The 57,671-nt window shown below is 57.0% G+C and carries 44 protein-coding genes (1 of these 44 running past the window's edge); 30 read left to right on the forward strand and 14 right to left on the reverse strand.

Features of this window, described 5'->3' with window-relative positions; genetic code table 11:
• Window positions 1–82: 82 nt before the first annotated feature.
• The gene (locus KUV52_RS09430) at window positions 83–625 is read right to left on the reverse strand and encodes a cupin domain-containing protein (RefSeq protein WP_222525688.1); all 543 of its coding nucleotides are present in this window, start codon (window positions 623–625) and stop codon (window positions 83–85) included.
• Window positions 626–830: 205 nt separating this feature from the next.
• On the opposite strand from KUV52_RS09430, the gene KUV52_RS09435 reads away from it, so the two are divergent.
• From KUV52_RS09435 to KUV52_RS09445, 3 genes are read left to right on the forward strand one after another with little or no spacing between them, the layout of a single operon-like run.
• Complete coding sequence (locus tag KUV52_RS09435) at window positions 831–2,168, forward strand: aspartate aminotransferase family protein (protein ID WP_222525689.1); 1,338 nt, start codon at window positions 831–833, stop codon at window positions 2,166–2,168.
• 13 nt (window positions 2,169–2,181) lie between these two features.
• Window positions 2,182–3,684: a CoA-acylating methylmalonate-semialdehyde dehydrogenase gene (locus tag KUV52_RS09440; protein WP_222525690.1), complete on the forward strand. Its 1,503-nt coding sequence runs from the start codon at window positions 2,182–2,184 to the stop codon at window positions 3,682–3,684.
• Window positions 3,685–3,695: 11 nt separating this feature from the next.
• Complete coding sequence (locus KUV52_RS09445) at window positions 3,696–4,400, forward strand: glutamine amidotransferase-related protein (RefSeq protein WP_222525691.1); 705 nt, start codon at window positions 3,696–3,698, stop codon at window positions 4,398–4,400.
• Window positions 4,401–4,442: 42 nt separating this feature from the next.
• Here the strand turns inward: KUV52_RS09445 and KUV52_RS09450 are convergent, their stop codons facing one another.
• The 9 genes from KUV52_RS09450 to KUV52_RS09490 form a co-directional block, all read right to left on the reverse strand.
• Complete coding sequence (locus KUV52_RS09450; protein ID WP_222525692.1) at window positions 4,443–4,913, reverse strand: DUF2919 domain-containing protein; 471 nt, start codon at window positions 4,911–4,913, stop codon at window positions 4,443–4,445.
• Between the two features lie 56 nt (window positions 4,914–4,969).
• Window positions 4,970–5,644, reverse strand: a complete 675-nt coding sequence (locus tag KUV52_RS09455; RefSeq protein WP_222525693.1) for a DUF3108 domain-containing protein — start codon at window positions 5,642–5,644, stop codon at window positions 4,970–4,972.
• 59 nt (window positions 5,645–5,703) lie between these two features.
• Window positions 5,704–5,967, reverse strand: coding sequence for a late competence development ComFB family protein (locus KUV52_RS09460; RefSeq protein WP_222525694.1), 264 nt, complete (start codon window positions 5,965–5,967; stop codon window positions 5,704–5,706).
• A 13-nt stretch (window positions 5,968–5,980) separates the two neighbouring features.
• The gene (locus KUV52_RS09465) at window positions 5,981–6,883 is read right to left on the reverse strand and encodes a histone deacetylase (RefSeq protein WP_222525695.1); all 903 of its coding nucleotides are present in this window, start codon (window positions 6,881–6,883) and stop codon (window positions 5,981–5,983) included.
• Between the two features lie 35 nt (window positions 6,884–6,918).
• Complete coding sequence (locus KUV52_RS09470) at window positions 6,919–7,572, reverse strand: DUF2057 domain-containing protein (RefSeq protein WP_222525696.1); 654 nt, start codon at window positions 7,570–7,572, stop codon at window positions 6,919–6,921.
• Between the two features lie 11 nt (window positions 7,573–7,583).
• A complete protein-coding gene (locus tag KUV52_RS09475; protein WP_222525697.1) occupies window positions 7,584–8,225 on the reverse strand; it encodes a primosomal replication protein in 642 nt (213 codons plus the stop codon).
• Window positions 8,222–8,968 (reverse strand): sulfite exporter TauE/SafE family protein, encoded by a 747-nt coding sequence (locus tag KUV52_RS09480; protein ID WP_222526820.1) that lies wholly within the window; start codon window positions 8,966–8,968, stop codon window positions 8,222–8,224. Before KUV52_RS09480 ends, KUV52_RS09475 begins: the two co-directional genes overlap by 4 nt.
• A gap of 50 nt (window positions 8,969–9,018) precedes the next feature.
• A complete protein-coding gene (dinG, locus tag KUV52_RS09485; RefSeq protein WP_222525698.1) occupies window positions 9,019–11,094 on the reverse strand; it encodes an ATP-dependent DNA helicase DinG in 2,076 nt (691 codons plus the stop codon).
• Between the two features lie 119 nt (window positions 11,095–11,213).
• The gene (locus KUV52_RS09490) at window positions 11,214–12,422 is read right to left on the reverse strand and encodes a NupC/NupG family nucleoside CNT transporter (RefSeq protein ID WP_222525699.1); all 1,209 of its coding nucleotides are present in this window, start codon (window positions 12,420–12,422) and stop codon (window positions 11,214–11,216) included.
• A 351-nt stretch (window positions 12,423–12,773) separates the two neighbouring features.
• Between KUV52_RS09490 and KUV52_RS09495 the strand changes: the two genes are divergently transcribed.
• The 15 genes from KUV52_RS09495 to KUV52_RS09565 all read left to right on the forward strand — a co-directional run bounded on the left by KUV52_RS09495 (window position 12,774) and on the right by KUV52_RS09565 (window position 38,853).
• On the forward strand, window positions 12,774–15,089 hold the full coding sequence (locus KUV52_RS09495; protein WP_222525700.1) for a DNA polymerase II: 2,316 nt from the start codon (window positions 12,774–12,776) through the stop codon (window positions 15,087–15,089).
• A gap of 241 nt (window positions 15,090–15,330) precedes the next feature.
• Window positions 15,331–16,356: a porin gene (locus KUV52_RS09500; RefSeq protein WP_222525701.1), complete on the forward strand. Its 1,026-nt coding sequence runs from the start codon at window positions 15,331–15,333 to the stop codon at window positions 16,354–16,356.
• 129 nt (window positions 16,357–16,485) lie between these two features.
• Window positions 16,486–17,640 (forward strand): porin, encoded by a 1,155-nt coding sequence (locus KUV52_RS09505; RefSeq protein ID WP_222525702.1) that lies wholly within the window; start codon window positions 16,486–16,488, stop codon window positions 17,638–17,640.
• Window positions 17,641–17,907: 267 nt separating this feature from the next.
• Complete coding sequence (locus KUV52_RS09510) at window positions 17,908–20,775, forward strand: TonB-dependent receptor domain-containing protein (RefSeq protein WP_222525703.1); 2,868 nt, start codon at window positions 17,908–17,910, stop codon at window positions 20,773–20,775.
• A 581-nt stretch (window positions 20,776–21,356) separates the two neighbouring features.
• Window positions 21,357–24,224, forward strand: a complete 2,868-nt coding sequence (locus KUV52_RS09515; RefSeq protein ID WP_222525704.1) for a TonB-dependent receptor domain-containing protein — start codon at window positions 21,357–21,359, stop codon at window positions 24,222–24,224.
• Window positions 24,225–24,948: 724 nt separating this feature from the next.
• Window positions 24,949–25,683 (forward strand): DUF3450 domain-containing protein, encoded by a 735-nt coding sequence (locus KUV52_RS09520; RefSeq protein ID WP_409996476.1) that lies wholly within the window; start codon window positions 24,949–24,951, stop codon window positions 25,681–25,683.
• Window positions 25,683–27,041 carry a MotA/TolQ/ExbB proton channel family protein gene (locus tag KUV52_RS09525; RefSeq protein ID WP_222525706.1) on the forward strand — a complete coding sequence of 453 codons (1,359 nt, stop codon included), beginning with the start codon at window positions 25,683–25,685 and terminating at the stop codon, window positions 27,039–27,041. The genes KUV52_RS09520 and KUV52_RS09525 overlap by 1 nt, the downstream gene beginning before the upstream one ends.
• A gap of 2 nt (window positions 27,042–27,043) precedes the next feature.
• Entirely contained in the window at window positions 27,044–27,568 is a 525-nt protein-coding gene (locus KUV52_RS09530) for a MotA/TolQ/ExbB proton channel family protein (protein WP_222525707.1), read from the forward strand.
• Between the two features lie 12 nt (window positions 27,569–27,580).
• A complete protein-coding gene (locus tag KUV52_RS09535) occupies window positions 27,581–27,985 on the forward strand; it encodes an ExbD/TolR family protein (protein ID WP_222205769.1) in 405 nt (134 codons plus the stop codon).
• Between the two features lies 1 nt (window position 27,986).
• Window positions 27,987–28,607: an energy transducer TonB gene (locus KUV52_RS09540; protein WP_222525708.1), complete on the forward strand. Its 621-nt coding sequence runs from the start codon at window positions 27,987–27,989 to the stop codon at window positions 28,605–28,607.
• A gap of 14 nt (window positions 28,608–28,621) precedes the next feature.
• Entirely contained in the window at window positions 28,622–29,878 is a 1,257-nt protein-coding gene (locus KUV52_RS09545) for a tetratricopeptide repeat protein (RefSeq protein ID WP_222525709.1), read from the forward strand.
• A gap of 63 nt (window positions 29,879–29,941) precedes the next feature.
• Window positions 29,942–31,756: a DUF885 domain-containing protein gene (locus tag KUV52_RS09550; protein WP_222525710.1), complete on the forward strand. Its 1,815-nt coding sequence runs from the start codon at window positions 29,942–29,944 to the stop codon at window positions 31,754–31,756.
• A gap of 385 nt (window positions 31,757–32,141) precedes the next feature.
• Window positions 32,142–34,763: a TonB-dependent receptor plug domain-containing protein gene (locus KUV52_RS09555; protein ID WP_222525711.1), complete on the forward strand. Its 2,622-nt coding sequence runs from the start codon at window positions 32,142–32,144 to the stop codon at window positions 34,761–34,763.
• A 453-nt stretch (window positions 34,764–35,216) separates the two neighbouring features.
• The gene (locus KUV52_RS09560; protein WP_222525712.1) at window positions 35,217–37,916 is read left to right on the forward strand and encodes a TonB-dependent receptor; all 2,700 of its coding nucleotides are present in this window, start codon (window positions 35,217–35,219) and stop codon (window positions 37,914–37,916) included.
• A 178-nt stretch (window positions 37,917–38,094) separates the two neighbouring features.
• The gene (locus KUV52_RS09565; protein ID WP_222525713.1) at window positions 38,095–38,853 is read left to right on the forward strand and encodes an META domain-containing protein; all 759 of its coding nucleotides are present in this window, start codon (window positions 38,095–38,097) and stop codon (window positions 38,851–38,853) included.
• Window positions 38,854–38,899: 46 nt separating this feature from the next.
• Here KUV52_RS09565 and dusC read toward each other — a convergent pair whose 3' ends face one another.
• Window positions 38,900–39,832, reverse strand: a complete 933-nt coding sequence (gene dusC, locus KUV52_RS09570) for a tRNA dihydrouridine(16) synthase DusC (protein WP_222525714.1) — start codon at window positions 39,830–39,832, stop codon at window positions 38,900–38,902.
• 221 nt (window positions 39,833–40,053) lie between these two features.
• On the opposite strand from dusC, the gene KUV52_RS09575 reads away from it, so the two are divergent.
• From KUV52_RS09575 to hemH, 12 genes are all read left to right on the forward strand, one after another.
• On the forward strand, window positions 40,054–40,446 hold the full coding sequence (locus tag KUV52_RS09575; protein WP_222525715.1) for a hypothetical protein: 393 nt from the start codon (window positions 40,054–40,056) through the stop codon (window positions 40,444–40,446).
• Between the two features lie 70 nt (window positions 40,447–40,516).
• Window positions 40,517–41,353, forward strand: coding sequence for a DUF692 domain-containing protein (locus tag KUV52_RS09580; protein ID WP_222525716.1), 837 nt, complete (start codon window positions 40,517–40,519; stop codon window positions 41,351–41,353).
• On the forward strand, window positions 41,350–42,084 hold the full coding sequence (locus KUV52_RS09585) for a DUF2063 domain-containing protein (protein WP_222525717.1): 735 nt from the start codon (window positions 41,350–41,352) through the stop codon (window positions 42,082–42,084). The genes KUV52_RS09580 and KUV52_RS09585 overlap by 4 nt, the downstream gene beginning before the upstream one ends.
• A gap of 496 nt (window positions 42,085–42,580) precedes the next feature.
• Entirely contained in the window at window positions 42,581–43,126 is a 546-nt protein-coding gene (gene apt, locus KUV52_RS09590; protein WP_222525718.1) for an adenine phosphoribosyltransferase, read from the forward strand.
• Between the two features lie 111 nt (window positions 43,127–43,237).
• Window positions 43,238–45,769, forward strand: coding sequence for a DNA polymerase III subunit gamma/tau (gene dnaX, locus KUV52_RS09595; RefSeq protein ID WP_222525719.1), 2,532 nt, complete (start codon window positions 43,238–43,240; stop codon window positions 45,767–45,769).
• 76 nt (window positions 45,770–45,845) lie between these two features.
• Complete coding sequence (locus KUV52_RS09600) at window positions 45,846–46,175, forward strand: YbaB/EbfC family nucleoid-associated protein (protein WP_222525720.1); 330 nt, start codon at window positions 45,846–45,848, stop codon at window positions 46,173–46,175.
• Window positions 46,175–46,774 (forward strand): recombination mediator RecR, encoded by a 600-nt coding sequence (gene recR / locus KUV52_RS09605; protein ID WP_222525721.1) that lies wholly within the window; start codon window positions 46,175–46,177, stop codon window positions 46,772–46,774. The genes KUV52_RS09600 and recR overlap by 1 nt, the downstream gene beginning before the upstream one ends.
• 196 nt (window positions 46,775–46,970) lie before the next feature.
• Window positions 46,971–47,867 (forward strand): hypothetical protein, encoded by an 897-nt coding sequence (locus KUV52_RS09610; RefSeq protein ID WP_222525722.1) that lies wholly within the window; start codon window positions 46,971–46,973, stop codon window positions 47,865–47,867.
• Window positions 47,868–47,905: 38 nt separating this feature from the next.
• The gene (gene htpG / locus KUV52_RS09615; protein WP_222525723.1) at window positions 47,906–49,813 is read left to right on the forward strand and encodes a molecular chaperone HtpG; all 1,908 of its coding nucleotides are present in this window, start codon (window positions 47,906–47,908) and stop codon (window positions 49,811–49,813) included.
• A gap of 56 nt (window positions 49,814–49,869) precedes the next feature.
• Window positions 49,870–50,718, forward strand: coding sequence for a tetratricopeptide repeat protein (locus KUV52_RS09620; RefSeq protein WP_222525724.1), 849 nt, complete (start codon window positions 49,870–49,872; stop codon window positions 50,716–50,718).
• Between the two features lie 122 nt (window positions 50,719–50,840).
• Window positions 50,841–51,485, forward strand: a complete 645-nt coding sequence (gene adk, locus KUV52_RS09625) for an adenylate kinase (protein WP_222525725.1) — start codon at window positions 50,841–50,843, stop codon at window positions 51,483–51,485.
• A gap of 150 nt (window positions 51,486–51,635) precedes the next feature.
• On the forward strand, window positions 51,636–52,604 hold the full coding sequence (gene hemH / locus KUV52_RS09630; RefSeq protein ID WP_222525726.1) for a ferrochelatase: 969 nt from the start codon (window positions 51,636–51,638) through the stop codon (window positions 52,602–52,604).
• A gap of 44 nt (window positions 52,605–52,648) precedes the next feature.
• On the opposite strand, the gene KUV52_RS09635 is transcribed toward hemH, so the two are convergent.
• The 3 genes in view from KUV52_RS09635 to KUV52_RS09645 are tightly spaced (each overlapping or abutting the next) and all read right to left on the reverse strand, a layout consistent with a single transcriptional unit that may run on beyond the window.
• Complete coding sequence (locus KUV52_RS09635; protein ID WP_222525727.1) at window positions 52,649–54,121, reverse strand: efflux transporter outer membrane subunit; 1,473 nt, start codon at window positions 54,119–54,121, stop codon at window positions 52,649–52,651.
• Complete coding sequence (locus KUV52_RS09640; RefSeq protein WP_222525728.1) at window positions 54,114–57,164, reverse strand: efflux RND transporter permease subunit; 3,051 nt, start codon at window positions 57,162–57,164, stop codon at window positions 54,114–54,116. The genes KUV52_RS09635 and KUV52_RS09640 overlap by 8 nt, the downstream gene beginning before the upstream one ends.
• Window positions 57,161–57,671, reverse strand: the final stretch of a protein-coding gene (locus KUV52_RS09645; protein WP_222525729.1) for an efflux RND transporter periplasmic adaptor subunit. Its footprint extends 566 nt past the window's final position; only the last 511 of its 1,077 coding nucleotides appear in the window; the start codon falls outside the window, past its right edge — the gene reads right to left on this strand; its stop codon occupies window positions 57,161–57,163. Before KUV52_RS09645 ends, KUV52_RS09640 begins: the two co-directional genes overlap by 4 nt.

Here is a 57,671-nt window from a genome sequence, read left to right on the forward strand (position 1 = left end):
CCATGCCTGCGGGCTGAAAGTTTAAACATATTAAACATTGAGCCCCTAATCAACGGATGTGAATAATAAAATAAACGCGAAGTCAGAATGTCGCTGGCGTATTGGCGGAAACCAGCACCACAGGAACATCGCCAATCACACGAAATCGGTGGGGTCGCTGGCTTGAGAAATAGTAGCCATCGCCCGGGCCCAACTCGCTGATCTCCTCGCCGACGGTGAGTTCCAGCAGGCCCGAGATCACCACACCACACTCTTCGCCATCGTGGGTCAGCATCTCTTCACCGGTGTCGCTGCCAGGGGGCATGGTTTCGTGCAGCATACCGATAGCGCGCTCCCGAATCGAATGGCCTACCAGCTTGTACTGGATTGGGCCGGAGCCGATGTTGGGCATATCTTCAGCGCGAAACACCACCTGAGTGGGTTGCCGCTCTTCGTTATCAAAAAAGTTGGTGAGGGAGATTGGGATGCCTTCCAGGATCTTCTTTAGTGAGGCCACAGAAGGACTGACACTGTTTTTTTCGACCTGGGAGATGAACCCGTTGGTCACGCCGGTTCGTTTAGCCAGCTCTCGCTGGGACAGCCCGGCCTGAGTGCGCAATTGCCGTAACCGATTTCCGATGTCCATCGTCAGTGTGTTGCCTCCTGGTTAAAATTCGCCCTTGGCAGACGAAAGTGTTTAGTATTATCCTGCGATTTGTTAAGTATCATATAACGAGCGGCGGATAATGAAAACCGCTCAGACCAAGACGCCGGACGCGTCTTTTTATTGGTCACAGGTGTTTAGTATTTTGCTAACCAATGTCAGTAAGTTAAACGTCTCAGGAGGAGCCATGGCACAGGACACTCAACGACAGGGAACCGATCCGGGTGCGTTGGCCCCGTTTTGGATGCCCTTTACCGCGAATAAGCAGTTTAAGGCCAGCCCCCGTTTGCTGAAGTCAGCAAAGGGGATGTACTACCAGAGTGTGGATGACCGTCCCATCCTGGATGGCACGGCAGGCCTGTGGTGCTGCAACGCGGGTCATGGTCGCAGCAAGATTACTGAAGCGGTTCGTCATCAGATTGAGGAACTGGACTTCGCCCCGACCTTTCAGATGGGCCACCCTCTGCCGTTCGAGTTTGCCCGTCGCCTGGCGGAGCTGACGCCGGATGGTCTGGACCGGGTGTTCTTCACCAACTCTGGCTCCGAGTCCGCAGACACCGCGCTGAAAATCGCCCTGCAATACCATCGTATGCGTGGAGAGGGGCAGCGCACCCGCTTTATCGGCCGGGAAAAGGGGTATCACGGTGTGGGCTTTGGCGGCATCTCCGTCGGCGGTTTGGGCAACAACCGTAAAGGGTTTGGCCCTCTGTTGACCGGCGTTGACCACCTGCCGCACACCCTGAACATTGAGCGCAACGCCTTTACCCGTGGCCTCCCTGAGCCGGACATGAGTCTGGCAGATCGTCTGGAGGAACTGGTGGCTCTGCACGGCGCGGACACCATCGCCGCGGTGATCGTGGAGCCGATGGCAGGCAGTGCTGGCGTCATTCTTCCGCCTAAGGGCTATCTGAAGCGCCTGCGGGAGATCTGTACCCGCCACGGCATCCTGCTGATCTTTGATGAAGTGATCACCGGCTTTGGTCGTCTGGGCAGCCCGTTTGCCGCCCAGGAGTTTGACGTGGTTCCGGATATCCTGACCAGCGCCAAGGGCCTGACCAACGGTGCCATCCCGATGGGCGCCGTGTTTGTTCAGAACGCCATCTATGACCAGTTTATGGAGTCCGGCGGTCCGGCCATTGAACTGTTCCACGGCTACACCTACTCGGGTCACCCGGTCGCGGCAGCGGCGGGCCTCGCCACCCTGGACGTTTATCAATCTGAAGGATTGCTGACCCGTGCCTCCGAACTGGCGGGTTACTGGGAGGAGTCGCTGCACAGCCTTAAGGTACTCAATAACGTCATCGACATCCGTAACTACGGCCTGGTCGGGGCGATTGAGCTGAGCTCCCGTGACGGTGCCCCCGGCAGTCGCGCGTTTGAGGTGTTTACCAAGGCCTTCGAGATGGGCGCCCTTGTCCGTGTGACCGGCGATGTCATTGCCCTCTCTCCACCGCTCATCATTGAGCGGGAACAGATTGACCAGCTTATTCGCATTGTGGCGGACGCCATCAGTGCCACCCAATAACAGGAGCAGTAACGTGCAAAGGATCGATAATTTTGTTGCAGGCAAATTGGCCGCCAGTGCCAGCGGGCGATTTGCCACCGTTCATAACCCGGCAACCGGCGAAGCGATCGCCGAAGTGGGGCTTTCCACCACTGCTGAGGTGAACGATGTGGTAGCCGTTGCTAAGGCGGCGCAGGCGGATTGGGCGGCGGTTACGCCGTTGAACCGGGCCCGGGTTCTGTTCCGCTTCAAAGCGCTGATGGACCAGCATAAAGATGAACTGGCAGCACTGATCACCACCGAACACGGCAAAATCTACTCCGACGCTCATGGTGAGCTGATCCGGGGCCTGGAGGTGGTGGAATTCGCCTGTGGGATCCCGCATCTGATTAAGGGTGAGCACAGCCAGAACCTGGGCACCGCGGTGGACAGCTTCTCCGTGATGCAGCCGGTTGGCGTGTGCGCGGGCATTACTCCCTTTAACTTCCCCGCCATGGTGGCGTTGTGGATGTTCCCCATCGCACTGGCGTGCGGCAACAGCTTTATCCTGAAGCCCTCTGAGAAAGATCCGAGCCTCTCCCTGCGTATGGCGGAACTGCTCAAGGAAGCGGGACTGCCGGATGGCGTCTTTAACGTGGTTCAGGGCGACAAGGAGTCGGTAGACGCGCTGATCACCCATTCCGATGTGGCGGCAGTCAGCTTTGTGGGCTCCACCCCCATCGCCGAATACATCTACAGTACCGCCAACGCCCACGGCAAGCGGGTGCAGGCACTGGGTGGGGCCAAGAACCACCTGCTGGTGATGCCCGATGCCGACCTGGAAGGCGTATCCGGTGCCCTGATGGGCGCCGCCTACGGTGCGGCGGGTGAGCGCTGCATGGCGATCTCCGTTGCCGTCGTGGTAGGCGATGAAGCGGCAGACCGTCTGGTGGCGTCACTGAAGCCCCGGGTTGAGGCGCTGCGTGTGGGGCCGGGACTGGCGGCACTGGAAGGTCAGGGGCCGGAGAACGAGATGGGCCCGGTGATCAGCAAGGTGCATCGCGACAGCATCATCGGCTACATCGACAGCGGCGTGGAAGCTGGCGCCGAACTGGTGGTGGATGGCCGCACTCTGGCAGGCCAGGGGCCAGGCTACTTCCTGGGGGGCACTCTGTTCGACAAAGTAACCCCTGAGATGCGCATCTACCGCGAGGAGATTTTTGGACCGGTGCTGGCGGTGGTGCGTGTGCCGGATTATGAAACCGGCTTGAAGCTTATCAACGACCATGAGTATGGTAACGGAACGGCGATCTTCACCCAGAGCGGTGAGATTGCCCGGGACTTTGGTCACCGGGTTCAGGTCGGAATGGTGGGCGTGAATGTGCCGATCCCCGTTCCGATGGCGTTCCACAGCTTCGGTGGCTGGAAACGCTCGGTGTTTGGTCCTCTGAACATGCATGGCCCGGATGGGGTGCGCTTCTACACCAAGATGAAGACCATCACCGCCCGCTGGCCGAAGACGGAAGGGGCAGAGTTTGTGATGCCCACCATGAAGTAAGGGTGACAAGGATGGTGATAGGGATCCTGGATTGCGACAAGGTGGATCCAGCGCTGGCAGTGGATTACGGCCAGTATGGCGACATGTTTGAGGCAGGGTTTAACCGGGTCAGTCCCGGTACCCAGTGCCGCATCTATGACGCCCAGGCGGATTCACTGCCGTCGGTCGATGAGTGCGATGGCTGGGTGATCTCAGGCAGTCGCCACAGCGCCTATGAGCCGCTGGATTGGATCGAGCGTCTGGGTGAGTGGACCCGAGTGGCGTTTGCCGCCCAGGTTCCCGTGGCGGGGATCTGCTTTGGTCACCAGTTGCTGGCCCAAGCCTTGGGCGGCGAGGTACGGAAAGCGGAACAGGGTTGGGGTATGGGCCCCTACGATACGGAAGTGGTGCTTCAGGCGCCCTGGATGCAGGGGGCGGAGCCGACACTGCGTCTGCTCTCCTCGCACCAGGACCAGGTGATGGTTTTGCCTCCCGATGCGGAACTGCTGGCCACCAGCGCCTTCTGCCCCAACTACAGTTTTGCGATTGGGGATCGGGTCTTTACCGTTCAGGGGCATCCGGAGTTTCTGATTGGATACAACCGGGCTCTGGCGGAGAAGCGACGGGAGCAGATCGGCGAGGCTGTGTATCAGCAGGCGATCGCCGGATTTGATCACCCGGTGGATTCTGACCGGTTCCTGAGCTGGATCCTGAACTTTATCCGTCAGTCGCGCTAATGCCCTGACGGCAGAAAAAACGCCCCGAAACGGGGCGTTTTTTTATGGGTGTTCCGGACTGTCTGTGACCGGTTCAAACACGGTTCTGCAGTGGTGACTTTTCAGCAGGTAGAGGCCGGTCCAGAAACTCAGCATCAGCATCAGGGCAGGGGCCCAGTGGAAAGCGCCATGGCTGAGGTAGATTGCTTTGATCTGCAATACGAGATGGGCACTCCAGCTAGCCAGCAGCAGGGGGCGTCCCCACTGCCACAGCCGGGCTGCGGCGCCGCCTTTGTGACGCTGACTTTGTGCCCACAAAAGTGCCAGGGCGGGCAGCCCCAGCAGCAGACCAAGATAGAAATCCTGACGGTCGGGGTAGAACAGCCCCATCAGGTCAGCGCCATGTTGACGACTGGCGGCGCTGAGCAGAAACAACAGCCAGGTTTTGGCACAGAACAGGAGCACCAGTATCAGCCAGGGGCCGGGCTTGAGCAGACCATAGCGGTCAAAATCGTCGAAGGTGTACTGGCCCATGGTTTGCTCTCGTTAATAAGGGGATGCTAACCAGATGGGGGGGCGGAAGCCGGTTTTCAACCCAGCGGTTGATAAGCTCGCACTTTCACCGTCAGCCAGTGTACCCCAAGGCGGGTGGCTTCAAGCTGCACCATCAGGCCATCCAGTTCAGGCGCAAACCAGAAGGTGGCCACCCGGGCTTCATTGGGGTGGTCCTGAACGAACTTGTGGGTCAGTAGCGGGCCCAGTTTAGTATCGAGGGTTTCCGTGCCCTGGTATTCGAACAGGTATTCCCGGGTCTCATCGCCCCAGGTGTAGGAGAGTTGAACGTCCTCCCGGGCCTGACTCAGGATCCGGAGCATCTGCGCGGGCTCCCACTGAGCTCGCGGGAACTCCTCGGTATCCGGCAGGGTTTCGCCGTTGAGCGTGACGGTATAGCGTCCGCTTGAGTTCAGGCCGCCATCAAGGAACCGGTGAGAAAACCAGCCATCAAATTCGGTTTGATAGGGGCCGGGAACCAGCGTGTCGTCCTGCATGCCAAAACGGCTTTCGTGGTCAATATGCTGACCGATCACGCAGATTTTGCCACTGGCCTGGTAGCGGTATTCGCCGTCCGGCTCGGCTTCAAGGCGCAACTTCCCCTTTCCACAGGGCAGACCGGTGGTGTAAGCCTGGTAACGGGCTTCAAAAGGCACCGGCGAAGCGATGGCTAAAGCGGGCAGCAGGGACAGTAACAACAGGGCTCGGGTCATCAGGGGCTCCAAATGGCGGGCCATAAGACTACTGTCACTGAGCGCGTTCGCCAAGGAATTTAGTCGGAGCGGGGGTGGAGTTTCAGGTGACTCAGCGCGTTGTTGAGCGCCTCCCTGGCGTCCTGGATCATCGCTTCCAACTCGGCACTGGAGGTGTAGCCCGCCATGTCCACCGGGTATCGGATGTAACGTGCCGGAAGTTGGTTGAGGGCCAAGCAGGTGAGGTCAGTCAGTTGGTCTTCACTGAGCTCGAGGTGCAGGTCCTTCTCGAGAATGGCCTGACGGATAAGGGTTTCGTTGTAGTTTCGAATGTCCAGTTCCATGGCGCCCCCCTGGCTAGATAAACTCCGATGCGGCTAAGAACAGCTGTTGATGGCGCGGGATAAGATCCCCGTGACATTTAGCATACCCTCCGCCAATCACTGCCGCCACCGGGATCCCTCTGTCCATGGCGGCACTCATAACCGCATGATCCCGTTGAAACAGTCCCGCATCGCTCAGCTCGAGATAGCCCAGTGCATCGTCGCGGTGAACATCCACGCCAGCGTCATACAGAATCAGGTCTGGTTGGTAGAGGTTAAGCAGCCAGGGCAACAACTCGTTGAGTGTGGCCAGGTATTGCACGTCATCTACGCCGTTGTCGAGCGGGATGTCGATGTGGGAGTGGGCTTTCCGAGCGGGGAAGTTGCGTTCGCAATGGAGCGAACAGGTGATGATTTCCGGATCATCCTGACACAGTGTTGCCGTACCGTCGCCCTGATGCACATCGCAATCCAGGATCAGTATTCGGCTGAGTTGCTGCTGAGCCATCATCAGACGGGCAGCGAGAACCAGATCGTTAAAGACACAGAAGCCACTGCCAAAGTCGCGGTGGGCGTGATGGTAGCCCCCGGAAAGATGGCAAGCCACGCCGTGCTCCAGCGCCAACTCTGCGGTGCGCACCGTGCCGCCACAGGCGGTCAGTGTGCGCTGCACCAGCGGAGCACTCCAGGGAAAGCCCAGCCGTCGCTGTGCCTTTGGATCCAGCGTGCCTTCTGCAAACCGGCGCACGTAATCCGGGCAGTGCACCTGGGCAACCTGATCCAGAGTCAGAGGCTCGGGCTGATGGATGGCGTCGGGGTGCAAAACGCCTTCACGCAGCAGGTGCTCATAGAGCAGCCGATACTTGTGGATAGGGAAGCGATGGTTATCCGGCAGAGGCAGTGCCGAATAGATGGGGTGATAGACGGCTTGTAGCATAAATTCGGGCCGCCTTTGGGGCGGCCCGGAACGGTTTACAGCTGCTGGACGGCCCAGCTCATAAAGGCCTTGCGGGTGGCGTCGTCCGCCTGTTCCCACCAGTACTTGAGCATCTCTTCTGCGCGATCGTCACCCTGAGCCGGAGCCGGCTTGATCTCCTTGGGTGCGCTGCTGACGGCAGCGGCGGCAGAGGCGCTGGCGGTAGCGGCCAGAGCGGCTTCTTCGGGGCTGGGCGCCTTGGGCTCTTCACCCAGCAGTTTGTCGACGAAACTGGCTTCATCAGACTGGGTTTGCTGCAGTGAGAACTGCGCGGCTGCACCATTGTTGGCGGTGATCACGACCTTAGGGGCCTCGGCGTAGGCTTCAGCGGTGCTGATGTCCACGATGCGGCGATCCGCTTTGAGGACATAGTCCACCCCTTGCTCCACCTGCAGGGTGATCACAAACGGGGAGGAGGAGATTCGGCGGTGTCCGTCACCCACGCTCTCCGGAACCAGATCTTTGTACTGCAGGGCAATCTTGCGCTGTCCCGGGGTGAGGTCCAATTCATCCTTGTGGCTGAACAGAGAAGTGGACACCTTGGTGCCATCCAGGGCCACAAACTGAAACTCCATGGGAATGGTCAGGCTTTCCGCCCAGGTAACAGGGGCTGCCAGCAGGGCAAGGCTCAATGCCATAGCCTTTTTCATTGGGTTCTCCTTTAGAACGATCGGCGTCCGGGCTTTTCCAGTTGCGCGATGCGCTGCTCGATAAAGGTCATTGCCTGATGACAACGGCCCAGTCGTTTCTGGGTAGCCAGGATCTCATTCTGCAGTGTGATTTTCTCCGCGCCCTGATGCAAGTCCAGTTTCTGCCCCAGTTCACGGATTTTTTGCTCCAGTCGCATTGCCCAGTTCTGGTGCTTGCGAAGCTCGTCATACAACTGATGGCTCGAGCGCATAACGGAGCGGGCAATCCAGTGATATTCGTTCTCTGTCTTGCTGCTGCGGCGCCGGGCTCCGGCCAAAGCGCTGGTCTGGTGGCCCCGTCTCATTACGGCGGTGTTGGCCAGGGCCTGAGCCAGAGCCGAAAATCGGTTGGCAAAGCGCTGACAAACCAGCTCAACCGCTTCCGGGCGGGCGCCCAACTGCTCAAGTTGGGCGATCTGATCGAGGTCTTTTCTCAGCACACTTAAGCAGCCACTCAGGCTGGCTCCCTGATGCTCAAACAGCTGGTCATGGAAGGCGCTCTGGTTGGCCAGCCACTTCTTGTCGGCGGCGGTCAGAGAGGCGTCATGCTCACGTACCTGCGCTTCCAGGCGGGCCAACTGCGCTTCAAGTCGCTGAAACAGTGGGCTGCTCATAGCCAGGCCTTCCAGGCAAGGTTCGCGGCAATGACCATCACCATGGTGATGAACACCGGGCGAATAAACCGGCCGCCAAAGCGGATGGCGGAGTGAGCGCCAATCCAGGCTCCCGCCATCAGGGACAGCCCCATGGCGATGCCGATGCCGAACTGCACGTGTCCCAGACCGATAAAAAATCCCAGGGAGGTGGCGTTGCTGACGAAGTTCATGCTTCTGGCCAGGCCGGAGGAGAGCAGGATATTCATCTTGTACAACACCATGGAGGAGGCGGTCCAGAATGCGCCTGTGCCCGGCCCGGCAAAGCCATCGTAGAAGCCGATGGTCAAGCCCTGACTCCACTGTCGGCGGTGAATCGAGGGGGTCGGTTCCGGCAACTGGTGCTGCTCCTCTTTAGGAGGCTTGCTCAGCAGTGAATGAACGGCGATGGCCAGGATCAGCAGGGGCAGTGCCCGTTCCAGCCAGCTTACGCTGATGGCATCGACTGCCAGGGTGCCAACGGCGGCACCAATAAAGGTGCCCCAAAAGGCGCGCTGCCAAAATCGGGGATCGAACAGCTTCTTCCGGTAGAAGGTCCAACTGGCGGTGGCGGAGCCAAAGGTGGCGGCCAGCTTATTGGTGCCCAGTGCCAGATGTGGCGGCAGGCCAGCCGTCAGCAGCGCGGGGATGGTCAGCAGGCCACCGCCTCCGGCGATGGCGTCGACAAAGCCAGCGACAAAAGCAACGGCGGCCAACATGGCCATCAGGTTAAGATCCAGAGCCAGCTCCAAGCAGGGTTCTCCTTAAGTCCGCCTCAGTATTCGATATGGCGGCGATAGGGGGGCAGCGAATTCAGCAGGGACGTGCCGTACTGCTTGCTGACAAGTCGTCGGTCGAGGATGGTGATCCTGCCATAATCCTGCTCATTGCGCAGCAAACGTCCGCAGGCCTGCACCAGCTTTTTGGCCGCGTCCGGGACCGCCAACTGCAGGAAAGGGTTACCGCCTTTGGCCTTGATGTACTCAGCGTGGGCCTGGTCAACCGGCGAAGTGGGGACGGCAAACGGTACCCGGGTGATGATCAGGTTGGTCAGGTAATCTCCCGGCAGATCCAGACCCTCTGAGAAGCTGCCGGTACCGAACAAAATAGAGGGTTTGCCAGCGTCGATGCGGGCTTTGTGCTCCCGGATCAGGTCCTGTCTCGGCGACTCCCCCTGCACCAGGATCGGTAATCGCTTAAACCGGCGCAGCGCATCGGCCACCGACTCCATCTGGCGGTAGGAGGTGAACAGCACGAGGCTGGCGGATTCCTCCTCCAGCAGGGTGGGGATCAGCTTGTTAAGCACTTCCGAGAAGCGGTCATGGTTCGGTTCCACCTCCACCTTGGGCAGGAACAGCGTGGCGTTGTCCTGATAATTGAAGGGGGAGGGCAGGTTGATGTAGCGAGTGCCATCGTCCGCCCGCAGCCCCACCTGGTGCCGATAGTGGTCGAAGTTGCCAAGCGCCATCAGGGTGGCAGACAGCAGGGCGACACCGGCAGCCTTGCTCCACAGCATCTCCTCGAGCATAAAGCCGATCTCGATAGGGGAGGCGCTGAACAGGTGGTCGTCCCGATTGCCGTCTAACTTGTCGATCCAGCGGGCCTGGGGAGCCCCTTTCTCCGGCACTGGCTTGGCCAGCATCTGCCAGAGGTTGTCCTGGTTCTCGAGTCGCTGCATGGCGAAGCCGAGATCCGCCACTAAGGGCTCGGCCTTATGGCCTTTGATCTCCCCATCTTTGATCGCTTCCATCAGCATCTGCTGCAGCTTGTTCAGCCGCTTGATGGCGCCGCGGCTGGCCCCACCGAGGCTCTCTGCCAGAGTGACCAGCACCGGCGGCAGAACGCCACCGGCAAAGCGATGGCGGCGCTCTTCATTGTCAAACAGGAAGGGGTTGTTGTCGCAGAACGCCTGCAACTGTCCCAACTGCTCACTGAGTACACCGACATCTTCGGACAGCTCGGAAGCGGTAATGGCGGCTTTGTCGCTGGCCAGCTCACGGGCGAGTTTGTGCGCCAGCTTTTCCAGCTTGCCCAACGCATCGATGGAGCCCTTTACCGTGGCGCTGGCGGCGGAAAAGTCTCGGGCCACCTGAGGCAGGTGATGGGCTTCGTCGAGCACGTAATACATGCTGTCCGGGTCCGGCAGAATTTTGCCACCGCCCAGTTCCAGATCGGCCAGCAGTAGACTGTGGTTGATGATCAGCACATCCCAACTGTCCATCTTTTCCCGGCTTTTGTGGAAGGGGCAGTCTCTGTGTGCGGTCAGTTGCCGGTTGCAACTGTGCTTATCGGAAGCAATTTGCGACCACAGAAAGTCCGATACCGGCTCCGGTACGGAATCCAGCTCACCGTCCCATTTGCCCTCGTGATAGGCCTGATGCAGACGCTTCAGCAGTGCCACATCGCCATCGGCGGGTTTGGTCTCCCACAGTGCCTCCTGGGCATCAGGCACTTCACCTGCGAGCAGTTCCAGTTTGGACAAGCAGACGTAACGCTGGCGCCCTTTGGCCAGGCCAAAGCGGAAGTTGAGGCCGCTGTGGCGCTGCAGCAGGGGTAAGTCCTTATTCACCAGCTGCTCCTGAAGAGCAACGGTGGCGGTGGAGATACAGAGTTTTTTGCCCTGGGCCAGTGCCAATGGCAGGGCGCCTAGGGCGTACGCCAGCGACTTACCGGTGCCGGTGCCCGCCTGGACGACAATGATGCGTCGGTCTTTCTGGTAGCTGCCTGACAGGGTTTTGGCGATCTCCGCCACCAGATAGTTCTGCTCTTTCCGTCGGACAAAATTGGGGATCGCCTCGGCCAGATTGTTGTAAGCCGTACGGGTGGCTTTTTTGACTTTGTCGCTGAGCATTGGAGGGCGGGATCCCTAACCGAGAAAATGGCTGTATAGAATACCAGTGTTTTTTGAGGAGTGCGCTCAGAAAGTCGCAAAGGAAGAGAGCGGGCCGACCCGGGTCGGCCCGCAAGGTCTTACAGGGAGATGAAGATCCCCGCCAGACAGGCGCTCATCAGGTTGGCCAGAGTGGCGGCCAGTACCGCTTTAACGCCCAGATCCGCCACGTCTTTGCGACGCTCTGGGGCCATCACGCCGATGGAACCCAACTGAATGGCGATGGAGCCGATGTTGGCGAACCCACACAGGGCAAAGGTCACGATCACCTGAGTGTGCTCAGAGAGTGCTGCTTTGGCTTTGGCAAACTCCATAAAGGCGACAAACTCGTTCAGCACCAGCTTCTGGCCGATGTAACTGCCCGCTTCCACCATCTCGTTGGCCGGGACGCCAATCGCCAGAGCGAAGGGGGCAAACAGGTAGCCAAGTACCACCTGGAAAGTCAGCTCTTCAATACCCACCAGATCGCCCAGCAGGGTCAGGCCCGCATTGGCCATGGCGATCACACTGACAAAGGCGATCAGCATGGTACCGATGGCGACCGCCACTTTGGTGCCGTTCATGGCGCCGGTTGCCAGGGCATCGATGGCGTTGGACTGCTCACTTTCCCCCAGTTCGATCGATTCCTGGTCCGCCTGCTGCTCCTGCTCGGGCACCAGAAGTTTGGCCATCATCAGGCCGCCGGGGGCGGCCATAAAGCTGGCGGCGATCAGGTACTTCAGTTCTACCCCCAGGCCGACGTAACCACCCAGAACACTGCCCGCCACAGAGGCCATGCCGCCGGTCATCACCGCAAACAGCTCTGAGCGGGTCATGTGGGGCAAAAAGGGCTTTACCAGCAGCGGGGATTCCCCCTGGGAGAGGAAGATGTTTGAGGTGGCCACCAGGGATTCTGCCTTGCTGGTGCCAAGCAGTCGTTGAATCGCGCCGCCAATCACCTTGATTACCCACTGCATCACGCCGAGGTAGTAGAGCAGGGAGATCAGGGCGCTGACGAAGATCACCAGTGGCAGGACACGAACGGCGAAGATAAAGCCGTTGCTGGCGAGGTCACCAAACAGGAAGCCGATGCCGACATCGGCGAAACTCAGCAGTCCGGCTACGCCATTACTGACGCTGCCCAGCAGATTTTGGCCGACGGAAGAGTAGAGCACCAGGGCGGCAAAACCCGATTGCAGTGCGAGGGCACCCAAAACGGTTCGCCAGTTGATGGCACGGCGGTTTTCAGACAGCGCCCAGGCGCAGGCGAGCAGGGCGGCCATACCGGCCAATCCAGTCAAAAGAGTCATTAATTTGTCCAGCAGAGAGTTTAGAGAGAAAGGGAGTTCGCGCTAAAGCGGAAGAGAGTAGGGGGGCGATGATCGCCGGGTCTCAGGGTGTCCTCTGCCAGGACGGGTTTGGAAGGGGTTCCAACTTGCATGTAAGCATCACCTTTTTAACAAGCACTAACGGTGAGCTGGTCCGGTCCTTAGGGTCGTTCACAATCCTTGGTGACGGCTTGTTCAAAAGTGACTGAGCAGGGCTCAAGTCGGACGCGCATTCTACTGAGTGGTGATTGCCAGGGCAAGGCCAAATCCCGGGCAATCGAGAGTTTTTCTGTGGGGCTGTACTCGAGTCGAGGGGTGCATGACAATGTCGCTATGACAACACCTCAAATCGTTCGCGGCTGGTTGTTAAGCCGGGAATATCGCCCAGGCTCCGGCGGCGCTGAACTGGTCTACTGGCTCTCTACGGATTCCGGCCCCCGCTGTCTGGTGGTGCCGGACCAGCCCTACCTGGGAATCATTCGTCAATCGGAACAAGCCCAGTGGGAAAGTTGGTTGGGACGGCGTTCGGGCTGGCGGATCGCGCCCACGGATGCACGGGATTTTTCCCTGAATCCGGTCAGCGCCCTCTATCTCTCCGACCAGCGCCTGTGGCAATCGGTGAAGTCCGAGGCGAAAAACCGGGGCTGGACCCTGCTGGAGTCGGACATCCGTCCCTGTGATCGTTACCTGATGGAGCGCTATCTCTGTGGTGCGCTGGAAGCCAAGGTAAGCGATAACCAGATGGTTGCTGCACGCCCCGCGCATCCTGAGCACGCGCCCAGTTTGGTTTCTCTGGACATTGAGTGCAGTCGCCACGGCGAGCTTTACTCCGTTGGCCTGTATGGTCAGGACACCCGGCGGGTGTTGATGGTGGGGCCGGATCAGGGCGGACCGGAGTATCTGCAGTACGTGGCGGATGAAGCGGAACTGCTTCGGGCGCTGCTGCACTGGTTCGAACAGGATGACCCAGACGTGATCATCGGCTGGTCGGTGATCGGTTTCGATCTCGCGTTGTTGCACAAGCGTGCCCAGCATCACGGCATTAAGTTCAGTCTGGGTCGGGATGGCAGTGAGCCGCGCTGGCACGAGCAGGCGGGGCCTGGGCGAGATTGCGCTATTGCCGGACGTGCAGTGCTGGATGGCATTGAGTGGCTCAAAGCGGCCTTTTACCACTTTGACAGTTATGCCCTGGATGCGGTTGCCCAGTCGCTGCTGGGAGAGGGCAAGGCCTGCGACGATGTCAAAGGGCGGCTGGCGGAGATTGAGCATAACTTCCGGCATGACAAGCCCGCTCTGGCTCACTACAACCTGAAGGATTGTGAGCTGGTCTGGCGCATCTTCGAGAAGACCCAACTGTTGCCCTTTGCCCTTGCCCGCAGCCAGATGACCGGTTTGGAGCTGGACCGGACCGGTGGCTCCGTCGCGGCATTCACGCACCGTTACCTGCCTCTTCTGCATCGGGCTGGGTTCGTGGCCCCCAATCTGGACACCCACTCCATCCCACCCAGTCCGGGGGGCTACGTGATGGACTCGATACCGGGCAAGTACCGCAATGTGCTGGTGCTGGATTTTAAGAGTCTTTACCCCTCCATCATTCGCTCATTCCTAATCGACCCGATGGGAATGGTTACCGGAATGGCAGAGACAGATCCGACTCAGGTGGTTGAGGGGTTCCGTGGTGCGATGTTTCATCGAACCCATCACCGTTTGCCAGCCATCATTGCGGAGTTGGCGCAGCAGCGGGAAACCGCCAAACGTGAAGGCAATGCGCCGCTGTCTCAGGCGATCAAGATCCTGATGAACTCGTTTTACGGTGTCCTGGGGGCCGCCGGCTGTCGTTTCCATGACCCGCGCCTGGCCTCCTCAATCACCTTACGGGGCCATGAGATCATGAAAACCACCCGAAGCTGGATTGAATCGGAGGGGTACCGGGTGATCTACGGCGACACGGATTCTACCTTTGTGCATATCGGTGACCATCGGGATTCGGAGGAGGCCGAGCGCATCGGTAAGGCGCTGGTGGCGATGGTCAACCGCCGTTGGCATGAGCAGTTGGCGGAGCAGGGACTCGACAGCGCATTGGAGCTGGAGTTTGAGACCCACTTTCACCACTTTTTCATGCCCACCATTCGGGGTTCCAGCGAAGGATCTAAAAAGCGGTATGTCGGCGCAGTGGAAGGGCCGGAAGGGCTGGATTTGACCTTTAAGGGGATGGAAACCGTCCGCAGTGACTGGACGCCGCTGGCGCGGGCTTTTCAAAAGGAGCTCTATCTCAGTTGGTTTCAGGGGAAGCCGGTGACCGGTTTAATCCGCCGCTGGATTGAGGAGACCCGTTCCGGAGAGCGGGATAGTGAACTGATCTACAGCAAACGGTTGCGCCGAGATCTGGATGGATATCAGGCGAATGCGCCTCACGTTCAGGCGGCCCGACTCGCAAACCAGTTACAAAGTGACAAGGTATACCGAAAAGGCAGTCGAATTCGCTATTTTATCGGCCAGGGTGGACCTTTCCCTGCTGGCCTTGGTCAATCCGCCATCGATTATGAGCACTATGTGGAGAAGCAGTTAAAGCCTGTGGCGGAACCGGTTCTCACTCTGTTGGGGCGAACCTTTGCGGAGTTGGATGGGGATCAGCTTGGATTGTTTTGAATGTTAAAAAATGGTGAAAAGTATGCCAAAAATGAGGGGTTTCGGAAGGAAAAATTGTGATAACTCGTAAGTAATGGTCAGTAATATTGCTCACTTCGCGAAAAGTGTGATCTTAATCTCTTTTGGCCCCACCTGCCCTTTGATACTGTCCTAGCCCGTCAGCGGACGAACTAAAAAGTTCCCATGGAATATATGGGGGACACCAAACGAATGAATGACGCTTGATTGGTTAGGCAAATCCATGAAAAAGACTCTGCTTGCTGCTGCTATCCCAGCACTGATGTTCGCCAACGGCGCTTCCGCTGTTGAACTGTATAACGACGGCGTAAACTCCGTATCTATGGGCGGTCACCTCACTGTAGAACTGACCGACAAGAGTGGTGACACCAAGTTGGATGCGAACTCCCCGCGCATCAACTTCTCCTTCAACCGCGACCTGGGCGAAGGTTTCAAGCTGGACAGCCGCATCGAAATGGGCATGAGCAACTTCGTGACCGGCGGTAACAGCTTCTCCACTCGTCTGGGCTACATCGGTGTTGGCCACGATGACTACGGTCGTCTGTCTGCTGGTAAGCAGTGGTCCGTATACTACGATGTAACCTCTGCGACCGATATGCCGATCGCTTGGGGTTCCGACTCCCTGTTCTCCTACGCCAACGGCACTGACGGTGGCAAACTGGGCCTGGGCCGTGCTGACCAATCCGTTCAGTACCGCAACGGTGTTTCCCTGGGCAACGCTGGCGACCTGAACTTCGGTGTTCAGTGGCAGGGCACCAGCGGCGAATACGATGATCGTATCTCCGCGTCTGCTACCTACGCGGTTGCTGGCATCAAGCTGGGCTACGCCTACAGCGGCGGTGACGTTGACTACACCAACTTGGGTCAAGGTGTTCAGGACGCCAACGTACACGCGTTCTCTGCTGCCTACGGTACCTACGGCAAAGGCCTGTACCTGGCCGGTGCTTACGCCATGTCCGAAAACCTGCAGCAGTCCGAGCTGGCTGGTAACGGTATCATCGCTGAAGAAGCGGATGGCTACGAAGCTCTGGCTGCCTACGGCCTGAACAATGGTCTGAACCTGTACGTTCTGTACCAGGGTGTTGAAGACACCACCAACGACCTGACCATTCAGGAGTACACCAACTTCGGTGCTGAGTACAAACTGACCTCCAACACCGTTGTATACGGTGCTTACAAAGTGGACCACGGTTCCGACATCAAGGACACCGACAACGCGTTCGCTGTAGGTCTGCGTATCTTCCTGTAATAGGACGCGCCTCCTGAAGAAAGCCACCGCCTCTGCGGTGGCTTTTTTGTTTTTGCTTCCCCTCGCCCGTTCGCTCTTGTGGTGAACTAGACTCTGGTGCATCTCCTTCTCAACCCTCAGGGGAAAGATATGCGTCAGATTTTTCTCATGATTGGCTTGGCTGCAGCGGCACCCGCTTCTGCCATCTCTCTCTACGATGACAACCTCAATCGCTTCTCTGTTGGCGGCCACCTCGGTTTCAATCTGGTCCAGGTCAATGGGGATACCGAACTGCTCGACTCCTCCACACGCATCCGCTTTCTCTATGAGCGCTCGATTTCCCGGGAGTGGAACGCCGAAGCCTTGATGGAGTGGGGATTCAACGCGATGGATTCCGGCAGTCAACTGACGCTGAACGGTGACTCGTTACAGGCAGCCCGGGAGGGAGACTTTCTCTTTAACCGCCTGGGTTTTCTGGCCTTTGAACACGACACCTACGGCCGTTTTTCAGCTGGCAAGCAGTGGTCCGTTTACTACGATGTCGCCTCGATTACCGATAACTTCATCATGACTGGGGGCCTGGCATCGGGCACCTACAACTTTGGCTCGGATGGGGGGCTATCTGGCACCGGGCGAGCGGACAGTGCACTGCAGTACCGCAATGAGTTTGGTGGATTGTCTCTGGGCCTTCAGTACCAGGCCCGTACCAAGGGTGAGGTGGGGATCGTTCCGCCGGAAGAGTGCATCGTTGATGACCCGCCACCGGAGTGCGCCGTATTTGACGATGTCGATATTGAGTATGACGACAGCTACGGCGCGTCGCTTCGCTACCGATGGCAAGAACTGATGGTGGGCGTGGGGTATAACCGGGGCGACTTCGACTCGACGTTCCGGCGGGAGAGGGTTGCGAAGCTCAAAGATGAGGCCCTTATCCTGGGAGCCAGTTACGGAACGCTCTACCAGCCGGGGCTATACCTGGCAGCCAACTATGCGGAAACGGAAAATCACGAGGTGGACAACCGTAACCGGGTATTCAACGCCAGGGGCTACGAGGTGATGCTGAACTGGACCTTCGCCAACAATCTCACTCTGGTTTCGGGGCTGAACTGGCTTGAGTCGGATGATTCAAGCTACGAAGAAGTTAACGGAATGTATCGGAAACGCCTCTATGTACTGGGCGCCCATTACGAGTGGGGCACCCAGTTGAGACTCTACTTCGAAGCCAAGCTGGATGACAGTGAGTTTGGTTTCGACGCTTTGGGTGAAGAGGATCTGTACGGAATCGGAGCAAGATTCTTCTTCTAGTACTGCCATCTCTCGTTTGGGCCAAACAATCATCTTCCCTATCGTTGCGAGACGGTAGGACTGATGCGTTGTGGGGGACCCCATTTGTATACAAAAGTTCCGATTTGATGTGACCTTAATGTAAATAAAGGGTTGATTAGGTGTTTTTATTCTGATTACATCAGTGCTGACAGATTGGGCTGAGCCCGCTATCACCTCCTTCTCAGGGAAGCAGTCGGGGAGGCAGGAAAAACAATAAACACACTGATGTGTCCAGGGAGAAAACACATGCATAACAACAGCGTTGTGTCTAAAGCTGTTCGCTTTGCACTGATTGCTGGCGCTACCACTGCAGCTTGGACTGCTCCGGTAGCGGTTGCCGCAGAAGGTGATGAAGTAGAACGTATTGAAGTTACCGGTTCTCGTATTACCCGTACCGATCTCGAAACCGCGTCACCGATCACCACCATCACTGCCGAGGACATCAATGTCCAAGGTATTCAGGATGTAGGCCAGTTCCTGCAACAGAGCGCGGTAATGTCCGGCTCTCCGGCTATGACCACCACCAACAACGGTGGTAACGGCGGAACCTTCATCGAACTGCGTGGCCTGGGTTCTTCCCGTACTCTGGTTCTGGTTAACGGCCGTCGTCCGGTTAGCTCTGATTTCCAGACTATCCCCGCCTCTATGATTGAGCGCATCGACATCCTGAAAGATGGTGCCTCCGCCACCTACGGTGCTGACGCCGTTGCTGGTGTAGTGAACATCATCACTCGTAAAGACTTCGAAGGTGTTGAGATCAACGCTCAGTACAAAGGCGCTTTCGACGTTAGTGAGTACCAGGAAACCAGCTTGAGCATCGTAGCCGGTAAGGCTTTCGAGAGCGGTAACATCGTAGTAGGTGTTGACTACGTAGACATGGAGCCTGTGTATCAGGGCGATGTCGACAAAGTCGACTTCTTCCAGTACCCCTGGCAGGTTTGGGGTACCGCTGCTGAAGAGTCCTTCTGGAAGAATGGCCTGATCGGTACCGGCGACAATGCCAACGTTATCGAAGTAGGCTCTGGCTCTACTCCGTGTGGTAACTACTACCTGGCTGACGGTTCCCAGTGGACCAACGACACCTGTGACGGTGGCATTGCGGACATCGGTGATATGCGTCCGTTTGTTGGCGGTGGTCCGAACAACGACACCTACAACTACGCTCCGGTAAACTACATCCAGACTCCGTACCAGAAGCTCAACGTATTCGTTGAGGGTCGTTTCGATCTGAACGACACCACTTCCATGTACACCGAGACTCGCATCAACAAGCGTGAATCTCGTCAGGAACTGGCTGCCGTACCTTACGATACTCGCTTCGATCCCGGTTACTCCGGTCTGCTGCCTGACGGCACTCCGTTTAACGGCATCTCCGCTGATAACTACTACAACCCGTTCGGTGAAGACATCGTGCGTTCTCGCCGTCGTATGCTGGAAGGCGGTCGTAGCTTCGAGCAGGATGTACTGCGTTTCCAACAGGTTCTGGGTATCACCGGTGAGATCTCCGAAAGCTGGACTTATGACCTGAGCTACAACTACGGCTACAGCCAGATCACTGAGAACGACTTCGGTCAGCTGTATGGTCCGAACCTGGCCAAGGCCATGGGTCCCTCCTTTATGGATGATGCCGGCAACGTAGTTTGTGGCACTCCGGATGCCCCCATCGCTGACTGTGTGTCCCTGAACCTGTTCGGTGGCGCTGGCTCCGTGACCAAGGAGATGCTGGACTACATCACTGCACCTCTGGTTGATTCCAGCAACTACACCCTGCAGCAGATCACCGGCTACGTTTCCGGCGACCTGTTTGAACTGCCTGCTGGTGTTGTAGGCTCCTCCTTCGGTATCGAATACCGTAAAGAGGAAGCGGAAGCCCAGGTTGATTCCGGTAAGTTCATGGGTGAAGTAACCGGTAACAAGTCCAAGGGCACCAACGGTGAGTACGACGTAACCTCCTACTTTGCTGAATTCCGTGTTCCGCTGCTGGCTGACCTGCCGTTTGCTGAGCGCGTAGAAGTACCGGTAGGTCTGCGTTACGACGATTACAGCACCTTCGGTGGCGAGTTCACCTACCAGGCTGGTCTGGAGTGGAACGCCGGTTACGGTCTGTTGCTGCGTAGCACCTACGGCACCGTATTCCGCGCCCCTGGCATCGGCTCTCTGTATGGTCCGGGTGTTGACTCCTTCCCGTCTGCAACTGATCCGTGCCGTGCGTCCAACTGGGCCGCTCTGACTGCAGAGCAGCAAGGCTTCTGTATGGCCGATGGCGTACCGACTGGCGGTACCAACAACAACGATTCTCAGCAGCTGGCTTCCGCTGGTGGTAACCCGGATCTGCAGCCTGAAGAGGGTGATACCTTCACCATCGGTGTTGCATACTCTCCGGAGTTTGCTGAAGGTCTGGACTTTACCGTTGACTACTGGGCTGTTGAAATTGACGGCGTTATCTCCTCCATCGACGCCAAGGACAGCCTGAACGGTTGTTACCTGGGTGGTGTAGGTGAGCTGTGTCGAAACGTAGCTCGTGACGATGCCGGTGAAATCACTCGTGTTGATGAGCGTCTGACCAACCTGTCTCGCATGACTGCGAAGGGTATCGACTTCGATGCAAACTACCGCTTCGAAGCATTGCAGGGCGAATTCTCCTTCAACCTGCAGTGGACTCACTTCCTCGAGCGTGAGAATCAGACCTATAACGACGGTACGTTTACCTTCGAAATGGAAGACGTTACTGGTCGATTCGACAACGACACCAGCTATGCGGAAGATAAGATCAACTTTATCGCTCGCTACAGCTGGGAAGACCTCAACATTCAGTATGCAGCGAACTACATCTCCGGTCTGACTTACGAGGATCTGCTGTACTGGGGTACTACTCCGAATGATCCGAACAACCCGGATGCCGGTAACCACCAGTACAAAGTGGATTCCGTGATTTACCACGATATCACTGCAAACTACATGTTCCCGACTCAAACCAAACTGAGTGTTGGTATCACCAACTTTACTGATGAACTGCCTCCTTACATCGAGCCGGCATTCAACGGTAACACCGACGAGAGTACCTACCGCCTGTTCGGCCGCAGCTACTTTGTTCGTCTGACTCAGAAGTTCTGATAACTGCAGTTAAAAGCACCTAATAAAAAGACGCCTTCGGGCGTCTTTTTTTATTGCTTGTTTTATATAAGCGCTCTTATAGGAAAGGTCAGAGTGTTTTTGACTTGGTATCCAGCCCATATGCTAAATGTAGATAAGGATTGATAACAACAACTTCATCAACGATACGATGCATCCGGAAGGGGAAGTGTTTTGTTAAATTTTGTGGCGGTGCTGTTTTTGGTATTAATTCCGGGAGCATTGATGAAACATTCATTGCATTAAAGCGAGGGTGAAGGCCAGGCGAACCATTCGCCACGAACAATAAATCTAATGTTTGGTTAATTAATATTACATTGAATTAAATATTGTTGACTTTGAACCTTACCGCTAATCACCCTCTTTGTCTTGAATGGATTTGATTCGATATCTCGCCTAATTGTATCGGCATTGTTTCCTACTCCCTGGGCAATGTTGAATGGTGAGGTTGCTTTTGATTGCATCGTTAATCGTCGATTGGTTCCATTCAATCGAGTCTCCTTCTCAGGATTGTGGTCGGGAAGACTGAAAAGAATCAAAAACAAGTATTCAGGGAGAATACGATGCACAACAGTAATGTGATTTCAAAAGCGGTTCGTTTTGCGCTGATTGCCGGTGCGACTGCAGCCGCTTGGAATATGCCGATCGCCCAAGCGGCGGAAGGGGATGAGGTAGAGCGGATTGCGGTAACCGGTTCCCGCATTACACGGACTGACCTGGAAACTGCCGCACCGATTACCACCATTACGGCGGAAGATATCAATGTTCAAGGCATTCAGGACGTTGGCCAGTTTCTGCAACAGAGTGTCGTAATGTCCGGTTCTCCGGCTATGACCACAACGAACAATGGCGGGAATGGCGGGACATTCATTGAACTGCGTGGCCTGGGTTCCTCCCGTACTTTGGTATTGGTTAATGGCCGAAGACCCGTAAGCAGCGACTTCCAAAGTATTCCTGCTTCCATGATTGAACGAATCGATATTCTGAAAGATGGCGCCTCTGCCGTATATGGTGCTGATGCTGTTGCTGGGGTGGTTAACATCATCACTCGTAAAGATTTCGAAGGCGTAGAGATTAATGCTCAATACAAAGGTGCTTTTGATGTAGGTGAATATCAGGAAACCAGTTTCAGCATTGTCGCAGGTAAGGCATTCGAAAGCGGAAACTTTCTGGTTGGTGTTGATTACGTCGACATGAGTGCGGTTTATCAGGGGGATGTGGATAAGGTGGACTTCTTCCAGTACCCCTGGCAGGTCTGGGGAAAGGAAGCGGAACTGTCCTTCTGGCAGAATGGCCTGATTGGCCAGGGCAACAATGCTAACGTCATTGAAGTTGGGTCCGGCTCAACGCCTTGCGGTAACTACTATTTGTCCGATGGTTCCCAATGGACCAATGATACCTGTAACGGAGGTATAGCTACCCTCGGTGATATGCGTCCGTTTGTCGGTGGCGGCGCGAATAATGATACCTACAACTATGCGCCGGTTAACTATATTCAGACCCCATACCAAAAACTGAATGTATTCCTTGAAGGCGGCTTTGATCTAAACGACACCACCTCCATCTACAGTGAGACACGTATCAATAAGCGGGAATCTCGCCAGGAACTGGCAGCGGTGCCTTATGATACTCGCAATGATCCGGGTTACTCCGGTCAACTCCCTGATGGCACCCCCTTTAATGGAATCTCAAAGGATAACTACTACAACCCGTTTGGCGAAGACGTTGTTCGTTCCCGCCGCCGTATGTTGGAAGGGGGCCGTAGCTTTGAGCAGGATATACTGCGTTTCCAACAGGTACTGGGAATAAAAGGCGAGGTCTTTGAAACCTGGACCTATGATCTGAGTTACAACTACGGCTATAGCCAGAGCACTGACAACGACTTTGGTCAGTTGTTTGGTCCTAATCTGGCGAAAGCCATGGGACCCTCGTTTATGGACGACGATGGCAACATTGTTTGTGGCACCCCCGAAGCCCCAATAGCTGATTGTGTTTCCTTGAACCTGTTCGGTGGAGCAGGTTCGGTCACTCAAGAGATGCTGGACTATGTGACAGCGCCTTTGGTTGATTCAAGCAATTACACGCTACAGCAGTTTACTGCATTTATGACTGGTGATTTGGTCGACCTGCCCGCCGGGACCGTAAGCGCTGCATTCGGTCTGGAGCACAGGACTGAAGCGCTGGAATCTCAGGTGGATTCCAGCAAGTTTATGGGGGAAGTGACCGGAAACAAATCGAAGGGTACCAATGGTGAATATGAGGTCACTTCGTACTTTGCTGAGATGCGTGTGCCGGTGCTGAGTGACCTGCCGTTTGCCGAACGTGTAGAGATTCCCGTTGGCTTGCGCTTCGATGATTACAGCACCTTTGGTGGTGCCTTCACCTATCAAACTGGTTTCGAGTGGAATGCTGGCTACGGTCTGCTGCTGCGCAGTACTTACGGTACAGTGTTCCGCGCGCCTACAATCCGTAATCTTTACGGCCCAGGTGTGGACTCGTTCCCGTCAGCTACAGATCCTTGCCGTGCATCCAACTGGGCTGAACTGAATGCGGAGCAGCAAGGCTTCTGTATGGCAGATGGTGTTCCGTCTGGTGGCACCAATAACAATGACAGCCAACAACTGGCTGCCGCAGGTGGTAACCCGGATCTGCAGCCAGAGCAAGGGGATACGTTGACCATTGGTGTGGCTTATTCGCCGGAGTTTGTTGAAGGTCTCGACTTTACCGTTGATTACTGGTCTGTAGAGATCGATGACGTACTGGATTCGGTCAGTGCTAAGTCAAGCTTGAACGGGTGCTATAAGGGCGGTGTGGCCGAGTTATGCGAAAACGTGCTTCGCGATGCTGCTGGGGAAATTGTTCGAGTGGATGCACGTACCGTCAACCTCTCTCGCATGACGGCAAAGGGCATCGACTTGGATGCGAATTACCGCTTTGAAGCGCTGCAGGGCGAGTTTGCGTTTAATCTGCAGTGGACTCACTTCCTTGAGCGGGAGAACCAGACCTACGACGAATCCACTTTCACTTTCGAGATGGAAGATGTGACTGGCCGGTTTAACGAAGACACCAGCTATGCAGAGGACAAGATCAACTTTATCGCTCGCTACAGCTGGGAAGACCTCAATGTCCAGTATGCCGCAAACTATATCTCCGGTTTGACCTACGAAGATTTGCTGTATTGGGGTACGACTCCATATGACGAGAAGAACCCCGCTGCAGGCAATCATCAGTATGAAGTGGATGCCGTGGTTTACCATGACATCACTGCAAACTATCAGTTTGCGACTCAAACCAAGCTGAGTGTTGGTATTACCAACCTTACGGATGAACTGCCTCCCTATATCGAGCCAGCCTTCAACGGTAACACTGACGAAAGTACCTACCGCTTGTTTGGTCGCAGCTACTTCGTTCGCATCAGTCAGACGTTCTAAACTTGAACACTCGATTCAAAAGGCGCTCGGTAGGGCGCCTTTTTTTGGCTTCTAAATATCAACAGCAGAGCAAAAAATCACCAATTGATATCCTATGTTCTCTTGCAAGGGGCTTAACGGACTTGGGCGTTAACAGCGGAATCCAATCCAGAGAGTGGGTGTTGCCGTACCTTGTTTCAAATGACCCAGTGATGGCGAGATTGAGGCGGTTACCAGCCGGAATGAACGGATCTACAAGGTGAGACCTATTACCAAACATTCATAGCCCTCGTCGTTCGCCAACATTATCCACGCCAAAGTCAAGGGTTGGGTTTTTGTTCTGCCCATTCCTCGGTCTCTGGGTAAATATGTTGTCAATGGGGGTAAGGGCCCGGAGATTTTGGTATCTAACGCAAACTTGAGGGGTTTTGTGCTTCCCGTCACGCTCTCGCAAGTGAATGTTCTTCGAACGTGGTCCTATTGTAATGGCGTTCAAAGCCCTCGAAGCGGGGCGGTAACAAGGTTGACACAACTCCGGGCGCTGTGGAAAGATGCGGATGCACCCGCCTATCGTGGGGATAGGTGGGGTCTATGGATAACAACACTAATTAGACGGAACTGGCTTCAGCGCAACGCTGGGTGAACACAGTGGAAAGTGTTTGAAGCCGTAAACTCACAACAAGACTGGTTGGGAACTATGTCCGTGATGAAAAGAACCAAACTCGCCTCTGCGTTGGTCGGTGCTATGACACTGGCAGTTAGCGGTATGGCTGTGGCGGCGGATCCGCTGGCTGCGATCCAGAGTGCTGACAAGCAAATTCAGGATGAGGCTGCGAAGTCTCAGCAGAAGATCAACAAACTCTACGACCAGGCTCAGGACGATCTCTATGAGTACCGTCTGGTGGTTGATGAAACCGATACCCTTAAGTCCTACAACGATTACGTAGCTTCTCTGGTTGCTGACCAGGAAGCCCGTATGGCCTCTCTGCAACAGCAGATCAATGGCATTGAGCGCACCAAACAGGGCGTTGTGCCGCTGATGACTCGCATGATCAACACCCTTGATCAGTTCGTGGCCCTGGACGTGCCTTTCCAGCTGGAAGAGCGTCAGGCCCGTGTTGAACGCCTGAAAGAGGTAATGGGTGATTCCAACGTATCCACCGCTGAGAAATATCGTCTGGTGCTGGATGCCTACCTGATCGAAAACGAATACGGCAACAAGATGAACGCTTACGAAGGTAAGCTGAACATCGACGGCAAAGAGCTGACCGTGGATTTCTTCCACCTCGGCCGTGTGGTCTTCGTGGCTCAGTCTCTGGACCAGAAGAACGCCTGGGCATGGGATAACAATGCACGTGAATGGCACGCTCTGAGCGATGACATGCTGCGTCCGGTATCCAACGCCATCAAGATGGCCCGCCGCCAGGCTGCCCCTGACCTGCTGAAATTGCCTGTTCAAGCCGCGGAGAGTGCAGAATAATGAAAAAGATCATCTCTACTGCCTTTGTTGCAGCCGCACTGACTTTCTCAGCCGCCCCCATGGCCGCCGAGCAAACTCCGGCACAGACTCTCGATCAGCTGCTGAACCAGATCAAGCAGTCTCGTCAGTCCGAAGCTCGCATCAACAAGCAGCGTGAAGCTGAGTTTGTTGCCGAGCGTGCCGATAAACAGAAACTGTTGCGTGACGCCAAGGCCGCACTGGCTGCTGAAAAGCAGCGCGGTGAAGACCTGGCAACCAGCTTTACCAACAACGACCAAGAGATCGACCGCCTGAGCCGTGACCTGGCCACCGCTACCGGTGACCTGGGTGAAATGTTCGGTGTGGTACGTCAGGTGTCCGGCGACATGTCCGGTCAGCTGAACGCGTCTCTGGTCAGCGCCCAGTTCCCGGGTCGTGACGACTTTATGGCCGAGCTTGCCTCTGCCAAAGAGCTGCCGACCATCAAGGAGCTGGAAGAGCTGTGGATCGCCCTGCAGACTGAAATGACTCAGTCCGGCAAGGTGGTTAAGTTCAACGCTGAAGTTATCGACCCGAATGGCAACGTATCTGAGCAGGCGGTTACCCGTGTTGGTAACTTCACTCTGCTGGATGCCAAAGAGTACCTGACCTACAACACCGAGACTGGCACCATCCAGCGTCTGGCCAAGCAGCCTGAAGGCTTCAAGGTACGCACTGTTGGTCAGTACTCCGGTTCTTCTGCCGGTCAAACTCCGCTGTTCGTCGACCCGTCCCGTGGCGCTCTGCTGGCGGTTTACACCCAGAAAGCGACTCTGGAAGAGCAGTTCCACCAAGGTGGTACCGTGGGTTACATCATCGCCGGTCTGCTGGGCCTGGGTGTTCTGATCTCCCTCTACAAGATCATCACTCTGACTCTGGAGTCTGCGAAGATCCGCGCTCAGGTTAAGAACGTGGACAACCCGGGTAACAACGCTCTGGGCCGTATTCTGAAGACCTATCAGGAAAACAAGAACGTGGATGTTGAGACGCTTGAGCTCAAGATCGACGAAGCCATCCTTAAGGAAACTCCGCGCATTGAGTCCGGCGTTAACATGATTAAGGTGATGGCCGCTATCTCTCCGATGCTGGGTCTGTTGGGTACCGTTACCGGTATGATCGAAACCTTCCAGAACATCACCCTGTTCGGAACCGGTGATCCGAAGATCATGGCTGGCGGTATCTCCATGGCGCTTGTAACCACTGTACTGGGTCTGGTTGCTGCTCTGCCTCTGCTGCTGATGCATGCTCTGGTAGCTGGCCGCGCCAAGTCTGTGGTTGAAGTAATCGAAGAACAAAGTGCGGGCATCATTGCGACTCACGCTGAACAGCGAGGCAAGTAATTATGCTTTACCTGGTAGAACTCTGGGAATCTGTCAGGGACTTCATGGCCACCGGGGGCGACGTCCTCTGGTTGGTGGCGGGTGCGTTGTTCCTGATGTGGGTACTCATGCTTGAGCGTTACTTCTTTGTCAGCTTCGTTTTTCCGAAGATGCGCAAAGAGATCATCGCTCGCTGGGACGCTCGCGAGGACACAACCTCCTGGTATGCCCATCGCATTCGTGAAGCGTGGATCTCCCAGGCCAAAGAACAATTAAATGCGCGTATGGGGTTGATCAACACCCTGGTCGCCATCTGCCCGATGTTGGGTCTGCTCGGTACCGTTACCGGCATGATCGCAGTGTTTGAGGTAATGGCCGTTCAGGGCACCGGTAACCCCCGCTTGATGGCTGGTGGTATCTCCATGGCCACCATCCCGACCATGTCGGGCATGGTAGCGGCCCTCTCTGGCGTATTCTTCAGTACTCGCCTAACTGCGAAGCTGAAGATGTCCCAGGAGCAATTGGTAGATAGTCTGCCTCATCACTAAAGAGAGTTTTCTATGGCACGTAAGAAGCATTACAGCGCCGCTGAAGAAGCCCAGGTCGATATGACCCCGATGCTGGACATCGTGTTCATCATGTTGATTTTCTTCATCGTAACGACCTCGTTCGTGAAGGAATCCGGCATCGAGGTGAACCGTCCTAAGGCACAGCAGGCGAGCAAAAAACCCTCGGCGAACATTTTTATCGCCATTAACGAGGCTGGCATTGTCTACATGGAGAAGCGTGAGGTTGATATTCAACGTGTACGCGCCAACGTAGAGCGTATGTTGGCTGAGTCTCCGGAAGCCCAGGTTATGATTCAGGCTGACCAGCAAGCTAAGCACGGCATTGTTGTGAAGGTGATGGATCAGGTTAAGGCTGCCGGTATTGATAAGATCTCGGTGTCCGCGGAGAACGATTGATATGTTGAGAGCACTGTTAGCCCTGTTGATTGGTGCTGCGGTGACCTTCGCCTTGTTCTCTTTCATGGCATTTCTGGTTGGCGGCGGGGCTAAACGCGCCGACAACCAGTTCAAAACGCCGCCGATTGAGATCGTTATGGAACGTCAGGATGCCAAAGCGCAGAACCGTGACCGACCTAAGCCGAAGCCGCCGAAGCCGCCTCAGCAGCCGCCGAAGCCGGTGGAGATGCAACCGGACACCAATGATGTCTCTGACAGCGTGTCCATTAACGTTCCGAGCGTAGATCTGGGTGACATGAGTGCAGGTCTGGGTGACCCCAGTGCAGCCATGGCCCGGGACGGGGACGCAACGCCAATCGTCCGTATTGAGCCGCGCTACCCCATTAAGGCCGCTCGTGATGGCAAAGAGGGATACGTAATCCTGAGCTTTACCATCAACGAGATGGGTGGAGTGGACGATGTTCAGGTAATAGAGGCTGAGCCTCGCCGCCTGTTCGACCAGGAAGCCCGCCGCGCCCTGCGCAAGTGGAAGTACAAGCCGAAGATCGTTGACGGCAAGCCGGTGAAACAGCCTGGCCAGACCGTTCGATTGGACTTCACTCTGGATAAAGCCAACGGTTAAGGCAGGAGGTCAAAATGCGTAAAAATAGCAAATTGCTGCCTGCTTTATTGCTGAGCATTGCAGCTGGCGTGATTACCACGCCAGCACCGGCCCTGGCCGCTGAGAAGTGTGCCATCGACACTCGTAAGACCCGTGTGGTCTCCGAGCGGGTCGGTAAGAAGATCCAGAAGGCGTACGAACTGTACAGCACTGATCAGGTAGACGAAGCGCTGGCGGTACTGTTGGAAATCAGTACCAACAACGACTTCGATAAGGCCTACGTTTCCCGCTTTATCGGTAACCTGTATGCCGGTAAAGATGGGCAGACCGCAACTGCCATGAAGCACCTCAAGGTGGCGATCGATATCGACCAGCTTGGTGGTACTGACCAGGCCGCGGCTCTGCGACTGATGGCTGACCTGAGCATTCAGGAGCGTAAGTTCGAGCAGTCTCTGAAGTACTACGATCAGTGGATGGCCTTTACCTGTAAGGAAGACACTAACGTCTACCTGCGTATGGCCACCGCGAACTTCGAGTTGAAGCGTCACGATAAGGTACTGGCGTTGGCTGACAAGGCCATCGCGACTCAGAGCACTCCCAATAAGGGTCCTTACACCCTTAAGATGGGCTCCTACTACGAAACCAAGCAGTACAAGAAAGCTGCCAAGGTTGTAGAGGATATGGTGCGTCTGTTCCCGGATGACAAACGTCTGTGGATTCAGCTGGCCCAGATGTACATGTTGAGTGAGGATTACAAGCGCTCCCTGTACACCATGGATGTGGCTTATCGTAATGGCTACCTGGAGAAGCCTTCTGAGTACAAGATGCTGGCTCAGCTCTACGCTCAGAATGAGATCCCGTTCCGCTCTGCCCAAATTCAGGAAAAATATCTGAGTGAAGGTATTGTGGAGAAGGACGAAGCCTCTCTGTCCATGCTCGCCAACACCTATCACCAGGCCAAGGAGATCGACAAAGCGATCACCTACTATGGCGAAGTGGCAGCGATGACTGACAAGTCGCGCTACTACATGCGTCAGGCGGGTCTGTTGATGGAAAGCGAACGCTTTAAAGAAGCCAAGGTGGCAGCGCGTAAAGCGCTGGATGCTGAGGGTCTGAAGAGCGCCGGTGAAGCTCAGATGCTGCTCGCTCAGGCTCACTTCTATCTGGAAGAGTATGCTCCGGCATACCGCGCTGCCCAGGCGGCCTCCAAGGATGATAAGACCGCTAACACCGCTAAGGGTTGGGTGTCTTACATTCAGGAAACTGCCCAGCGGAAGAAAGTCGAGCTGTAAGCCAAATAAAAGCCCCGATACAGCCCCGCTGGTCGGGGCTTTTTTGTACCCAGGAGACTAAGAATGAAAACCACACTCTCCGCCCTGGCAGTCGTCACTGCCCTGGGATTGGTGGGTTGTTCCCCCGCATCAGCGCCAAGCGAAGAGACCAAGCCCAGTGAATCACAGGTCGCCGCGGTGAGCGTTTCTGAGCAGTACCAGGCGCTTGCTGAGCAGTATTTTCAGGATCTCATCGCCCTGAATCCTGTGATGGCGACCTACGTTGGCGAACACCGATATAACGACCAGCTGGCCAATAACCTGGCTGACGATTACCTCAAGGCGCGTCATGAGCTGAACACCCGTTATCTCAAGCGTCTTATGGCCCTGGATTGGGACCAATTGAATGATGAGGATCGCCTGAGTGCGCAGGTGCTCAGGTATGAACTGGAGATGGCTCTGGTCGACGAGACTTATCCCAGCCGCTTCCTGCCGATGAACCAGTTCTACAGCCGTGTTATCAGCTTTGTTCAACTGGGCAGCGGCGAGAGTGCTCAGCCGTTTAACACGGTTGAGGATTATGACAACTTCATTGGCCGGATTAACGATTTTGCTGGGTGGATAAGCAGTGCGATAGCCCGGATGGAAGAGGGCAGTGAGTCGAATGTTGTTCTGCCTCGAGTACTGGTTCAGCGCATCATTCCCCAGCTTCAGGCGCAATTGGATACACCGTTGGCAGAAAGTCCCTTCTATGGACCGCTAGCAACGTTGCCCGAAGGTCTTTCAGAGACTGAAGCGGAGGCGCTGACAGAGCGTTACGAACTGGCTTTGACCGATACCCTCTATCCTGCGCTGGTTGAGCTTCATGGGTATTTTCAGAACACCTATCTGAATAAAGCCCGGGGGACACATGGCTGGGGTGCGCTGCCCAATGGAAAAGCCTGGTATCAGCACCTGGCCAATATGCACACCACCACCACCATGCCGGTTGAGGAGATCCACCAACTGGGCCTGAGCGAAGTCGCCCGCATTCTGGACGAGATGGACGGTGTTCGGGAACAGGTGGGTTTTAAGGGCGACCTGGCTGCGTTCTTTGAGTATTTGGGCAGCGATGAGCAGTTCTTCTTTACCGATAAGCAGGGTCTGATCGATGGCTATATGGGCCTGAAGGATGAGATCAACGCGGTACTGCCCAAGTACTTCGATGTGATGCCCAAGGCGGATTACGTGGTGAAAGCGGTAGAGCCGTTCCGTGAGCGATCCGCAGCGGGGGCCAGCTATGACGCGCCTGCACCGGATGGTTCGCGCCCCGGGGTGTTTTACATCAATACCTATAACCTCAAGGCGCAGCCGAAGTGGGGGATGACCACCCTTTCCCTGCATGAAGCGGCGCCAGGCCACCATTTCCAGATTGCCATCAAGCAGGAGCTTGACGGGGTTGCCAGCTTCCAGCGCTTCGGCGGTTACACCGCCTTTGAGGAGGGGTGGGCGCTGTACGCGGAACAACTGGGCATTGAGATGGGCCTCTTCAGCGACCCCTATCAGTACTTTGGTAAGTTGTCTGACGAAATGCTTCGGGCAATGCGACTGGTGGTCGATACGGGTCTGCATGCCAAGGGGTGGACTCGTGAGCAGGCGATCCAGTACATGCTGGATAACAGTCCGATGGCGGAGTCCGATGTCACTGCGGAAGTCGAGCGCTATATGGCCATTCCCGGCCAGGCACTGTCCTACAAAGTTGGTCAGCTCACCATTCTGGCGTTGCGTGCAGAAGCGGAAGCGGCACTGGGAGAGCGTTTTGATTTGCGCGCCTTCCACAATCAAGTGCTGACTTCAGGTTCGCTGCCAATGGCGGTGCTGCAGGAGAAGATCCGCCACTGGATCGACGCTCAAGCATAAGGCACTGATAGAGAAGACGAAGGGAGCCTGATGGCTCCCTTTATTTTGGACAAAGTGTGATGCAGGTCACGAAAGTGGGGATTGGGACGGAGGATTTGTTAACGGTTTAGGCCAGAGATTTGTGCTGCAGTTTTCCTTAACAGCCAGTGGGATCCAACAGTGAGCCTCGTTTTGGACCAAGTTCGAATTGAATCGGAAGCGACCGTAACCTCGCCATTTAATCCAGGCTACCTATATGCAACATGGTTATAAAGGTATAGCCATTGACCATAAAAAGGCGATAACTCAGTATCCTAGCCGTATCACCCCCACAACATCATGGGCCAGCAGAGCCTTAGGGGGGTGGTGAGGAAGACTATAAGAATAATGTCTCGAGGGAGTTAGGATGCAGTACCCATCTACCGTTGCGCGCTCTGTTCGCGCTGCATTAATCACAAGCACCATCGCTGGTGCCGCCATCGCCACACCCACCTTCGCAGAAGAGACCGATACGGCTCAGAATGTTGAGCGTATTTCGGTAACCGGTTCACGCATTAAGCGCGCCGACATGGAGACGGCCTCTCCGGTAAATGTCATTGGCGCTGATCGCATCGAAGCGGGCTCTTACACTTCAGTAGAACAGATCCTGCAGGAAAGCACCGCCTCCGCGGGCGCTGCGGTTGGCTCTGCGACCAACAACGGTGGTCGTGGTGCGGCTCGTGTTGACCTGCGCGGCATGGGGGCTGAACGTACCCTGGTGCTGGTGAATGGTCGCCGGATGGTGGTTTCCGGCACCGGTGCCGATGCCTCTGTGGATCTCAACACCATCCCGGTATCCATCATCGAACGCATTGAGGTTCTGAAGGATGGTGCGTCTGCGGTGTACGGTTCCGATGCCGTGGCCGGTGTGATCAACATCATCACCAAGACCGACTTTGAAGGCTTCCAATTGGATGGTCAATTTGGCATGTCCGACAAGGGCGACGGTGAAACCGGTGAGTTGAGCGCCCTGTGGGGAACCAACTTCGATCGCGGTAACCTGGTACTCGGCGCCTCATACGTAAACCGGGGCGAGGTTTATCAGGACGACCGTTTCTGGTCCAACTGTGGCCCGTGGGGTGATTGTGGCGGCTGGAGCTCCACCATTCCTGGCGGCTCGCTCAACTGGGGTGATGGCTACCACACGCCGAATGCTGATGGCAGCTGGTCGAAGCAGGATGAGTACTTCAACTACGTCCCCTACAGCTACCTCTCCACGCCGATGGAGCGTTACAGCCTGAACGGTAACTTCAAGTACGAAGTGCTGACTGACACCAATGTGTTTGTGGAAGCGATGTATACCCGTCGTGACTCCAATCAGCAGATGGCACCGGCACCGATCACCGGCCTTTATCTGGATACCGCTCAACTGGGCAGTGGTCCGTGGGATGGGGCTGAGACCGCCGTTTACAAGCGCCGTATGACTGAAGCTGGCCCGCGTACTTTCGATCAGACTACCGATACCTACCGCGTGGTAGCGGGTCTGGAAGGCTACCTGGATATCGGCAATGGCTACGATTGGGACATCTCCTACACCTTCGGTCGCAACGAAGCCACCAGCTGGGCCCGTAACCTGGCCATTACCTCCCGTGTTGAGCAGTCCATCTACGACAACCCGGAAGCCTGGCTGTCTGGTGAGCCGCTGAGCCAGGATATCCTGAACGACGTGATGTATGACGACCGCTCCGAAGGCGGTAACGAGATGCACGTGTTTGCTGCCAACCTCTCTGGCGAGCTGTTTGAGCTGCCGGCCGGTTCCGTTGCCTTTGCAACCGGCGCTGAGTACCGCAAAGAAGAGGGCTGGTTCACTCCGGACCCGATCACCCAGGCCGGTGAATCTTCCCAGTCTCAGCAAGACCCGACTCAGGGTGACTACGACACCACTCAACTGTACGCCGAATTCTCTGTACCGCTGCTGTCTGGCCTGCGCTTCGCTGACGAAGTCACCATGGAAGCTGCCGTTCGTTGGTTCGATTACAGCACCTTCGGTTCCGATACCACCTGGAAGCTGGGTCTGACCTGGCGCGTCAACGACGAGTTGATGCTGCGTGGTGTGGCCTCTACCGCGTTCCGTGCGCCCAGCGTGTCTGAGCTGTACGGTGGTAATGTGGGCTCCTTCGACTACCTGACTGACCCTTGCTCCGGCGTGGACTACAGCGGTAACAGCACCCTGGCCACCCAGTGCCGCACCATTGGCTGGGATGACCCGAGCCAGGCCAAGGAGTTCACCCAGGAAGACTCCCAGATGGAGGTAACCTGGACCACGGATCCGGATCTCAAGCCGGAGGAAGCGGACACCTTCACAGCGGGCTTCGTGTACAGCCCGGCCTACGCTGATGGTTTCTCCATGACCGTCGATTACTGGCGCTTTGAGGTCACCAACGCCATCACCCGTATCGATCGTCAGGCTTACCTGGATGCGTGTTACAAGCAGGGTGATATGAATGCGTGTGAAGCGCTGAACATCAGCCGCAGCAGCGTGACCGGTGAGATTGAGACCTTCTACGCACCGCTGGTGAACGCCGGCTACCAGGAAACTGATGGGGTAGACGCCAACTTCCGCTATGCGTGGGAATACGGTGGTCACGACTGGACCCTGAACTGGGACGTAACTCGCCTGTTGAACTTCAAGCAGGATGGCATCGACTACACCGGCACCATCAGCGGTATGAACGGTGGTTACGCTGAGTGGCGTCAGAATGTTCAGTTGATGGTGAATGCCCAGGATTGGACCTTCAACTACCAGTTGCGCCAAGTGGGCGAGATGGTGGATCTGGTGGACCCGCAGTTTGAAGTGGCGGCCGCCTGGTACCACAACGTGTCCTACCTGTACCGCTTTAGCGAAGGTTTCAACCTGACTTTGGGTATCAACAACCTGTTTGATGAAACCCCGAAATACCACCCGAGCTACAAGGACGTCTGGACCACTCCTGAGGTCTATGACGTGATGGGTCGCTACGTTTACACCAAGTTCACCTATCAGTTCTAAGTAAATCCCAACCGCAAAAAAGGCAGCTTCGGCTGCCTTTTTTTATTTCTTCAAAATGATCTTCTTTTTGGGGCTGAACTGGGGTGGGAGATCGCGGGATTGGCGCAATTTATAACCGAACTGCCTTAATTTTTCGCCAACCGTATTTTTGAAGAAAAAATAAGCAAGTGGTGTTGCGATAGTGTTAATGAAATTCTGTCGATAAATTAGCGGCCAATATGGGAATTGGCGCCAGTTTACAAAGCGATAGACACCTTGAATATCTATCAGGTTAACAATAATTAAACAAACTTAACATCGTAAAAACAATAACTTAGTTGACATAACCTTGGTGCGGGGGGGAGTATCTGTGTGTAAGCATTTTGTGATGCTGATGGGGCACAAAATAAATAAATGGTTGCGGTCTGTGGATGCCAGCCCCGGGTAATACAGGCACGAAGGGAGAATATTATAATGGCTATGGAATCATCTGTATCCAAGGCAGTACGCCAGGGATTACTCGCCACTACTCTGGGCTCTATCGCACTGGTTGGTACCAATGTTGCTGTTGCGGAAGAAGCGAACGACGATGTTGAACGCATTGCGGTAACCGGTTCCCGTATCAAGCAAGTTGATATCGAAACCTCCTCTCCGGTGACCGTGATCACCGCAGCTGACATTCAGCTGTCCGGTGAGGCCACTGTTGCTGACGTACTGAACAACAGCTCTGTAAACAGCTTCGGTTCCTGGCGTGGTATGTCCGGTTACGGTTCCGGCGGTTCAGCGTCCAGCAGCGTAAACATGCGTGGTCTGGGTTCCGACTACACCCTGGTACTGCTGGATGGTCGTCGTATGCCGGGCACCAGCTCCAGCTCCGGCGCCTCTGCGGATACTTCCCGTATCCCCATGGCCATCGTAGAGCGCATTGAGATCCTGCGTGACGGTGCCTCAGCGGTATACGGTTCTGACGCAGTAGCCGGTGTAATCAACATCATCACCAAGAAAGACTACGAAGGTCTGAACTTTACCTTTGACACTGAACAGCCTGATGTAGAAGGCGGCGAACTGAACCGTTTCACCGTGACTTCTGGCTACACCAGCGACAAGGGCAATATCACCCTGACCTACGAGTACTACGACAGCAAAGCGGTATTCGATCGTGACGTGTGGAAACTCGACGATCCGACCTATGGCGATTACTCGTCTTACAGTGCCGTTCCCAATGCCAAGTATGAAACCGGTGAGTTTGTTAAGAACGATGATGGCAGCCTGAAGCTGGATGCCGATGGCAACCCCATCCCGGTTTACGCCTGGTACTCCAATGCTGAGTTGTGTGGTGAGATCGATAACACCCTGCCTGGCTCTGCTGACCGCTGTTTCTACAGCTATGGTGAAGTAACCAAGCTGTTTGGTGATAAGACTCAGAACTCCATCCTGTCCAACTTCAACTACGAGATCACCGACGACATTCAGTTCCGTGGTCGCGCAAGTGCCGCATTCAGTAAAACGGACTCCCGTTTTGCAGGTACTCCGGTATCCACCAACGTACCGACCATGTCTGCCGACAACCCGATGAACCCGGTTGGCCAGGAGATCGCAGAAGTTCGTATGCGCTCCGTCCAGATCGGTGATCGCGATAACCGCACTGAAGTTTCCAGCTTTGACTTCCTTGGTGGACTGGTAGGTTATGTTGATATCGGCAATGGTCTGGACTGGGAAATTAATGCTCAGCACAGCACCTCCACCACCAACTCCTTTAACTACAACCTGGTGAATGACGACATCGTACAAAGCCTGATCGATTCTGGTGATTACGACATCTTCAACACTTCTGGCATGAGTGGCGCTGAGTGGGATGCCATGATGACCGATTTCTACGGTCAGGCAGCTCACACCGGTCTGTACCAGGGTGAGTTCACCTCTACTCAATTTGATGGCTTGGTTTCCACCACTCTGTTTGACAACGGCAGTGTAACTGTTGCCGGTGTTGTGGGTGCCGAGTACGAGATGATCGAGTTCATTCAGAAGTCCGATCCGCAGTCCGCCTCCGGTAAAGTATCCGGTGGTTCCGGCGGTGATGACGTAAACGCTGACCGTGACCGTACCTCCGTATTCATGGAGCTGCAGGCCACTCTGCCCTTTAACCTGGATGTGAATGCTGCACTGCGTTACGACGAGTACGATCAGAGCGGTGACGTTGGTGGCAATGTAGTAAGTGGTAAGTTCGACAAGGTAAACCCGATGGTGGGCCTGGCCTGGCGTCCGGTTGACCCGCTGTTGCTGCGTGCCAGCTGGGGTCAGTCCTTCCGTGCGCCCAATATGGGCGAGATGTTCTCTACTCAATCTCTGAGCTTCGAGAAAGCACTGGACATCAGCTGGTGTGAAGAGAACCCGGGCCTGGACGACAACTACTGCCGTCCGGAACAGCAGCACAAAGCGTGGTTTGGTGGTAACCCGGATCTGCAGCCGGAAGAGGGTGAATCCCTGACTGCTGGTCTGGTTTGGAACATCACTGACTCTCTGGCCTTTGAAGCGTCCTACTACGACATCACTCTGGAAAACCGTATCTCTTCTCTGAGTATTGAGCGCATCCTGAAGGATGAGTTGGATAACGGCGGTTCTGACCTGGTTGTACGTAAACCCGATGGCAAAATCGATGTGATTTACAGCTTTGACCAGAACATGGCAAGCCTGGACACTTCCGGTTTTGACTTCAAAGCGTCCTACGCGCTGGAAACTGGCTTTGGTGACATTGGTCTGAGCGGTGAACTGTCCTACGTTCGCGAGTTCGTATACCTGACCGCAGAGGGTGAAGATCCTTTCGATTACGCGGGTCTGCAGGGCTATCCGGAATTGAAGGGTAACCTGAACCTGAACTGGGCCTACAACGGTTGGGGCGCTGCTTGGGCGACCTACTACACTGGCCCGCAGGATTCCGGTAACGAAGAGTACGGCGTTACTTACTATGCCGATATTCCGAGCTACGTGAAGCACAACGTACAGGTCTCCTATGCCCACAACTGGAACGGCAAAGTGACCCTGGGTCTGAACAACGTGTTTGATAAGGAAGCACCTGGCATCTACGACGGCTTTGTTGCTTACCGTGACGTAGATACTGGTCTGTACGACGTACTGGGTCGTACCCTGTTCTTCAAGATTGAACAGTCCTTCTAAACCGTAACCTCCAATCAGTCTGAATAAGCCCCGCTCTCCCTGGCGGGGCTTTTTTTATGCCTCTCTGTGTGATCCAACTCTCAATCTTTGCACCGTTTCACCGGTCAGCTGCATCTATTGGCGGCATGAAGCTGCTAGGCTATTTTCTTTAGCCTTCTCAAATGACAGGGGAAACTCTATGAAACCCATTGCTCTGGCTTCCGTGGCGCTGGTGCTGGCCGGCTGTGCCGCGACCGAGAAGAGCCCGTCCCCTTATGAGGGACAGTGGCAGATTGGTCGTATCAATGGCGAAGCGGTGATGACCGGTCCGCAGCAGGCGAAACCGATGCTGACCATTCAGGAAGAGCGCCTGAACACCAACTTTGGCTGTAACCAGATCAACGGCAACTGGCCGCAAGAGGGCGAACCTTTCGGTCCCCAGATGAGCACCCGAATGGCCTGCCCGCCGCCGGTTGCTGAGATGGAGCAGCAGTACAACCAGGCGATGACGGGTGCCAACGGCTATCGCATTGAGCATGGTCGACTGCAGATCCTGGCAGGCGATGATGTGGTGCTGGAAGCTTTCCGCGCGGTTCCTGCCAATCAATACGCCGCCTGGAGTGGCACCTGGTCACTGGACAAACTGGCGGGTGTTGAGAGCATCCAGGGTTTGTACGATGGTCGTTCTCCATACCTGGTACTGGATATGGACGAGGGCCGCGCCAACGGTAACAGCGGCTGCAACCAATTCTTCGCGTCCGTGACCCCGGCGGGCGATGCACTGTGGCTGCAGCAGGCGGGCATGACTCTGGTGGCTTGCCCGGATAACTTGGCCCGTCAGGAGCAGAAGATGATGAACCACTTTGCTGAAGCGGACCGTACCGTTGAACAGGACGGCAAACTGCAGTGGTGGAAAGGGGATACTCTGCTGATGGAGTTCTCCCGTCAGCCTCAGTAATGACGGACTTGTAACGAAAAACGCCCCGACTCTCGGGGCGTTTTTTTTAAGCGGCGTTCAGCAGTGCGATGATCTCATCACTGCGCTGCAACTGGCGCAGTTCCCGGAACAGCGTATTGGCCTCCGGGTAGGCCTGTCGCAGATAGCCAAACCACTGCTTGATGCGGTTGGGGAAGTAACGCTCCTTGTCACCGCTGATCTCCAGGGTCACATACTCTGCTAACACGTCACGAATCGCTTCCCAGCTCAACGGGTCAGCATTGTGTTTAACCACGGCGGCTAGGTTGGGGCGGGATAGGGCGCCGCGACCAATCATCAGATCCCGACAACCTGAGGCCTGCTGACAGCGCTGACCATCCGCGAAACTGTTGATCTCGCCATTGGCAATGACCGGAATGTTCAGGGCGTCGACGACCGGTGCGATGGCGTCCCACTTAATCGCTTCTGCACGGTATCCGTCCGCTTTGGTCCGGGCATGGATGGCCAGCTCATTGGCGCCAGCGGATTCGATCGCCTGGGCGATCTCCAGCGTCTGGCTGCTGCACTCCCACCCCAGTCGGATCTTGGCACTGAGTACCTGGTCAGCCGGTACCGCTTGTCGCATCGCTGACACGATGCGGTGGATCAGCTCCGGCTCTTTAAGCAGCACCGCGCCCCCCTTGGAGCGGTTAACGGTTTTGGCCGGGCAACCGAAATTGATGTCGACACCGGGACTGCCAAGCTCAATGGCGCGAGCGGCGTTGTGACCAAGCCAATCGGGATCCTGTCCTAATAACTGGACGCGCACCGGCGTACCGTTACGGGTTTTTCCGCCCTGTTTGAGCTCGGGGGCCAGCCGGTAGAACACCTTATCGGAGATAGGTTGATTCACGACACGGACAAACTCCGTGACGCAAAGGTCATAAGGGTTCAGCTCACTCAGAAGCTGCCGCATCCGATGGTCAAGCACGCCCTCCATCGGTGCCAGGATCACTCTCATTAGGTGCTGTTGCTCCGGTTCAGTTTAGGGGGCGAAAGTGTACTCCCCGCCGCTTCCCTACACCAGTTTGCTGATGAAAAAAAGCCCAAAACGGTGGCGAGTGAAAAAAATGTTGTTATTGTGTGAAAGCGAGATCCCAGTTGCTGGGTCTTCTTTGCTGAGCCAGGGTCGTAGGGCCGCTGGAAATGAGTAATGGTTTCAACCAATTAAAGGAACTTACGATGAAGACTGTAAAGAAAACTACCGTTGCTGCGGCACTGGGCGCCCTGGTTGTAGGTGGAGCGATGGCGGCGGGCACCGCTCAGGCAAGCCCCTTTGGTATTGATGATCTGGCCATGGGTTACCAGATTACCGGCGACAAAGGCACTGAAGGTAAGTGCGGCGAAGGTAAGTGTGGCGAAGGGAAAGGCAAGGAAGGCAAGTGCGGCGAAGGCAAATGCGGCGGCGAAGCCAAAGGGAAAGAGGGCAAATGCGGCGAAGGTAAGTGCGGCGAAGGCAAGTGCGGTGGTGAAGCCAAAGGGAAAGAAGGCAAGTGCGGCGAAGGCAAATGCGGCGGCGAAGCCAAAGGGAAAGAGGGCAAGTGCGGTGAAGGTAAGTGTGGCGGTAACAGCTAACCTGCACTGAGTCGTATTTGGAAGGCTGGCTTCGGCCAGCCTTTTTGATGGTTTCCAAGGAGGTATAGGAATGGAAGCGATATCGGGCGTTGGGCTGGGATTGCGACGAGAGATGGTGACCTCTTTTTGTGAAGAGGGGATCCCCAAAGGCATCGACTTTATGGAGGTGGCACCGGAAAACTGGATGCGGGTGAACCCTCGACTGAAGCGCCAGTTTCGAGAGCTGACGGAACGGTGCCCCTTCGTCGGTCATGGCCTCTCGCTGTCCATAGGTGCGCCAGCGCCGCTGGATCTCGATTTTGTCCGCCAACTGAAAACCTTTCTTGATGAGCATCAGATCGGCATCTATTCCGAGCACCTCTCCTACTGTTCTGGAAATGCCCACCTCTATGACCTGATGCCAATCCCCTTTACCGAGGAGGCGGTGCGTCATGTTGCAGAGCGGGTGCAGGTGGTGCAGTCGATTCTGGAGCGGCCCCTGGTGTTGGAAAATGTCTCCTACTATGCGGCGCCCGGATCCGAGATGGACGAACTGACCTTTGTCAATGCGGTGCTGGAGGAGGCGGACTGTGAACTGCTGCTGGATGTGAACAACATCTACGTGAACAGCGTCAATCATCGGTATGACGCGACGCAATTTCTTCGGGGCCTGCCTACCAAGCGCATCCGGTATCTCCATATTGCCGGGCACTATCAGGAAGCGCCGGACCTGATTGTGGACACCCATGGCGCCGAAGTGATTGATCCGGTCTGGCAACTGCTGGAAGAGGCCTATCGTACCCATGGCGTTCATCCCACCTTGCTGGAGCGGGACTTTAACCTGCCTCCCATGGCGGAACTGCTCAGTGAACTCGACATTATTGCGGCCCACCAGAGGGTGGCCACCGAACAGAGGGCCAGCGCATGAGCGACTTCACCCAACTGCAGCAAACCTTTATCGATTACATTCGCTCTCCGTCACCGGGTAAACCACCCCCGGGTACGGATGCGCGTCATATGGCGGTGTACCGGGAGCTGTTTTTCAACAACGTCAGTGGGTTTGTCGGCAACGCCTTCCCGGTGCTGCAGAGCCTTCATAGCGAAACACGCTGGACAGAACGGTTGCGTGACTTCTTTGCTCACCATGACTGCCACAGTCCCCTTTTTGTGGATATTGCCCGCTCATTTCTGGAGTACCTGGAGGGGCTGGACAGTCCGGACTTTCCTTTTGAGTCAGAACTGGCCCAGTACGAATACCTTGAGTTGTGGGTGGACACTCAGGAACCGGTTACGGATCAACCGGTGCTGGCGGACATCTCCTCAGACACCCCCCTTGTCCGTTATCGGGCCAGCGCGCTGGGCACCTACGACTATCCGGTCCAGCATGTGCGAGCGGATGCGCCCTGGCCGGAAGCTCAACCCACCTTTCTGGTGGTGTACCGGGAGGGGGAATCGGCGATCAGCTTCAGTCAGCTTAATCCCATGACCATGCAGCTGTTACTGCTGATTGATGAGCAGCCTGGTGTGACGCCAGCGGCGTTGATCGAAGCGCTGGTCCCTTTGCTGCCACAGCTGGCACATCAGGTTCTGGTGGATGGGGTAAACGGCGTGCTGATGGAGCTGGCCGAGCGGGGGATTGTGCGCCAGTACAAAAAATAAGCCGCATCTTTTCTGGGTGTTTGTGTGAGCTGTGTCACGGTAGAATGGCCGCGCCAATCAACCTGGGAGTATGTTTGTCGTGGCTGATAATAACTTTAAAGAACCCTTCAACCTGCTGCACTTTCTCGGCCTGATGGCGGTGCTGATGATCCCCACGCTGCCCGCTACGCTGACCTGGTTCAAACTGCTGACGCAGTAAATCGCAGAGTTGTCGCAGGGCGGCAGCCGGTCCGGTGACCCCGCCCTGTGATCCATCGCAACCCTTTCTCATTTCAATTTCGGTTACACTCCTGTGACGATGTCGCCTGGGAGCGTATTGAGCCTGTGCAGGCCCAATGGTCAGAAGTCGGGGCATCCGGGTATGGTTGCATCGACCCGCCAAGCTGCTTAAGCTAGGCCCCATTACCGCTCCGGGAGCGCAGTCCAGGAAGGCCAGAAAGCCTACTGGGCTTTTTTATGGCGTGGCACAGGCCACCGAATAGAGCCGATAACTGCAATGAACCAAGCATCACTGGCGCTGATCAAAGACAGCATCAAAACCATTCCCGATTACCCGAAGCCGGGTATCCTGTTCCGCGATGTGACCTCCCTGCTGGAGGACGCAGAAGCGTTCCGTCTGTGCATCGATGTGCTGGCTGAGCATTACCAGGGCCAGGGCTTTACCAAAATCGTGGGCACTGAAGCTCGGGGCTTCCTGTTCGGTGCGCCGTTGGCTCATCAGCTGGGCCTGGGTTTTGTACCGGTGCGCAAGCCGGGCAAACTGCCCCGCGAAACCGTTGCCGAGTCCTATGAGCTGGAATACGGTCAGGACACACTGGAGATTCACATCGACGCCATTGTGCCCGGGGATAAAGTCCTGGTGATTGATGACCTGCTGGCCACCGGCGGCACCATCGACGCGACCGTCAAACTGATTCGACGCCTGGGTGGCGAGGCCACCGATGCGGCGTTCGTTATCAACCTGCCGGATCTGGGCGGTGAAGCCCGTCTGAAGGCCCTCGGCCTGAATGTCGTCACCCTGTGTGAGTTCGAAGGCGAATAATTCCGCGAACAGCGCAGTAATAAAGCCGGGCTTAAGCCCGGCTTTTCGCTCTTTAACGGGGCTGTGTTAGCATCGTTTTTTAACCTCGTCGTCCCGCTTTCAAGGAACACCATGTCATATCAGGTACTGGCGCGAAAATGGCGCCCGGCCAGTTTTGATCAAGTGGTCGGTCAGGAGCATGTGCTCAAGGCCCTCACTCACGCCCTGGAGCAGAACCGTCTGCACCATGCCTACCTGTTTACCGGTACCCGGGGTGTGGGGAAAACCTCCATTGCCCGATTGCTGGCCAAGGGCCTGAACTGCGAAACCGGGATCACCGCAACCCCTTGTGGTCAGTGCAACAACTGCCGAGAGATCAGTGAAGGCCGGTTTGTGGATCTGCTTGAGATCGACGCGGCCTCCCGTACCAAGGTGGATGACACCCGGGAGATCCTGGACAACGTCCAGTACCAGCCGGTGCGTGGGCGCTTTAAGGTCTATCTGATCGACGAAGTGCACATGCTTTCCCGCCACAGCTTTAACGCCCTGTTGAAGACGCTGGAGGAGCCGCCTCCGCATGTGAAGTTCCTGCTTGCCACCACGGACCCGCAGAAGTTGCCGGTTACCGTGTTGTCCCGCTGTCTTCAGTTCAACCTGAAAAGTGTGCCGGTGGGGCGGATCAGCGCTCACCTGGCCAAAGTGCTGGACGCGGACCAGGTGCCCTATGAGCCGGCTGCGCTGGACCTGTTGGCCCAGGCGGCGGATGGCAGTGTCCGTGATGGCATGAGCCTGACCGATCAGGCCATTGCCCATGGCGGTGGCCAGCTTGGGCTGGCGTCGGTGCAGGCGATGCTGGGCACACTGGACAACAGCTACGCCCTGCGCCTGTTGAAAGGGCTGTCTCAGGGTGAGGTCCAGGCGCTGATGGGTGTGCTGGACGAAGTGGAAGCGTTTGCGCCGGACCACGATGACCTGCTTAAGCAGATGTCCGCCATGCTGCATCAGGTGGCGCTGTGCCAGTTTAATGTTCGTGCCGCAGACCTGAGCGATCAGGGCGGTGAAGTGCAGGCACTGGCTCAGGCATTGGATCGTGAACAGGTTCAGCTCTGGTACCAGATGTTGACTCAGGGGCGTCAGGACCTGGCGCTGGCACCGGACCCGAGAAGCGGCTTTGAGATGGTGCTGCTGCGGGCCCTGGCGTTTGCGCCGCTGAGTCCCGCTCCACCGATGGCGGCACCTCAACCTCAGTTGGGCGCCGTGAGCGCACCGGCTACCGTCGTTTCTGAATCGGCTCCGAAGGCGGCTCCAGTTCAGCCTGCGCCAACTGCCAGCGTGGCCACTCCGACCGAGGCAACCAAGCCAGAGGTGACCAAGCCCGAGGCGGTCGTTGAACCGGCGGTGTCAGCTGATGCCTCCGCTGTGGACGAGTCGGACGAGGACGAGCAGGCGCTGGCGGATGAACAGAACGTGATTCTGGCCCAGGCCGAAGGTGCCCGTGTTGGTGACACATCGGCAGCAGCGGCACCAGCCCCGAGAGTGGATACCTCAGCCGACGCGCAAGCGATGGCGGCAGAGCAGGCGATGATTCTGGCTCAGGCCGATTCGCAGCGTGGTGATGAGGCCGTGGAAACCCCAGCGTCAGCCGTCGAAGATGAGGATGACGAATACCGCTCGATGATGGACTCCTACGCGGCGTTTGCGGCGCAGTCGGAGGGAGCAACGGACGTCGAGCACGCCCCAATGGGTGAGCCATCGCCTCAGCTTGTTGCGGACGCCGGGATCCAGGGGTTGCTGGAGCAGGCACTCTCCAACCATCGAAATCTGCAAACACGCCTGGACGCAGCCCAGGAGGGGGAGGTCGACCCAAAGCCGGAAACGGTGTCCCAGAAGGGCACCGCGATGCCGACGGAGCGCCCTCAACCTCAAGCTGAGTCTTCTGGGGCAGCGACAGAGGCCCCGCAGCAGGAAACGCCTCCGCCTTCACCGGCGCAAACGACAGCCGTCGCACCGGCAGTCGCTGAGCCTCAGGTGGATGATGATCCGCCGCCCTGGGTGGTGGACGACGCTCCCCGGGTCAGCGGTCCGGCTCAGAAGCCGACAGAGATTGAACCGACGGCTCCGGCAGTGCCCGTAGCCGAAGTGATGAAGCCGGCTGCTGCGCCAGTGGCTGAGGCCGTTAAGCCAGTTACTGTTCCGCAAATGCAGGCGGCTACGGCACCGGCGTCGCAGGCCTCTGGCGTTGTGTTGGCGCCGAAGCGTGCCGTGGCAAGCAACGAAACGGACGCGTTCTGGTACCAGACCATGGCGCAACTGGGCATCGGCGCCCGGCCACGCCAACTGGCCATCAACTCCGTTATGGAGCGGGATGGCAACACCGTCCAACTGCACCTTCGCAGTGAGCAGCGACACCTCAACAGCGAGTCGGTGATCGCTCCACTGAAGGAGAGCATGGAGCGGGCCTGGGGTGAGTCGATTGAGCTGAAAATTGTGGAAGATCCACTGCCGGGCCGCGAGACGCCGCTGGAGATCCGACGCCGTCTGCACCAGGAGCGACTGGTTCAGGCGCGTGACGATCTCCTGCAGGATCCGGTGGTGCAGTGGCTACAATCGGAATTTGATGCCCGTTTGATCGAAGAGTCGGTCAGTTATCAAAACCCGGGCTAAGCCCTTGTCCGGGACCACGGTTGCGGTAACATGTGCAGCCATTTGTGACACTTATCCAGTTGAGAGAGACCGAGATATGTTTGGTAAAGGCGGTATGGGTAACCTGATGAAGCAGGCGCAGAAGATGCAAGAGCGCATGCAGCAGGCACAAGAAGAGATCGCAACCATGGAAGTGACCGGCGAAGCCGGCGCTGGCATGGTGAAGATCACCATGAACGGTGCGCACAATGTGCGTCGTGTGGAGATCGACGAGAGCCTGATGGAAGACGACAAAGAGATGCTGGAAGACCTCATTGCCGCCGCCATCAACGACGCTGCCCGCCGGGTGGAAGAGGGTCAGAAGGCCAAGATGGCTGAAGTCACTGGTGGCATGCAGTTGCCGCCGGGTATGAAACTGCCTTTCTAATGAAGTTCAGCCCTCGCGTTGACGAACTGATTAAGGCCCTGCAGTGCCTGCCTGGGGTGGGGCCTCGCTCCGCCCAGCGCATGACCTTCCAACTGCTTGAGCGGGACCGGGTTGCCGGTAGCCGTCTCGGCGAAGCCTTAAGTCGGGCCATGAGCGAAGTGGGGCACTGTCAGGACTGCCGGACCTTTACCGAGCAGACCCGCTGCCCCATCTGCGACAACCCCCGTCGTGCCGAAAAGGGGCAACTCTGCATCGTGGAGTCCCCGGCTGATCTGCTGGCCATCGAGTCCTCCGGTCAGTTTGATGGCCGCTACTTCGTTTTGATGGGTCACCTGTCCCCGCTGGATGGCATCGGCCCGGATGAGATCGGTCTGGACGTGCTCGACCAGATGCTGGCAGACGGTGAGTGGAAGGAGGTTATCCTGGCCACCAACCCGACCGTCGAGGGGGACGCCACGGCTCAGTACATCGCCGACATGGCCCGACAAAGGGCCATCCGCGTCAGCCGCATCGCCCACGGCGTGCCGGTAGGTGGGGAGCTGGGCTACGTGGATGGCACCACGTTAGCGCTCTCATTCAGTGGTCGGCGCGATATCTAAGCGAATGAAAAAAGGCACATTTCTGTGCCTTTTTACTTTTCCATAACTTATCCACAGATAATTCCCAGCCTTATCCATTGTCGCTGTTCGGCGATGGCGATAATGTGACCGCTCTTTGGCGAAAAAAAGACCGGGTTCGGCGGTGTCGGCAGTAACCGAGTCAAGCTGTTTCACTTTCCAGAATAGGGAGCGTGCGATGGGCGACGAGTGGTTAGGGCAGATCATTGAAGGCGCGTACGACGCGGCGGTGGAGGGAGGCTGGTACGACTGGCTCAACACCCTGCGGCGTGCACTGGGAGGGGCAGGGGCCGTATTGGCGATGCTGCCCCGGCGTTCGGCAGCGCATCGTACGCTGCCCATTGCTTGTGGGGATCCGGGACTCTCAACGGATCGGGTCCAGTTTTACCTGAGCCAGCGCGGCGCGGATCCCTGGTACCGTCATGCCCGGCGTTGTCGGAACCAGGTGGTGCAGTTGGATGAGCAACTTCGGCGCCATCGTCAGGAATCCACCCTGGCGGAGCTGTTTCATGTCCTGGATTGTCATTACAGCGTCGGTTCGATCCTGAGCACGGATCACGGCCATCATCTGTTGGGCTTGTACCGGTGTCAGGGTCAGAGCGACTTCTGTGCTCAGCAGCTTCTAGCGATAGAGCAGATCACCCGTCATCTTCGTCAGGCCATGGCTCTGACTCCCTTTCTCCATGAGCGCATCGGTGCCCGCCTCGATGCCTGTCAGTTGAACAGCCAAAGCACGCCCCAGGCTGTGGTTCGTGCCAACGGCACGTTGGCTTATGCTAATGCCGCCATGGAAAACTACCTGTGTGATGCCCGCACCCCCCTTCGTTTCAAGCGAGGGCGCCTGGGTGCGCGTCAGCCGTTGTTGCAAAGAATGCTGGAGCGGACACAGGCCATGGCGTGCCAGGGAAACCTACCTGATCGTCTCGGCAGTCGGCTTCCGCTCGGCCCGGACCAGGTCACCATCACCCCCACTCCCGACAGCGTACTGTCCGGTTCCGCTCTGTGGCAAATACAACCAGCCAAAGCGGAAATTACCCCCACCCTCTTGAAAAGCGAATGGTTGGCCCCATGTTGAGGACATCGAGGTAAATTCGTGATTTTCAGGAGAGATGCATGTCCGCGCAGACCGAGACTCATGGCTTTCAAACCGAAGTTTCCCAACTGCTGAAACTGGTGACCCACTCCCTTTACTCCAACAAGGAGATCTTTCTGAGGGAGTTGGTGTCCAACGCCGCGGACGCCGCTGATAAGCTGCGTTACAAGGCTCTGGAAAACGCTGACCTGTATGAGGGGGACGGCCAGTTGCGCGTCCGCCTGGTGGTGGATAAGGATGCCGGTACCCTCAGCGTGATCGACAACGGCATCGGTATGACCCGGGACGAGGTGATCGAGCACCTGGGTACCATCGCCAAATCCGGTACTGCCGACTTTTTTTCCCAGCTGTCCGGTGATGCAGCCAAAGACTCTCAGCTGATTGGTCAGTTTGGGGTGGGGTTCTATTCCGCCTTTATCGTTGCGGACCGTGTGACGGTGCGCAGCCGGGCTGCTGGCCATGGCCCCGATGCGGGCGTTGAGTGGATCTCCGCTGGCGAAGGCGATTTCACCGTCACCAATATCGACAAGCCCCAGCGAGGCACCGAGATCATTCTGCATCTGCGGGACGAGGATAACGAGTTCCTGGATGAGTGGCGCCTGAAGCAGATCATCACCAAGTACTCCGATCACATCTCCATCCCCGTTGAGATGTGGGAGGAGGGTACCCCTGAGCGTGAAGAGGATGGGGAAACCATTGCGGCCACCGAAGGGCAGTGGAACGCCATCAACAAAGCCACCGCCCTGTGGACCCTGGCCAAGTCCGAGATCTCTGACGACGAATACAAGGCGTTCTACAAGCATGTTGCGCATGATTGGGACGACCCGCTGATCTGGGCGCACAACAAGGTCGAGGGCAAGCAGGAGTACACCAGCCTGCTTTACATCCCCTCCAGTGCGCCGTTTGACCTCTGGAATCGAGACAACCAGCACGGCCTGAAGCTCTATGTGCAGCGCGTGTTCATCATGGATGAGGCCAAACAGTTCCTGCCTCAGTACCTGCGCTTTGTGAAGGGCCTGGTGGACTCTAACGACTTGCCGCTGAACGTGTCCCGCGAAATTCTGCAGGATTCCAAGGTAACCCAGTCCCTGCGCACCGCGTTGACCAAGCGGGCTTTGGGCATGCTGAGCAAGCTGGCCAAAGATGAGGAGGCCTACCAAACCTTCTGGAACCAGTTTGGCACCGTCCTCAAAGAGGGCCCTGCAGAGGACATGGGGAACAAAGAGGCCATTGCCAAACTGCTGCGCTTTGCATCGACCCACACTGATGAAGCGGCAGCCACCGTCAGCCTCGAGCAGTATGTTGAGCGGATGAAAGCCGGTCAGGACAAGATCTACTACATCGTGGCCGACAGCTTTAACGCCGCGAAAAACAGCCCTCACCTGGAGCTGCTGCGTAAAAAGGGCATTGAGGTATTGCTGCTGTCCGAGCGCATTGACGAGTGGTTGATGAGCCATCTGACCGAGTTTGACGGCAAGCCGCTGGTCTCCGTGACCCGCGGTGATCTGGGTCTGGATGACCTCTCCGATGAGGAGAAGGCGGAGCAGGAGAAGCAGGAAGAAGCCTCCAAGCCACTGCTTGAGCGCTTTGAGTCCAGCCTCGGTGAGAAGGTGAAAGCGGTGAAGGTGTCCCACCGTCTTACCGACACTCCGGCCTGCATCGTGGCGGACGAGCACGATATGTCCAGCCAGATGATCAAGCTGATGCAGGCGGCCGGCCAGCCGGTACCGGAAGTGAAGCCGGTATTTGAGCTGAACCTGGAGCATCCGCTGGTGATGAAGCTGGCGGATGAGCAGGACGATGCGCGTTTCGACAGCTGGGCCCAGCTGCTCCTTTCTCAGGCCACTCTGGCGGAGCGGGGCAGTCTGGAAGACCCGTCCGAGTTTGTCAGCCAGCTTAACGCCCTTTGGCTGGAACTCAGCCGCTAAACTACCCATATCGCCCCAGCCCCGCTTTGGCGGGGCTGTCTGTTTACGAGAACGCCATGCAAGAACTTATCTTTGACGTCAACGCCCAGAACATTCAGCAACTGGTTGAGGCCTCCATGACCCGCCCGTTGGTGCTGAACTTCTTCTCACCTCAGGCACCCGAGTGTCAGAGCGTCTCCCAGGTTCTGGTCGGGGAAGCCCAGCGTCGCGCTGGCCAGTTTGTATTAGGTAACGTGAATTGCGATACCGAGATGGATCTGGCCCAGTATTTCCGCATTCAGGCGCTGCCGACAGTGCTGATCCTGGTGAAAGGCCAGCCGGTGGATGGGTTTGCTGGCCCGCAGCCCCCGGAGATGATCGCCCAGGTGTTGCAGAAGCACCTGCCTGCGGCCTGGGAACTGAAACTCCAGGAAGCGGCTCCGCTGCTGGAAAGCAAAGCCTACGACCAGGCGTTGCCTATCCTGCGCGACGCGCTGGCTGAGGAGGCCAATGCGGCCACCCGGCTGGCACTGGCGGAGGCTCTGTTGGGACTGAAGCGTGCCGAGGAGGTGGAGCCTCTGCTGGCGGAAGTGGGGCTGGCGGATCAGGACAGCCGTTATCAGAGCCTGAAAGCCCAGTTGCAACTGCTAAAAGAGTCGGCGGATACGCCTGAGATTCGGGCACTGCAGGCCCAGTTGGAGGCGGAGCCGGACAACCAGGGGCTGGTGGTCGAGCTGGCGGTGCAGTTGCACCAGGCGGGTCGTAATGAGGAGGCGCTGGACAGCCTGTTTGGTTTGCTGCGCCAGCAGATGGATGCGGCCAATGGTGATGCCCGCTCCACCTTCCTCGATATCGTCAATGCGTTGGGCTCAGCGGACCCGGTTGCCAGCAGCTATCGACGCCGATTCTATGGGCTTCTTTACTAAATTCGAGGTAATCGTCGGATTTTCCACCAAAGCCTAACGGGCCGCCTCTTCACATGGGTGGCCGGGTATGACAAGATCCCGTCATTTCCACGAATCTACCGATTTTCACAGAGGACAGTCGCATGCGCATTATTCTGTTGGGCGCCCCCGGTGCCGGTAAAGGCACTCAGGCCCAGTTCATCATGGAGAAATACGGGATCCCGCAAATCTCCACTGGTGACATGCTGCGTGCCGCCATCAAAGCCGGATCCCCGATGGGTCTGGAAGCCAAAAAAGTGATGGATGCCGGCCAGTTGGTGTCCGACGACATCATCATTGGTCTGGTTAAGGAGCGCATCGCCCAGGAAGACTGCAAAGGCGGTTTCCTGCTGGACGGTTTCCCGCGCACCATTCCCCAAGCCGATGCGATGACCGAAAACGGCATCGACGTTGACCACGTGATCGAGTTCGACGTACCGGACGAAGAGATCGTTAAGCGCATGAGCGGTCGCCGCGTACACCCGGGCTCCGGCCGTGTTTACCACGTGGTGTTCAATCCGCCGAAGGTGGAAGACAAGGACGACGTGACCGGTGAAGAACTGGTTATTCGTGCCGACGATGAAGAAACCACCGTTCGTAAGCGTCTGGCGGTTTACCACGAGCAGACCAAGCCGCTGGTGGACTACTACTCCACTGCTGCAGAGCGTGGTGCCAACCAGTACCACAAGCTGGATGGTACTCAGGCCGTTGATGCGGTATCTGAGCAGATCGGCAAACTGCTGGGCTGATTTCTGAGCAGTGTGAAAAAGGCTTCCTTCGGGAAGCCTTTTTTGTGATCGGGTCAACCGTTAAATCCGTGAGAGGCTCACTGTTTTGTTGCGTGATCTGATGCTAGTCTTGCTGCGTATTCACGGACAAACAACAGCTTAGATAACGACATGGACCAATCCCAATTTGGTGTGCTGCTGGTTAACCTCGGCACCCCCTGCAAACCAACCCCCCACTGCGTTCGCTGTTTCCTGAAACAGTTTCTGAGTGACCAACGGGTGGTGGATCTGCCCCGCTGGCAGTGGTGGCCCATTCTGAATGGCATCATTCTTAACACCCGTCCCAAGCGCGTCGCCAAGGCCTACCAGTCGATCTGGAGTGAAGGCGGCTCACCGCTCAAGGTGATCTCCGAAGCGCAGCGAGACGCGCTGGAAGCCCAGTTGGGCGTGCCGGTGGCTCTGGGCATGACCTACTGCCGTCCCTCCATTCGAGAAGGGTTGGATGCGCTGGAAGCCAAGGGCGTGGACAAGGTAGTGGTGCTGCCGCTGTTTCCCCAGTACTCCTGCTCCACCACAGGTGCTGTGGTGGACGCCATTGGCAACGCGGTGAAGCTGAAGCGCTCCATGCCGGAACTGCGCATTGTGCGGGATTATCATGATCACCCAGCCTACATCCGTGCGCTGGCGGACAGTGTCAAAGCGCACTGGGCGGAACACCCTCGCGGAGACAAGCTGTTGGTCTCCTTCCACGGTGTACCGGAACGCTTCATTACCGAAGGAGATCTCTACCGGGAGCACTGTGAGCGCACCGCCGCCAAGCTGGCGGAAGCTCTGGAATTGAATGAATCCCAGTGGCAGATCTGCTTCCAGTCTCGTTTTGGCAAGGAGCCGTGGTTGCAGCCCTATACCGATGAGACCCTGGAAGCGCTGCCGAAGCAGGGCGTCAAGGCGGTGGACATTATCTCCCCGGCGTTCTCAGTGGATTGCCTTGAGACCCTGGAAGAGCTGGCCATCGAAGGTAAAAGCGAGTTTCTGGAAGCGGGCGGTGAGCGCTACGAGTTCATCCCCTGCCTCAATGCTCAGGAAGACCACATCGCCATGATGGTTGAGCTGGTAAAGCAGCACAGTCAGGGCTGGTAAACCCAAACGAAAAAGAAAACCGGCCCAAGGGCCGGTTTTTTGGTTCAGGCGTCCTCGCCTTCGGGCAACTGCCAGTCGCCTCCCAGCGCTTTATGCAAAAACAGCAGGTGCTCCGCGGTGTTGAGTTGGGCCATCAACGCTGCGTCCTCCATCAGATTGACCTGGCGCTGGGCATCCAGGACAGTGAGATAGTCCACCAGACCCGCCCGATAGAGGGAGCGCGCTTTGCTGGCCGCCAATCGTGCCTGTTCAGCGGCTTGTTCTATCTGATCCCGGTGTGCCTGTTGATTGCCGTAGGCCATCAGGGCGGTTTCCACCTCGTTAAACGCGCCATTCACCCGATGCTGATAGGCCAGAGCCGCCTGTTGGAATCGTGCTTCCTGCATGGTCACCAGCGCTTCGCCACGGCCACCGTCAAACAGGGTCCAGTTGACGCCGACGCTCGCGAGCCAGGCGTCGGAGCCAGAAGCGAACAGGTCGCCGAAATTCTCGGCCAGCGTCATCGGAGAACCGGTCAGGTACACCTTGGGATACCGGGCGGCAATGGCGATGCCCACCTCCTGGTTCAGGGCCGCCATCTCCCGCTCAGCCAGGGCGATATCGGGCCGTCTTTGAAGCAGGTCTGATTTCAGGCCCACTGGCACGGTTTGCGTGATTTCGGGTAAGGGGCGGTCACCGAATCGCTGGCTTGTCGCCGCCGCGCCCTCTCCGAGCAGGGTGGCCAGCCGATGCAGGTGTGCCTTTTCCGCACTGTGCAGCATCGGCAGGGTGGAGCGGGTGGCGGCCAGCAACGCCCGCGCCTGAGCCAGGTCGAGTTCCGAGCCATAACCGGAGTCCACCAGACGTTCCACCAGTTCCAGTGTCTGTGTCTGCTGCGCAATATTGCGCTCCGCTATGGCAATGCGGGCCTGGGCACCACGGTATTGCAGGTAGTTGTGAACCGCTTCTACGGTCACCATCTGCAGCGTCGCCTGACGCAGGATTTCAGCCTGCTCAAGGCGGATCCCCGCGAGCGAATCCATGGCATCCAGGCGTCCGGCCAGATCCAACTCCCAACTGACATTAACGCCCACCGCAAAGGCACCGTTATCCCGATCCAGAAGGTTCAGGGGCTGGCCCGCTCCGGGTTGTCCGAAGTCAGGCATGGTGGCGGTTAGAGCACCACCGGCCAGAGGGTCATATTCACTCAGCCGGTAGTGTTGATACCCCCCGCCCACGCTGATGGTGGGGATCTTGGCGGTGGCCACGGCAGTGTGGTAGGCGCGGGCACTCTGTACCCTAAGCTGGGCCACCTGCAGCGAGATGTTCTGCTGCTGTACCGTGGCCACCAGAGCATCCAGTTCAGGATCGTTAAAGCGGGTCCACCAGTAGGGCTGCTCGACCGGCGTGGTACTGACCCCCTCAGTGTGCTGATACAGGTAGAGCTCATCCGCTTCGACATGGGGTGGTTGGTAATCAGGGGTAACACTGCAACCGGCCAGCGCCATGGCGGCAATCAGGACAGAGAATTTACGCATGGGCAGGCTCCAGTTCGGTCAGGATTTTCGGTTCGTGAAACAGCAGCCGGTACAGTGCCGGCATGATCAGCAGGGACAGCAGAGACGCCACGCACAGACCGCCGATAATGGCGGCTGCCATCTGGTCAAACAGTTGGTCGGACAGCAACGGAATCATCCCCAGCGAGGTGGTCAATGCCGCCATGGAGATTGCCATGGTGCGGTTCAGCGTGGCATCGACGATCGCAAGGTCCAGCGCCTTACCCTGTCGGCGTTCCAGTTCAATCTGGTCCATCAGGACGATGCCATTTTTGATGATCATGCCCGACAGCGCGATGACACCGACAATCGCCATAAAGCCGAAGGGTTTGCCGAACAGCCAGAGACCACCAATCACGCCGATCAACGCCAGAGGCACGGTGCCAAAGATGATGAAGGGCTGGCGGTAGGCGCTGAACATCGCCATCAACACGATAAACATCAGCAACAGGGCCTTTGGGGTCTGGAGCAGGATGTCGTCTACGGCACGCTTCTCGTCGTAGTACTCTCCGCCCCACTCAAACCGGTAACCGGGTGGCAGCGGGATCGCTTCTATCTGTTCGGCAATGGCGTTACGCAACTCAGCCGGAGTGGCGTCCAGCACCCCTGCCTGTGCGGTGATGGTGCGTACCCGATCCCGCCGCCAGATAAGGCTTTGTTCACCCTGCACGTCAAAGCGTTCCACCACCTGGCCCATCGGTACGCTGAACGGGCTCAGCAAGCCGCGTACCGGCAGATCATGGAGCTGGCTCAGATCCGTATCGGTGCTGCGCAGTTTGATGGGCACCAGATCACTGCCGTTGCGTAACTGGCCCACGGTCAGGCCGTCTGAAGCCAACTGCAATGTGCGGGCGACGTCGAAACGGGTCACGCCAGCCAGACGCGCCTGCTCCTGGTTCAGTACCGGCACCATCAGCGGACTTTCCTGACGCCAGTCGTTACGGACGTAGCGGGCATTGGGATGGGCGCTCATGATCGCTTCGGCCTGGGCCGAGAGGTCGCGCAGCACTTCAGGATCCGGTCCGGAGAAGCGGGCCTCCACGCTGAACTTGTCCTTGGTCGCCAGTTTCAATGCCCGGAAACGAGGCTCGGCGTTGGGAAAGGACTCGGCCAGCCAGGCATCGCCCGCTGCGGTCAGAGTGGCGATGGCCTCAAAGTCGCGGGTGTTGATCAGGATCTGACCGTAAGCCGCATCCAGCCCCTCCGGCTCAACGGTCACGGAGAAGCGAGGGGCGCCAGCACCGACAAAGCTTGCGAAGTTGGTGACTTCGGGGCGCTTCGCCAGCCAGCGTTCAATCGCTTCAATATCCTCTGCGGTTTGTTCAATCCGACCGCCATTGGGTGCCCAGTAATCCAGAAACACCATGGGACGGTCGGAGGTGGGAATAAAGTTCACCTTGATAAAAGGCAGGGCGAACAGTGCCAGTGCGAGCAAAGGCAGAAGTCCGGCCAGGGTGGTTTTGGGGTTTGTCACGCTCCATTGCAGCACCCGTTTGAAGCCGAGGTAGAACCGCCCCTCCTGGGCCGCTTCTTGCGCGGGTTTCAGGAAGGCCCAGCACATTAGCGGGGTGATGGTCATCGCCACCAGCCAGGAGAGCAGCAGGGAGCTGGCGATCACCTGCACGACGGAGAGAGAGAACTCCGCCGCGTCGGTTTGTGAGAACAGGGTTGGCGTCGTGCCAAGGATGGCAATCGCGGTGGCACCCAACAGCGGCCAGCCCATCTCTGCTACCGCTTCCTGCGCGGCGTTGCGGCGGGCCAGACCCTGTTTCAGTTTTGCCTGGACCAGATCGGTGATCACAATGGCATTGTCTACCAGCATGCCCAGCGCCAGGATGAACGCGCCCAGCGACACCCGTTGCAAATCGACGCCAGCCAGGTTCATAAAGATCAGGGTCAGCAGAATGCTGAGCAGCAAACTGACACCCACAATGGTGGCAGAGCGCCAGCCCATAAAGATGAGCAGCACACCCACCACAATGGCGAGGCTTTGCAGCAGGTTACTGACGAAGTTGTTGATCGACTTCTCTACCTCATCCGGCTGAAACGCCACTACGCCGACTTCGGTCCCAAGGGGCAGACTGGCTTCGAATTGGGCGAGTACCTGATTGAGGCCGGAACCCAGGCTGACGACATTGACGCCCTCAGCCGGGCTGACCGCCAGGATGATTGCCGGATGACCGTTGTAACGGCTGAGGTTCAGAGCGGGGGTTTGTTCGCTCATTTCGATGCGGGCAATGTCGCCCAATCGAATCAGGCCGTGGCTCAACTCGCCCAGGCTGCCTTTGAGCATCAGGTTCTCAATCTCTTCGACCGACTCAAATCGGCCGCTCTGTGCAACCCGAACGCGACGGGACCCCATATCAAAAGCGCTGGTGTCCACATTGAGGTTGTGGCTGTTGAGCTGGTTCAGCACCCCGGCCAGTGTCAGGCCAGAAGCCGCGAGGCGCTCCGGCGGAATCACCAGATTGAGCTCCTGCTCCACCACGCCGTGCAGGGCCACTTTCTTGATGCCGTCAACGGTGTTGAGTTTACGCTGAAGGGTTTTGGCGTGCGTTTTGAGTTCGGCCATGCTCAGGTCATCGCTGTAGACCGCAAACAGCATGCCGTAGACCTCGGAGAACTCATCCATCACCACAGAGATCTGGGCTTGAGGGGGCAGTTCAAGCGCGATGTCGTTGACCTTGCGTCGCAGCAGGTCCCACTCCTGGGGCAGCTGTTCCGAGCGAACCGACTCTTTCAGGTCGACAAAAATGGTGGAGATGCCGGGTTGGGAGAGAGAGCGGAGTTTCCAGAGGTTGCCCATCTCCTGGAACCGTGACTCCACCTTATCGGTAACCAGTTGCTCCACCTCTTCGGCGCTGGCGCCGGGGTAGAGAGTCACGACAACGGCACTTTTCACCGTAAAGGTCGGGTCTTCCAGCTTGCCCAGATCGAAGTAGGAGTAAACACCCGCCACGACGCACAGCACCGTAAAGAACAGCACAAAAGTGCGTTGGCGGATGGCGAAGGTGGCCAGGTTCATCGTGCCACCTCACGGATGGTGCCGACGGCATCCCCGGTATTCAGATAGTGGGCACCGGCGACCACAATGCGGTCACCCGAGAACAGGGTGCCCTGGACGCAAAGGTGGTTGCGCTCCTGGCGAACCACGGAAACCGGAATGCGTTGCGCTTCTCCAACGGAAACGCGAACCACCTGGTTCAGCCCCTGCTCAAAGATCACTGCGGATTCCGGCAGACAGAAGCTGGAGGGCTCGTGGGTGCCTTGCCAATGCAGTTGCACCGCTTTGCCCGGGTGCAGGTCGACGTCGCGGTCGATAAGTTCAAAGGTGGCCGAGTAGGTGCGCTTCAGGGGGTGGGGCTGGCTGGCGATCTCCGTGGCGACACTTTTCAGGGATTGGGCACTGTTATGCCAGCGCACGGTGGCTTGCTGGCCCTTGGAAAAGGCCTCAAGTCGGCTCTCGGGAACGTCCACCACCACCTGAAGGGCGTCGGGCGTATGCAGGGAAAGGATGGGTTGCCCTTCGCTA

Origin of the sequence: Ferrimonas balearica (genome assembly GCF_019802055.1) — a bacterium.
Lineage (GTDB): Bacteria > Pseudomonadota > Gammaproteobacteria > Enterobacterales > Shewanellaceae > Ferrimonas > Ferrimonas balearica_A.

Excerpts from the sequence above, each read along its gene's own strand:
- apt (WP_222525718.1), top strand. The coding sequence starts at position 42,581 with ATGAACCAAGCATCACTGGCGCTGATCAAAGACAGCATCAAAACCATT.
- KUV52_RS09470 (WP_222525696.1), bottom strand. The coding sequence starts at position 7,572 with ATGAAAAAGGCTATGGCATTGAGCCTTGCCCTGCTGGCAGCCCCTGTT.
- KUV52_RS09530 (WP_222525707.1), top strand. The coding sequence starts at position 27,044 with ATGCTTTACCTGGTAGAACTCTGGGAATCTGTCAGGGACTTCATGGCC.
- dusC (WP_222525714.1), bottom strand. The coding sequence starts at position 39,832 with ATGAGAGTGATCCTGGCACCGATGGAGGGCGTGCTTGACCATCGGATG.
- KUV52_RS09435 (WP_222525689.1), top strand. The coding sequence starts at position 831 with ATGGCACAGGACACTCAACGACAGGGAACCGATCCGGGTGCGTTGGCC.
- recR (WP_222525721.1), top strand. The coding sequence starts at position 46,175 with ATGAAGTTCAGCCCTCGCGTTGACGAACTGATTAAGGCCCTGCAGTGC.
- KUV52_RS09520 (WP_409996476.1), top strand. The coding sequence starts at position 24,949 with ATGACACTGGCAGTTAGCGGTATGGCTGTGGCGGCGGATCCGCTGGCT.
- KUV52_RS09540 (WP_222525708.1), top strand. The coding sequence starts at position 27,987 with ATGTTGAGAGCACTGTTAGCCCTGTTGATTGGTGCTGCGGTGACCTTC.
- KUV52_RS09445 (WP_222525691.1), top strand. The coding sequence starts at position 3,696 with ATGGTGATAGGGATCCTGGATTGCGACAAGGTGGATCCAGCGCTGGCA.
- KUV52_RS09560 (WP_222525712.1), top strand. The coding sequence starts at position 35,217 with ATGGCTATGGAATCATCTGTATCCAAGGCAGTACGCCAGGGATTACTC.
- KUV52_RS09565 (WP_222525713.1), top strand. The coding sequence starts at position 38,095 with ATGAAACCCATTGCTCTGGCTTCCGTGGCGCTGGTGCTGGCCGGCTGT.
- KUV52_RS09600 (WP_222525720.1), top strand. The coding sequence starts at position 45,846 with ATGTTTGGTAAAGGCGGTATGGGTAACCTGATGAAGCAGGCGCAGAAG.
- dinG (WP_222525698.1), bottom strand. The coding sequence starts at position 11,094 with ATGCTCAGCGACAAAGTCAAAAAAGCCACCCGTACGGCTTACAACAAT.
- KUV52_RS09535 (WP_222205769.1), top strand. The coding sequence starts at position 27,581 with ATGGCACGTAAGAAGCATTACAGCGCCGCTGAAGAAGCCCAGGTCGAT.
- KUV52_RS09555 (WP_222525711.1), top strand. The coding sequence starts at position 32,142 with ATGCAGTACCCATCTACCGTTGCGCGCTCTGTTCGCGCTGCATTAATC.
- dnaX (WP_222525719.1), top strand. The coding sequence starts at position 43,238 with ATGTCATATCAGGTACTGGCGCGAAAATGGCGCCCGGCCAGTTTTGAT.
- KUV52_RS09635 (WP_222525727.1), bottom strand. The coding sequence starts at position 54,121 with ATGCGTAAATTCTCTGTCCTGATTGCCGCCATGGCGCTGGCCGGTTGC.
- KUV52_RS09495 (WP_222525700.1), top strand. The coding sequence starts at position 12,774 with ATGACAACACCTCAAATCGTTCGCGGCTGGTTGTTAAGCCGGGAATAT.
- KUV52_RS09545 (WP_222525709.1), top strand. The coding sequence starts at position 28,622 with ATGCGTAAAAATAGCAAATTGCTGCCTGCTTTATTGCTGAGCATTGCA.
- hemH (WP_222525726.1), top strand. The coding sequence starts at position 51,636 with ATGGACCAATCCCAATTTGGTGTGCTGCTGGTTAACCTCGGCACCCCC.
- adk (WP_222525725.1), top strand. The coding sequence starts at position 50,841 with ATGCGCATTATTCTGTTGGGCGCCCCCGGTGCCGGTAAAGGCACTCAG.
- KUV52_RS09525 (WP_222525706.1), top strand. The coding sequence starts at position 25,683 with ATGAAAAAGATCATCTCTACTGCCTTTGTTGCAGCCGCACTGACTTTC.
- KUV52_RS09475 (WP_222525697.1), bottom strand. The coding sequence starts at position 8,225 with ATGAGCAGCCCACTGTTTCAGCGACTTGAAGCGCAGTTGGCCCGCCTG.
- KUV52_RS09455 (WP_222525693.1), bottom strand. The coding sequence starts at position 5,644 with ATGACCCGAGCCCTGTTGTTACTGTCCCTGCTGCCCGCTTTAGCCATC.
- htpG (WP_222525723.1), top strand. The coding sequence starts at position 47,906 with ATGTCCGCGCAGACCGAGACTCATGGCTTTCAAACCGAAGTTTCCCAA.
- KUV52_RS09490 (WP_222525699.1), bottom strand. The coding sequence starts at position 12,422 with ATGACTCTTTTGACTGGATTGGCCGGTATGGCCGCCCTGCTCGCCTGC.
- KUV52_RS09465 (WP_222525695.1), bottom strand. The coding sequence starts at position 6,883 with ATGCTACAAGCCGTCTATCACCCCATCTATTCGGCACTGCCTCTGCCG.
- KUV52_RS09610 (WP_222525722.1), top strand. The coding sequence starts at position 46,971 with ATGGGCGACGAGTGGTTAGGGCAGATCATTGAAGGCGCGTACGACGCG.
- KUV52_RS09575 (WP_222525715.1), top strand. The coding sequence starts at position 40,054 with ATGAAGACTGTAAAGAAAACTACCGTTGCTGCGGCACTGGGCGCCCTG.
- KUV52_RS09430 (WP_222525688.1), bottom strand. The coding sequence starts at position 625 with ATGGACATCGGAAATCGGTTACGGCAATTGCGCACTCAGGCCGGGCTG.
- KUV52_RS09505 (WP_222525702.1), top strand. The coding sequence starts at position 16,486 with ATGCGTCAGATTTTTCTCATGATTGGCTTGGCTGCAGCGGCACCCGCT.
- KUV52_RS09480 (WP_222526820.1), bottom strand. The coding sequence starts at position 8,968 with ATGGCCATGTTGGCCGCCGTTGCTTTTGTCGCTGGCTTTGTCGACGCC.
- KUV52_RS09515 (WP_222525704.1), top strand. The coding sequence starts at position 21,357 with ATGCACAACAGTAATGTGATTTCAAAAGCGGTTCGTTTTGCGCTGATT.
- KUV52_RS09550 (WP_222525710.1), top strand. The coding sequence starts at position 29,942 with ATGAAAACCACACTCTCCGCCCTGGCAGTCGTCACTGCCCTGGGATTG.
- KUV52_RS09640 (WP_222525728.1), bottom strand. The coding sequence starts at position 57,164 with ATGAACCTGGCCACCTTCGCCATCCGCCAACGCACTTTTGTGCTGTTC.
- KUV52_RS09510 (WP_222525703.1), top strand. The coding sequence starts at position 17,908 with ATGCATAACAACAGCGTTGTGTCTAAAGCTGTTCGCTTTGCACTGATT.
- KUV52_RS09460 (WP_222525694.1), bottom strand. The coding sequence starts at position 5,967 with ATGGAACTGGACATTCGAAACTACAACGAAACCCTTATCCGTCAGGCC.
- KUV52_RS09620 (WP_222525724.1), top strand. The coding sequence starts at position 49,870 with ATGCAAGAACTTATCTTTGACGTCAACGCCCAGAACATTCAGCAACTG.
- KUV52_RS09450 (WP_222525692.1), bottom strand. The coding sequence starts at position 4,913 with ATGGGCCAGTACACCTTCGACGATTTTGACCGCTATGGTCTGCTCAAG.
- KUV52_RS09500 (WP_222525701.1), top strand. The coding sequence starts at position 15,331 with ATGAAAAAGACTCTGCTTGCTGCTGCTATCCCAGCACTGATGTTCGCC.
- KUV52_RS09580 (WP_222525716.1), top strand. The coding sequence starts at position 40,517 with ATGGAAGCGATATCGGGCGTTGGGCTGGGATTGCGACGAGAGATGGTG.
- KUV52_RS09585 (WP_222525717.1), top strand. The coding sequence starts at position 41,350 with ATGAGCGACTTCACCCAACTGCAGCAAACCTTTATCGATTACATTCGC.